Source organism: Paenibacillus endoradicis, from assembly GCF_024721975.1.
In genome coordinates this window covers 749,730-807,400 of sequence record NZ_JANQBB010000002.1, presented here as the reverse complement: position 1 = coordinate 807,400, position 57,671 = coordinate 749,730, and the positions used below count along the sequence as shown (strand labels likewise).

At 38.1% G+C, this 57,671-nt stretch carries 45 protein-coding genes (1 of these 45 only partly in view); 42 read left to right on the top strand and 3 right to left on the bottom strand.

The features are described 5' to 3' along the window. Nucleotides 1-157 precede the first annotated feature (157 nt). The 3 genes from NV377_RS09560 to NV377_RS09550 all read left to right on the top strand — a co-directional run bounded on the left by NV377_RS09560 (nucleotide 158) and on the right by NV377_RS09550 (nucleotide 2,275). Complete coding sequence (locus tag NV377_RS09560) at nucleotides 158-859, top strand: Crp/Fnr family transcriptional regulator (RefSeq protein ID WP_258200969.1); 702 nt, start codon at nucleotides 158-160, stop codon at nucleotides 857-859. A 170-nt stretch (nucleotides 860-1,029) separates the two neighbouring features. Next, nucleotides 1,030-1,437 carry an Rrf2 family transcriptional regulator gene (locus NV377_RS09555; protein ID WP_258200968.1) on the top strand — a complete coding sequence of 136 codons (408 nt, stop codon included), beginning with the start codon at nucleotides 1,030-1,032 and terminating at the stop codon, nucleotides 1,435-1,437. Between the two features lie 205 nt (nucleotides 1,438-1,642). After that, nucleotides 1,643-2,275, top strand: coding sequence for an NAD(P)-dependent oxidoreductase (locus NV377_RS09550; RefSeq protein ID WP_258200967.1), 633 nt, complete (start codon nucleotides 1,643-1,645; stop codon nucleotides 2,273-2,275). A 119-nt stretch (nucleotides 2,276-2,394) separates the two neighbouring features. On the opposite strand, the gene NV377_RS09545 is transcribed toward NV377_RS09550, so the two are convergent. Continuing rightward, a complete protein-coding gene (locus tag NV377_RS09545; protein ID WP_258200966.1) occupies nucleotides 2,395-3,645 on the bottom strand; it encodes an S-layer homology domain-containing protein in 1,251 nt (416 codons plus the stop codon). Between the two features lie 301 nt (nucleotides 3,646-3,946). On the opposite strand from NV377_RS09545, the gene NV377_RS09540 reads away from it, so the two are divergent. From NV377_RS09540 to NV377_RS09525, 4 genes are all read left to right on the top strand, one after another. Continuing rightward, a complete protein-coding gene (locus tag NV377_RS09540) occupies nucleotides 3,947-5,314 on the top strand; it encodes a M14 family zinc carboxypeptidase (protein ID WP_258200965.1) in 1,368 nt (455 codons plus the stop codon). Between the two features lie 188 nt (nucleotides 5,315-5,502). Further along, entirely contained in the window at nucleotides 5,503-5,922 is a 420-nt protein-coding gene (locus tag NV377_RS09535) for a MarR family winged helix-turn-helix transcriptional regulator (RefSeq protein ID WP_258200964.1), read from the top strand. Nucleotides 5,923-5,925: 3 nt separating this feature from the next. After that, nucleotides 5,926-7,113 (top strand): MFS transporter, encoded by a 1,188-nt coding sequence (locus tag NV377_RS09530; protein WP_258200963.1) that lies wholly within the window; start codon nucleotides 5,926-5,928, stop codon nucleotides 7,111-7,113. 308 nt (nucleotides 7,114-7,421) lie between these two features. Then, nucleotides 7,422-8,075, top strand: coding sequence for an SGNH/GDSL hydrolase family protein (locus NV377_RS09525; RefSeq protein WP_258200962.1), 654 nt, complete (start codon nucleotides 7,422-7,424; stop codon nucleotides 8,073-8,075). Nucleotides 8,076-8,465: 390 nt separating this feature from the next. Here the strand turns inward: NV377_RS09525 and NV377_RS09520 are convergent, their stop codons facing one another. Then, nucleotides 8,466-9,218 carry a MerR family transcriptional regulator gene (locus NV377_RS09520; RefSeq protein WP_258200961.1) on the bottom strand — a complete coding sequence of 251 codons (753 nt, stop codon included), beginning with the start codon at nucleotides 9,216-9,218 and terminating at the stop codon, nucleotides 8,466-8,468. A gap of 146 nt (nucleotides 9,219-9,364) precedes the next feature. On the opposite strand from NV377_RS09520, the gene NV377_RS09515 reads away from it, so the two are divergent. From NV377_RS09515 to NV377_RS09480, 8 genes are all read left to right on the top strand, one after another. Beyond that, nucleotides 9,365-10,303 carry an ABC transporter ATP-binding protein gene (locus NV377_RS09515; RefSeq protein WP_258200960.1) on the top strand — a complete coding sequence of 313 codons (939 nt, stop codon included), beginning with the start codon at nucleotides 9,365-9,367 and terminating at the stop codon, nucleotides 10,301-10,303. A gap of 11 nt (nucleotides 10,304-10,314) precedes the next feature. Continuing rightward, nucleotides 10,315-11,526, top strand: coding sequence for an ABC transporter permease (locus NV377_RS09510; protein WP_258200959.1), 1,212 nt, complete (start codon nucleotides 10,315-10,317; stop codon nucleotides 11,524-11,526). A 1-nt stretch (nucleotide 11,527) separates the two neighbouring features. Beyond that, entirely contained in the window at nucleotides 11,528-12,718 is a 1,191-nt protein-coding gene (locus tag NV377_RS09505) for an ABC transporter permease (protein WP_258200958.1), read from the top strand. Further along, on the top strand, nucleotides 12,719-13,405 hold the full coding sequence (locus NV377_RS09500; protein WP_258200957.1) for a response regulator transcription factor: 687 nt from the start codon (nucleotides 12,719-12,721) through the stop codon (nucleotides 13,403-13,405). It abuts the gene before it with no gap. A 76-nt stretch (nucleotides 13,406-13,481) separates the two neighbouring features. Next, nucleotides 13,482-14,483 (top strand): sensor histidine kinase, encoded by a 1,002-nt coding sequence (locus tag NV377_RS09495; RefSeq protein WP_258200956.1) that lies wholly within the window; start codon nucleotides 13,482-13,484, stop codon nucleotides 14,481-14,483. Nucleotides 14,484-14,579: 96 nt separating this feature from the next. Beyond that, the gene (locus NV377_RS09490) at nucleotides 14,580-15,263 is read left to right on the top strand and encodes an ABC transporter ATP-binding protein (protein WP_258200955.1); all 684 of its coding nucleotides are present in this window, start codon (nucleotides 14,580-14,582) and stop codon (nucleotides 15,261-15,263) included. Further along, complete coding sequence (locus NV377_RS09485) at nucleotides 15,260-17,920, top strand: ABC transporter permease (protein ID WP_258200954.1); 2,661 nt, start codon at nucleotides 15,260-15,262, stop codon at nucleotides 17,918-17,920. The genes NV377_RS09490 and NV377_RS09485 overlap by 4 nt, the downstream gene beginning before the upstream one ends. A 37-nt stretch (nucleotides 17,921-17,957) precedes the next feature. Next, nucleotides 17,958-18,179, top strand: a complete 222-nt coding sequence (locus NV377_RS09480) for a hypothetical protein (RefSeq protein ID WP_258200953.1) — start codon at nucleotides 17,958-17,960, stop codon at nucleotides 18,177-18,179. A 129-nt stretch (nucleotides 18,180-18,308) separates the two neighbouring features. On the opposite strand, the gene NV377_RS09475 is transcribed toward NV377_RS09480, so the two are convergent. After that, on the bottom strand, nucleotides 18,309-18,605 hold the full coding sequence (locus NV377_RS09475; protein WP_258200952.1) for a hypothetical protein: 297 nt from the start codon (nucleotides 18,603-18,605) through the stop codon (nucleotides 18,309-18,311). Between the two features lie 129 nt (nucleotides 18,606-18,734). Between NV377_RS09475 and pepV the strand changes: the two genes are divergently transcribed. The 27 genes from pepV to NV377_RS09340 form a co-directional block, all read left to right on the top strand. Beyond that, nucleotides 18,735-20,156, top strand: coding sequence for a dipeptidase PepV (gene pepV, locus NV377_RS09470; RefSeq protein ID WP_258200951.1), 1,422 nt, complete (start codon nucleotides 18,735-18,737; stop codon nucleotides 20,154-20,156). A 515-nt stretch (nucleotides 20,157-20,671) separates the two neighbouring features. After that, on the top strand, nucleotides 20,672-23,152 hold the full coding sequence (locus NV377_RS09465; RefSeq protein WP_258200950.1) for a hypothetical protein: 2,481 nt from the start codon (nucleotides 20,672-20,674) through the stop codon (nucleotides 23,150-23,152). 88 nt (nucleotides 23,153-23,240) lie between these two features. Next, nucleotides 23,241-24,398 carry a glycoside hydrolase family 88 protein gene (locus tag NV377_RS09460; protein WP_258200949.1) on the top strand — a complete coding sequence of 386 codons (1,158 nt, stop codon included), beginning with the start codon at nucleotides 23,241-23,243 and terminating at the stop codon, nucleotides 24,396-24,398. Between the two features lie 135 nt (nucleotides 24,399-24,533). Continuing rightward, nucleotides 24,534-26,126: a response regulator gene (locus tag NV377_RS09455; RefSeq protein ID WP_258200948.1), complete on the top strand. Its 1,593-nt coding sequence runs from the start codon at nucleotides 24,534-24,536 to the stop codon at nucleotides 26,124-26,126. 161 nt (nucleotides 26,127-26,287) lie between these two features. Further along, complete coding sequence (locus NV377_RS09450; protein ID WP_258200947.1) at nucleotides 26,288-27,865, top strand: glycoside hydrolase family 43 protein; 1,578 nt, start codon at nucleotides 26,288-26,290, stop codon at nucleotides 27,863-27,865. 72 nt (nucleotides 27,866-27,937) lie between these two features. After that, on the top strand, nucleotides 27,938-29,719 hold the full coding sequence (locus NV377_RS09445) for a cache domain-containing sensor histidine kinase (RefSeq protein ID WP_258200946.1): 1,782 nt from the start codon (nucleotides 27,938-27,940) through the stop codon (nucleotides 29,717-29,719). Nucleotides 29,720-29,744: 25 nt separating this feature from the next. Further along, nucleotides 29,745-31,847: a type 1 glutamine amidotransferase family protein gene (locus tag NV377_RS09440; RefSeq protein ID WP_258200945.1), complete on the top strand. Its 2,103-nt coding sequence runs from the start codon at nucleotides 29,745-29,747 to the stop codon at nucleotides 31,845-31,847. Between the two features lie 224 nt (nucleotides 31,848-32,071). Next, a complete protein-coding gene (locus NV377_RS09435) occupies nucleotides 32,072-33,421 on the top strand; it encodes an ABC transporter substrate-binding protein (RefSeq protein ID WP_258200944.1) in 1,350 nt (449 codons plus the stop codon). A gap of 86 nt (nucleotides 33,422-33,507) precedes the next feature. Beyond that, nucleotides 33,508-34,413, top strand: a complete 906-nt coding sequence (locus NV377_RS09430) for a carbohydrate ABC transporter permease (RefSeq protein ID WP_258201162.1) — start codon at nucleotides 33,508-33,510, stop codon at nucleotides 34,411-34,413. Nucleotide 34,414: 1 nt separating this feature from the next. After that, nucleotides 34,415-35,257, top strand: a complete 843-nt coding sequence (locus tag NV377_RS09425) for a carbohydrate ABC transporter permease (RefSeq protein ID WP_258200943.1) — start codon at nucleotides 34,415-34,417, stop codon at nucleotides 35,255-35,257. 343 nt (nucleotides 35,258-35,600) lie between these two features. Continuing rightward, on the top strand, nucleotides 35,601-36,089 hold the full coding sequence (locus tag NV377_RS09420) for a MarR family winged helix-turn-helix transcriptional regulator (protein ID WP_258200942.1): 489 nt from the start codon (nucleotides 35,601-35,603) through the stop codon (nucleotides 36,087-36,089). Between the two features lie 44 nt (nucleotides 36,090-36,133). Continuing rightward, a complete protein-coding gene (locus tag NV377_RS09415) occupies nucleotides 36,134-37,444 on the top strand; it encodes an MFS transporter (RefSeq protein ID WP_258200941.1) in 1,311 nt (436 codons plus the stop codon). A gap of 374 nt (nucleotides 37,445-37,818) precedes the next feature. Further along, entirely contained in the window at nucleotides 37,819-38,703 is an 885-nt protein-coding gene (locus tag NV377_RS09410; RefSeq protein ID WP_258200940.1) for a nicotianamine synthase family protein, read from the top strand. Between the two features lie 786 nt (nucleotides 38,704-39,489). Next, nucleotides 39,490-40,248: a C39 family peptidase gene (locus NV377_RS09405; protein ID WP_258200939.1), complete on the top strand. Its 759-nt coding sequence runs from the start codon at nucleotides 39,490-39,492 to the stop codon at nucleotides 40,246-40,248. A gap of 81 nt (nucleotides 40,249-40,329) precedes the next feature. Then, on the top strand, nucleotides 40,330-41,550 hold the full coding sequence (locus tag NV377_RS09400; RefSeq protein WP_258200938.1) for a hypothetical protein: 1,221 nt from the start codon (nucleotides 40,330-40,332) through the stop codon (nucleotides 41,548-41,550). 550 nt (nucleotides 41,551-42,100) lie between these two features. Further along, nucleotides 42,101-42,736 carry a DUF6944 family repetitive protein gene (locus tag NV377_RS09395; RefSeq protein WP_258200937.1) on the top strand — a complete coding sequence of 212 codons (636 nt, stop codon included), beginning with the start codon at nucleotides 42,101-42,103 and terminating at the stop codon, nucleotides 42,734-42,736. 215 nt (nucleotides 42,737-42,951) lie between these two features. Further along, nucleotides 42,952-44,739 carry a type 2 periplasmic-binding domain-containing protein gene (locus NV377_RS09390; protein WP_258200936.1) on the top strand — a complete coding sequence of 596 codons (1,788 nt, stop codon included), beginning with the start codon at nucleotides 42,952-42,954 and terminating at the stop codon, nucleotides 44,737-44,739. Nucleotides 44,740-44,840: 101 nt separating this feature from the next. After that, complete coding sequence (locus NV377_RS09385; protein ID WP_258200935.1) at nucleotides 44,841-45,737, top strand: ABC transporter permease; 897 nt, start codon at nucleotides 44,841-44,843, stop codon at nucleotides 45,735-45,737. A 12-nt stretch (nucleotides 45,738-45,749) separates the two neighbouring features. Beyond that, entirely contained in the window at nucleotides 45,750-46,628 is an 879-nt protein-coding gene (locus tag NV377_RS09380; protein WP_258200934.1) for a carbohydrate ABC transporter permease, read from the top strand. Between the two features lie 46 nt (nucleotides 46,629-46,674). Continuing rightward, a complete protein-coding gene (locus NV377_RS09375; protein ID WP_258200933.1) occupies nucleotides 46,675-48,474 on the top strand; it encodes a sensor histidine kinase in 1,800 nt (599 codons plus the stop codon). Then, nucleotides 48,431-50,053, top strand: coding sequence for a response regulator transcription factor (locus NV377_RS09370; RefSeq protein ID WP_258200932.1), 1,623 nt, complete (start codon nucleotides 48,431-48,433; stop codon nucleotides 50,051-50,053). The genes NV377_RS09375 and NV377_RS09370 overlap by 44 nt, the downstream gene beginning before the upstream one ends. Before the next feature lie 85 nt (nucleotides 50,054-50,138). Next, a complete protein-coding gene (locus NV377_RS09365) occupies nucleotides 50,139-50,732 on the top strand; it encodes a DUF1349 domain-containing protein (protein WP_258200931.1) in 594 nt (197 codons plus the stop codon). Between the two features lie 284 nt (nucleotides 50,733-51,016). Next, entirely contained in the window at nucleotides 51,017-51,982 is a 966-nt protein-coding gene (gene glpX / locus NV377_RS09360) for a class II fructose-bisphosphatase (RefSeq protein WP_258201161.1), read from the top strand. Nucleotides 51,983-52,001: 19 nt separating this feature from the next. Further along, nucleotides 52,002-52,448, top strand: a complete 447-nt coding sequence (gene ndk / locus NV377_RS09355) for a nucleoside-diphosphate kinase (RefSeq protein WP_258200930.1) — start codon at nucleotides 52,002-52,004, stop codon at nucleotides 52,446-52,448. 61 nt (nucleotides 52,449-52,509) lie between these two features. Further along, the gene (locus tag NV377_RS09350; RefSeq protein WP_308860109.1) at nucleotides 52,510-53,148 is read left to right on the top strand and encodes a CBS domain-containing protein; all 639 of its coding nucleotides are present in this window, start codon (nucleotides 52,510-52,512) and stop codon (nucleotides 53,146-53,148) included. Nucleotide 53,149: 1 nt separating this feature from the next. Beyond that, a complete protein-coding gene (locus tag NV377_RS09345; protein WP_258200929.1) occupies nucleotides 53,150-53,956 on the top strand; it encodes a pyruvate, water dikinase regulatory protein in 807 nt (268 codons plus the stop codon). 209 nt (nucleotides 53,957-54,165) lie between these two features. Beyond that, nucleotides 54,166-57,671, top strand: the 5' portion of a protein-coding gene (locus NV377_RS09340) for a beta-N-acetylglucosaminidase domain-containing protein (RefSeq protein WP_258200928.1). It continues 3,100 nt past the right edge of the window; 3,506 of the gene's 6,606 nt are visible here — the first part of the coding sequence; it begins with the start codon at nucleotides 54,166-54,168; the stop codon falls past the right edge of the window.

The window sequence follows — 57,671 nt, the reverse complement described above, 5'->3', positions numbered from 1 at the left end:
AAGGTTCTTCTCATGTTCCTTGTATATTATAGGCAATAACCTCAACTCACAAAAGGACATATGTCCTAATTTGTTAATGGTAATTATATTTTCCTTTTTGAAGTTGAGCAAACTGTATAGATTATAAAGTAATGAAAAGTTTTTGGAGGTAATACGTATGACTCATGATCAAGAACAACTACGGATTAAGGAATGGCTAACCGAATACGATATGGCGCAGCTATTTCATGAAACAACTTTTGCACAGATGAGCTTGAGACAACTTCAGCCTGGCGATTTATTAGTTGAAAATGGAGATCAAATGCAACATTTATATATTCAAGTAGAAGGTAAATTGAAAATATCTACAGCTTTGCCTAATGGACGCACATTGCTCTTGCGCTTTTGCCAACCGATATCATTAATTGGTGATATGGAGCTTGTTAATGGTGAACAAGCAAAAGTGTTTGTAGAGGCAATTAATACGTCGACGGTTATTGCGATTCCTTATCGAGCACTTCAAGAGTATGAATTGAAGCATGCCCAATTTCTAAGATATTTACTAGATCATGTTTCACATAAATTAAATAGTATCTCCTTATCGGCAAGTGTGAACGTCCTTACTTCAGTAGAAAATCGTTTTGCAAGCTATTTGATTTCTATCGCGCAAAATACAGAACATTTGAAATTTAAACGCGGCGAATTAGAAACGACTAAGCTAACTGAAATTGCAGAATTATTGGGAACTAGCTACCGACATTTGAATCGTGTTATCAAAAAGTTCGTTGATCAAAAATTAATTCAGAAGCACTACAATGGAATCGTCATTATAGATATGGAAGGTTTACAGAAGTTAAGTAACGGAAGTCTGTATCAATAGCTATTAAAGCAATAAACTAGCTATTAATATTAGACGTTTTATGTGCTACACTATTTAAAAGTTATAGTAAAAGAGTAACGCTTTAATAATGGCTTCCAAATAATGAGGAAGAAGTAGCTATTGCAATTCCGTTTAAATGTAACTATAATAATTACATTGAGGTGAGACAAATGGTTAACAATCGTATGTCTGTCGCAATCCATGTGATGAGTCTCATTGCTCTTACTGAGCAAAAGGAATTACTGACATCCGAATGGATTGCTGGTAGTGTCAATACGAATCCAGTTGTCATTAGGAGAATTACATCCTCCCTTAAGAAGGCAGGTCTATTGCGTTCCGGTCGAGGAACGAAAGGGATGTCTCTAACGAAAGCTGTAAATGATATTACGCTATACGAAATTTATAATGCGGTAACACCTGATCATGAGCTATTTGCCATTCATAAGGATACCAATATAGATTGTCGTGTTGGACGTAAGATCGAGAGTAGCTTGAGTGAAGTCTATGCAAGTTTGGGAAAAAAGCTTGAGGATGAATTATCGCAAGTGACATTGGGCATGATAACAGATCGAATCTAGTGAAAGCTGGACGATCTTTTTTTCTAACTTTTAATGTAACAATTAAAGTTACTTTTGTTTTTCAATCGGACCATGCTTTCGAAGTATTTTTTATTTGCAAGATGTAACTCAAGTAGTCAATAAAAAAGGTAATGCTTACGAAGCAACTTTTTATGAACAAGAAGTTGCAACAGGAAGAACATAAAAATTCTTAGGAGGAAACAAAATGAAAATTGCAGTTATTGGAGCAAGTGGTAAAGCAGGGTCTAACATCGTGGAGGAAGCATTGAATCGTGGGTTTGAAGTTACTGCGTTCGTGCGTGATGCATCAAAAGTAAGTAATGGTAAAGTTAACGTTATTGAAAAGGATATTCAAGCACTTACGACTGAAGACATTAAAGGGTTTGATGTTGTAGTTAATGCTTTTGGTGCTCCGTTCGGTTCCGAGCAGCTACATGTGGAGCTTGGTCAACATCTTATTGATATATTCCAAGGCGTATCAACTCGTCTAATTGTTGTTGGTGGTGCAGGAAGTTTGTATGTTGATCCTGAATTGACAACAAAAGTAATGGATACAGCTGATTTCCCTGAAATGTTCTATGCAACAGCAAGTAATCAAGGACGCAACTTAGAGGACTTGAAAGCTTCAAGTATTAACTGGACATTCCTAAGTCCTGGTGGCTTCTTCGATCCAGAAGGAAAACGTAGTGGTACTTACAAAGTTGGTGGCGATCAGTTAATTTTGAACGATCAACAAGAAAGCTATATTAGCTACAGTGATTATGCGATTGCAATTGTTGATGAAATCGATAACGCTAACCATGTAAAAGCTCGCTTTAGCGTTGTTGGACCTCATTAATTAATATTCAAAGAAAATAATAGCCCCACTACGAAATGCGCAATGCATAAGTAGTGGGGCTATTGTGCTTATAATTGTAGGGAACTAGCTAATTAACAGAATGCGAATAATTATTAGTTTTACTCTTTTCCTGGAATCGTTAATAGGAAATAAGAAATAACCGTACTCTCTGCATATCCAGCAGAGATGAAGATGATCTGATCTTGAGAAGTTTGGATGATAGGTTCGAATTCAAAGTATACGACTTTCTTATCTTTATCGTAATAACGTTTGGTAACGTCAATATAATAAAGCTCGTCATGATTAAGGAATTCGTAAGAGAATTCAACTTCATCTAAGTTAGTAGCGTATTCATAGATTTTATTCTCCCATTCATAGCTATCAAATTTCAGATTTTCTACTAAATGGAACTCAATAAGACCATTACTGACAACAATCTCATTAATATTGTTATAGCTTATATGAATATCCTTCGTCGCAATGACCTCACCAGTTGATTTTGAAGTAGCTACAACGGTAATATCTCCTATCCATAATGCCCAACTTGTTTTAAGTACGCCAGTTTTTTTATCTATTTGTAAGCTTTGATATACGGTCTCTTTGGTAATGGCATCTTCTTCTGCATAATAAGTTGGAATAGTATTTCCATCAGCTACAATAATACTCCACTCAACATTGGCATGAGACTCTGAAAGTTTATAGTTATGATAGATTTGATCTTCTGCTGGCTCGTAATCTAGTGAAATTTGCTCATCGCCAATAATATAGGTTTTACCTTTATCGATAGCAGGTAATAAACTAATATCAGATAATTCAACTGGACGAGCCTTAAGCTCTTTCATCCCATTATCATGTAGATTTTTAATAAATTGAACGGCTTCTGCACGTGTTAATAAGCCATAACCTTGATATCCATTTACTGTTTTTGAAGATTTACCTTTAGAAAATTCATTAACGAGTAAGTACTGAATAGAATAATCTCCGGTATAGTTAACGCCGTTAGCTCCTGCAATAATATCAGCAACGGTTCCACGTTTAATACTACTATTGCGCTTATCCATATTTTTGCTGCCGTTAACAGGATAATTCAATGTTTTTACTGCTTGATACGAAGCTTCTGACCAATGCTGACTTTTATCCGTTGTTGGCAAAGAATAATTGAAGCTTCTTAGTAACATTGTAACAAATTCTGCCTCAGTTACATTATTATTCGGACGAAATGTATTGTCAGAATATCCAGTAGTAACATTGTTTTCTTGCGCCCATTGGATAGCCTCTTTTGCCCAATGATTGTTAACATCTGTGTAGGATGAACTTGCTGCATGGGTCTTTGGTAGTGAGCATGTTAGCAAAATTAGTACCGATAACATGAGTAGCATAGACCTTGATAGCGTTGTATGAGTAAAATTAATGGGAATTACCTCCTAGACATTTTTCTATAAATTAACATATGATAGTTTAATAGTCAATTTTATTGTCGGATTAATAGGTTTAATGTCGATGGTTATGAAATATAGTATAAAAGTTCTATTAATCTAGTTGATATGAAGGCATTTTTTAGGTAAGTTATATATATTGTTGTAAAAATATCAATATGTTTCCTTTAATCAGGTTTTACTATATTTATAGTCATAATAGATTGCAAATTGTCATCATCTTGGGAGGAACGTAATGAGGATTAAATCAATAGTAGCTGGTCTGATCATCCTAGCTATGCTAATGCCATTTCACCATGCAAATGCTGCGGATGTTGTAAAACAAAAAAAAGAATATACTTATGAGATGGTGAAAAGAGATCTTATTGCACTAGAGAAGAGTTATCCCGATCTTGTTGAATTGAAAACGATAGGAAAGACGGAATATGATCGCGATATCTATGCAATATCAATTGGAAAAGGGACGCCAACAGCATTTATTAATGCATCACATCATGCAAGAGAGTATTTTACAACAGCTATTGTTATGAATCAGATTCAAGACTTGCTTACACGTTCTGAGACAGAAGAGAAAGTAAATACATTACTTGATCACGTCACGCTGTGGTTCGTACCTATGGTAAATGCAGATGGAGTTACACTTGTTCAACAAGGTGTATCCGCATTTCCGCAAGAAGATAGAAACGCAATACTTGCGATGAATGATGGGAAAACGGACTTTTCGAGATGGAAAGCTAACGCTAAAGGCATTGATCTCAATAGACAATACCCGGCAGATTGGGCGAATATCAGATCTAATCCCGGTAAAACGAATTATGCTAATTATAAGGGAAGCGCACCATTACAAACAAAAGAAAATCAAGCTATTATAACTTTTACATACGAGATTGATCCACAAATGACGATGTCATATCATTCTTCCGGACAAGTGATTTACTGGAATTTTCATAATGCTGAGAGCAATATAGCTAGAGATACAAAATTAGCTAGACAATTAGCACAAATGACAGGATATAAATTAATGACGCCGACAGCTAACCCTTCTGGAGGAGGATATTCAGATTGGTTTATTCAAACGTTCAAACGTCCTGCTTATACACCCGAACTAGCAATAAGCAGTGGCGAAAGACCAGTAAAATTGAATCAATTTGCCGAAGAGTGGAAACGTAATAAGGAAGTTCCAATATGGTTGGCAGAAAATGTTTATACATTATGGAGAGATAAAGTTCAAAGCGAATTAGTAGAAGAAGAATTAGAAATTACGTTAACAGAGAAAACAAAAATATATCATTCGATGAGTAAAAGCGATTCTGCTTATGCTTCCATCTCACCATCAACCATTAAATCTTCTGCTCATTGGGATAAATGGTATCGTGTTGATACATGGTTAGGTGAAAAATACATTTATGTAGCGGATGCAGAGATCGAAACTGCTGAAAAGACAGTAAAAATTTCTAAATCTACTACGATGCATGCTATTCCTTATGAAAATTCAAAAGTAAAAGGGTATTTATCTCCACAAGAAATCAAAGTAATTACACAAACAGGGAACTGGTCAAAGGTTAACACATGGTTAGGAGAAGTATGGATACAAGCGAAGTAATGACGGTAGTGATAGTCGAGCAAAGCAATTGGATTTCATCATGAAATCCAATTGCTTTTTTATTAACATTTACAAAAATCCAAAAAAGTATTATAGTTAGTTAGCCTAACTAACTATAATGCAGACAAAGATGATTCGCAACGAAAAGCATAAGTTAGTAATAAGCAATTATAGGGAGGTGTATTCATTTGAAACAAAGTTTAATGTCTAATCTTCGTTTAGTTTCTCGTCTGTACATTAATGGTCTGACCGAATTGTTAATTCCGTATAACTTTACTGCACTTCAATGGGCACTATTACGCTATGTTGTAGAGAATGGGGAGTCCACATATTCTGATGTAGCAACGAAATGGCAAATGGAAAATCCAACGATTACTCCAGTCGCTCACAATCTTGTTAAGCGCCAACTAATTGAAATTAGAACAGGTGTAGATAAGCGTCAAAAAATAATGGTAGTTACTCCGCTTGGGCAAGAGCAATACGATAAAATTCAATATAAAATTCATCCCTATCTTGAAGAAGTATTTGAAGGAATAGATGAACAGCAACAAATTGCTTTACAAGAAGTGCTTGAAAATATGTACAAAAACATGACGAGAAGGGGTTAAGAAGTGGAGAAAGAGAAATTATGGACGAAACAGTTCATGATTGTATCATTAATCAATTTTCTGATTGTATTGATGTTTTATTTATTAATGGTAACAATCGCGTCCTATGCAAAGTCAGAATACAATGCTTCAACAAGTACAGCAGGTTTAGTATCTAGTATTTTTATTATTGGCTCATTGATTGGTCGATTGTTTTCGGGTAGATTAATTAGCTCATTAGGTTCAAAGAAAATATTGTGGATAGGAATTATTACATTTCTTTTTACATCATGTCTGTACTTTATTCACATTGGTATTGGTTTCTTAATGATCACACGATTACTACAAGGTATTGCAGTTGGTATAGTAGGAACAGCATCAGGTACAGTAATTGCTCAAATTGTTCCTCAATCACGTAAAGGTGAAGGGATTGGATATTATAGTTTAAGTGCAATTCTTGCTACCGCTATTGGACCATTGATTGGGATTTGGTTACTGAAGTTAGATAGCGGATTTACTTGGATGTTTGCTCTTAATGTTATCGTTTCAGTTATTTCAATAGTCATTATTATGATCTCTAAACTTGAGGTACCCGTTATTAAATTAACAAAAGGAACAAGTCATGGATCCACATCTTTTGTATCAAAATTTCTTGAGATCCGTGCAGTTCCGATTTCCTTTGTTGCTTTATTAGTTGGTTTCTCTTATTCAGGTGTAATGTCATTTCTTTCATTTTATGCGGAAGATATTAATTTGGTAGAAGCATCGGGTTACTTTTTCTTAGTTTATGCCCTTATCATTATCTTCTCTAGACCGATCACAGGTAAAATATTTGATGCTCGTGGTGCTAATATTATTGTATATCCATGTCTAGTATTATTTGCAATCGGAATGATCTTATTCAGCCAAGCAACAGTAGGGTGGGTACTTCTAGTTTCTGCTGTACTGATTGGAGTTGGATATGGTAATTTTAATTCCGTTGCTCAAGCTGTTGCGGTAAAAGTTACACCTAGTCATCGCGTAGGGTTAGCTACGTCAACTTATTTTATTTTGTATGATCTTGGCCTTGGCTTGGGACCGTACATTTTAGGTTTCATCGTGCCTGCAAGTGGTTATCGTGCAATCTTCTTATCTATGGCCGTACTTATTGTTATTTGTATACCTGTGTATTACATCTTACACGGTCGTAAAGACAAAGTCTTATTACGATAAAAATCATTGGAATTTTAGCTTTAAAGCTGTAAATAATCGTGTTATGATATAAAGCCTGCTGTACATATGTGGATGAATATCACATATGCACAATGCGGGCTTTTGTTATCCCCGTAACCCACAGCTTACTCACATATTCACCTCTTAATAAGCCAAAAAAACATTATCCACATGTGTACAACTGAAAAAAGCAGTTATGTCGCTGTGGATATTGAAAGCGTTTAATTATTTGTGAATAACTCTATAAAATATCACTATTCCATAGTAAGATCATAGATATACCATCATCTATATGGGGGAATTAAACTATGATATTAGAAAAAGGGCAGAAACTATTATTTATTGGTGATTCCATTACAGATTGTGATCGTTCAAAACCCGAAGGTGAAGGGTTATTCGATGCACTAGGTCGAGGATATGTATCACTTGTGAATGGCTTACTTCAGTCAACTTATCCCGAGCTGGGGATAAGAGTTGTGAACAAAGGAACTAGTGGTAATACCGTTAGAGATTTGAAAGCAAGGTGGCAAGAAGATGTTATCCAGCAAAGACCAGACTGGTTAGCTATCATGATCGGTATTAATGATGTATGGAGACAATATGATGCACCATTTATTACAGATTATCATGTCTATATTGATGAATATGAAGCAACATTACACTCTCTCATTACTGAAGCAAAACAATCAGTGCCAAATATCGTTCTTATGACGCCTTTTTATATTGAACCAAATGTGAATGATGCGATGCGTGCAACGATGGATCAATATGGAGCTGTTGTAAAACGATTGGGTGCTGAACTTGAATTACAGGTTATTGATATTCAAGCAGCTTTCGAAGGGGTTCTACAGCATTTGTATCCAGCAACACTCGCATGGGATCGAGTTCATCCAACTCCAGCGGGCCACTTAGTATTAGCGAAGGCTTTCCTTAAAGAAGTAGGGTTTGTCTGGGATCGCTAAAGCGGTAGTTCAAAACGTCCGCCCGTGATCACGATGACTATGCTAACGTATCTTAGTCGGCATCGAATATGCCCCCATCGAAAGCCTGCGTGTGTTCATGTACTAATAGCGTACGCTGCGCTACTCGTTTTCGCTGTGGGTTATCTTCTTGGTGCTGACGTGCGAACGTTTTGAACGTTTATTGGAAGAGGATGTTCAAAATACAGACTTATCCACAGTAGAACAATAATGAAAGAATCAAGTAATAAGCCTTCAGCGTTGTACGTTTGTACAACACTGAAGGCTTATTTGTCGTTCGCTATGTTGTAAAGAATACTCATTCTACAACTAAGCTATACGGAATAACAATTAAAGTGTAAGTTTCATAAAGTCAGCTTTTTGAACTACTACTTATAGTTGCTCTAGTTTCATTTTATTGCCCCAATGCTCCATCGCATCACACATATATTGTGCTAATCCTGTACCATAACGGTCAATGTTGTTAGTGAAACGTTCATCCATTATATACATTTGACCTAAACCGATAAATGCATCGTAAGAATACGTTCCAAAGTTATTGTTAAGCATATGGAACCATTCAGCAGTAAGTTGTTCCGTCTCTGGACTATCAACAGCGGTTCCGATTCTGTTCGCAAACTGTTGATATAGTTGTTCCCATTGCTCGCTAATGTTTCGTTTTTGCTCGGTACTGAATGAATTCATTTTATTTTTACTTTGATCTACAGATTCATTACCCCATTTTTCTCTTGCTTCTTGTTCATAAGGGTTGTGATCCCATTGTAATCCTGCAAATTGTTCTTTCGCTGACATTGTTTTTTCTCCTTTCAAATGTGCAATCGTGTGCTCAATGGTCGCAATCATTTTGTCATATTGACTACGCTTAACGATTAGACTTTTACGTTGCAATTCCAAAGCATCAAAGGTATCGAAGGTAGCGCTTTGAATCATTTCTTTAATATGCTTCAAGCTGAAGCCTAATTCTTTGAAAAACAATATATGCTGTAATGTCTGTAAATTATGAGGTGAGTACTGACGATAACCGGCAGCTGAAAGTTGATCAGGCTTCAACAAGCCGATCTCGTCATAATGATGTAAAGTACGTATGCTAACACCGACTAATTGCGAAACTTCTTTTACGTTCATAATCTTCAGCTCCTTCGATAAGTTCACTATAAAGCATACCGTAACGTGAGGGTCAATCATAATTTAATGAAATAGTCGGATTTTGTACATAGAATATTAACCTAGTTAATGATAAAATTAGGTATTATTTGGAAGAGGTGACTGGAATGCTATATATTGACCAACTCCATAAGAGCTATGGACAACAAGAAGTTGTGAAAGGCTTGTCACTACATATTGAAAAGGGAGAGTCATACGGATTATTAGGACCTAATGGTGCAGGTAAATCTACAACTATTAGTATGATTAGCGGGTTGTTAAAGCCAGTTCAAGGTAGCATAATAGTTGGTGGCATCAGTATGATTGATTCACCAAAAAAAGCGCAACAGCTACTGGGCGTGGTGCCACAAGAAATTGCATTATATATGCCTATGACTGCGAAGGAAAACTTGATGTTTTGGGGTAGAATGTATGGATTGAAGGGCGAGTTTTTGAAACAACGCGTACAAGAAGTGTTAACTATTATTGGGTTAACTGACCGTGCCAATGACAAAGTTGGTACGTTTTCTGGTGGTATGAAACGCAGAGTTAACATTGGTGCAGCAATATTACATAATCCTAAACTTCTTATTATGGATGAACCGACTGTCGGGATAGACCCTCAATCTCGTAATCATATATTGGAAACAGTAAAAGTATTGAATGAGCAAGGTATGACCATTATTTACACTAGTCATTACATGGAAGAAGTAGAGTTTCTATGTCAGCGCATAGGTATTATGGATCAGGGACAATTAATTGCTGAAGGTACGATTGAGCAATTGCAGCAAGTGGTTGGTAACAAAACATCACTTACCATTACGATACAAGAGCCGATTCAACATATGGATAATTTCATTCAATCGTTACAACATATTTGTCCAGAGGAGAACTTCACCGTTCAAGAACATAAGTTAACCGTGATGAGTGCTGATGCACAGCGTATTATCGTTACAGTATTGCCTTTTCTTGCAGAGCAAGGCTTGTCCGTAACAGCTATTGATCTAGTTCAACCTAATTTAGAAAACGTATTTCTACATTTAACGGGGCGCAGTTTGCGCGATTAGGAGGAGTCAATATGCTAAGTATGTGGATTGTGCAGAAAGATTTGCTCCTGCTTATACGCAATAAAAAAGCGCTTCTTACGTTATTACTAATGCCTTTAATATTAATTGCCATATTAGGTTCCGCTTTTAGTAATATGTTTGCAAGTACTGAAGATGAAACGGTAGCGATGTTTCATATCGGAGTAGTGAATGAAGATGGAACTGAACAGAGTGATCGCTTCGTGGAAGATGTATTACAGAATCAGTTGAGTAACTTTATGACGATAGAAGAAATTACACGTTCAGAGATTAACGAAGCGATGGATAGTGAGCGAATTAGCGTTACACTCCTTATTCCGAAGGGATTTGGCGATCAGCTAATAAATAATAATTTACCAGAGGTAGAGTTGATTTCTGCAGGGGAAAGCAGTATTCAAACGTCTATTATAGAGAGTGCATTAATTCAATACCAACAAGTGAACGCTGGAATTACTGCAACAGTAGCTACATTAACGAATCATTACACGGAGTTAGCGCAAAAAGGTGAGCCTATTAGTGGTGAGATGTATGATGCGAACTCAGAGATGATGACATTAGCAGAGCCAATACATGAGGTTACCGTTTCGGGGACGGAGAAGACTGTAGGATCATTCCAATATTACGCAGTAGCGATGGGTGTTATGTTTCTTACCATGACCGTTGTAACGCTGGTAGGTACGATGATAGAGGAGAAAAATGATACCGTATATGCTCGTCAATTGACAACGAGATTAGTAGCCGGGCAGTATGTTGTTGGTAAATTCATAGGTCTATTGATCATTAGCTTAGTCCAGCTTAGTTTAATTGTCGGTGGTACGTCATTGCTCTATGGCGTCGATTGGGGTGACTCTATCTCTGCAATTTTGTTAACGATGTTCAGCTTTACTTTAAGTACGACTGGTCTAGGAGTTCTCGTAGGCTCATTTATGAAAACTGAAGAGTCGTTCGGGTCGATCGGTATGATAGGGACACAGATTATGTCTGCTCTTGGTGGTAGTTTTGTGCCTATCTATATGTTCCCTGATTGGATGGTAGTTATATCTAAAGTGCTTCCCAACGCACTTGCACTCCAAATGTTTATGAACATTATGACCGGTGAGGGAGTTGCAACAATAGCGAATGAAGCTATCATTGCAACTGGAGTAGGATTGCTATTACTTGTGCTAGCATGGATGCGTCTAGCTCGTAAAGGGGGCATCGCATAACATGAGTAAATGGATACATATTGTTATTTTCCGTATACGTTATATGTTAAAGTCTCCAGCGAATATTGTGTTACTATTTGTTATGCCAATTGCATTCAGTCTCATTTATGGAAATTTGAATTTTGGTGAAGGTAGTACAGCCCCGCCGAAAGTAGCTATTGTCGTTGCCCATAATGAATTGGGGCAGGAGACAGCGAAGTTATTGTCTCTAAATCCACAATACGATTGGATAGAAGCTGAATCTGAGGAAGCGAGAGAACTTGTTGCAGACCAAAAAGTAATCGCAGCAGTTATTGTTCCAGACGATTTGACTGAACGATTAAGAATGGGCGATTCCCTATTCGAAATCATTGTTAATAAGAAAGTAGAACAATATATCGCGTTAGCTAATATTGTTATTAGCACATCGAATAATTTGTACAATCTAAGTGGACTACTGGAAGGTGTCGATGGAACAGCTTTAATTGATGCTGTTAAGACCATGAATAGCCAGCACATAGTACAGGTGAATGAAGTTACATATGGACAATATGTTGCAGAGCAGAGCAGTGGTGGAGAAGAGGCAACTAGCCAAGCTTTAACTGAAGAGTCTTTATCAATGAGTGCGACACTTGCGATTGGTTTCTCGATTATGTTCATGATGTTTGCATTATCCGGATCAGCAGCGATTATTCATAATGAACGGAGAGACTATACTTGGCAACGTTTGACGACAACTCCTGCTACTGGGGGAAGCATTGTCGGAGGTTACATTACATCATTCTGGCTTATTGGATGGTTGCAATTCGCAATTATTATGATTTTTATGACGATCGTATTTGGCACAAGTTGGGGTAATCTAATATTATTAATACCTTTCGTATCTATAATGATATTAACTATCGTTGCGTATAGTATGATGATGGCAACAGTGGTAAGTTCCAAGAAACAAGCCGATGCGGTTAATTCAATTATTATCGTTAGCACATGTATGCTCGGTGGAGTGTATTGGCCAGTGGAGATCATGCCTCAATTCATGCAATACATCGCTAACTTCATACCACAATATTGGATGATGCAAGGATTAGAGTATATTATGCTTGATCAAACTAGCGGGTCAACTAGTTGGCAGCCTTGGGCTGTACTATGTGGAATAAGCGGTGTATTTCTTGCTATCGCCATTAGGCAATTAACAAAGGAGCAAAGAGTTTAAATGAAATTAATGATTGTTGAAGATGATCGAACCATTGCAACAGGCTTGCAATATTCGTTGGAACAGGAACAATATGAAGTCGTAATCTGCTACGATGCTACGTCCGCCAAGCAAGTGATTGAGGAGCAGTATCAGCAATTAGAGCTATATATATTCGATCTTAATCTACCAGATGGGTCTGGATATGACCTTTGCAAATTAGTGAAGAGTTTACATGATACTCCTGTTATTTTCCTATCAGCAATAGATGAGGAAGTGAATATTGTGATGGGGTTAGATATGGGGGCAGATGATTATATAACGAAGCCGTTTCGAGTACGCGAGTTAATATCTCGTATGAAATCTGTAATGCGTAGATATCAAGTGCAAGCTCCAGCTCGCAATATGATTACGCTACAATATATTACGATCAATACAGCTGAAGCGAAAGTATATAAGAAAGAGCAAGAGCTTGTACTTACGGCACTTGAATATCGTTTATTGCTTATTTTCGCTAATCATCCGAATCAAATCTTATCACGAACACAGTTGCTTGAGCAGATATGGGATGTAGCGGGAGACTTTGTGAACGATAATACGTTAACCGTATATATTAAGCGTTTGCGAGAGAAATTAGAAGATGATGCAACGGACCCCCAATTAATCGTTACTGTTCGTGGACTTGGATACAAGTGCATCGTAGATTAAATGGTTTAGATCATGCTTACGAAGTAAATAATTATTTATGCAAAGACATCGTAAATAATTATTTTAGGAGAATGCAATGTTAAGAAATAAGGAATTTTCGATATTTATTATGGGTTCTATTGTAGCGACCCTAATTCTGTTAGCTATTGCCTACATCATTTCATGGGAAAGTTTCATTATGGTTACATCAACGGCAATCATTCTTGGCATAATCTTTGTTATCTATACAAGATGGAGATACAGGGAAATTGAGAAGTTATCTTCTTATTTACGTGAAATAAGTAATGGCAATTATGGACTTGATGTTCGAAATAATCGCGAAGGTGAACTAAGTATTTTACGTAATGAAATATTTAAAGTAACGGGGCGACTCTCCCATAATAGTGAATATCTTAAACGAGATAAGATGAGAATGGCTGATGCAATTGCAGATATATCACATCAGTTGAAAACACCACTAACCTCGATGCAAGTGATGCTTGATCTATTAGAACAGCCTACTTTGCCTAGAGAGAAACATGAAGAGTTTCTACGTAGTTTGCAATTACAACTAGAACGAATGGACTGGCTTATTACATCGCTATTGAAGTTATCTAAGCTAGATGCGGGTACGATTGATTTCAGCAGAGAGCAAGTAAAGGTAAGTTCGTTGATCGAGCAGGCAATGGAACCAATTGCGATTCCACTTGAAGTGAAGGAACTTCAAGTAGAGCTACATGGTGATCTCGAGGCAATATTTTATGTAGATCGCAAATGGACAGCCGAAGCACTCATTAATATATTGAAAAATGCTGTGGAGCATACTCCGGTTAATGGCCAAATTGATATATCTATACTAGATACTCACTTGTATACAGAGGTTAGTATAGCGGATAGCGGTGTCGGTGTATCCAAAGAAGATCTTCCGCATCTATTCAAGCGATTCTACAAAGGAAAACATTCAGGAGAATCGAGCATTGGCATTGGATTAGCTCTATCATATAGCATTCTTCAAGCTCAGAATGGGATTATAGAAGTCCAAAATGGATCACAGATAGGTACAATTTTCACTTTGAAATGGTATAAAGTTGATAAGTAACATACTTAAGTGACTATATTGTCACTTAAAAGTCACTATCCCGTCATATGGCTTATCTATACTACAGTTAACAACCATATTACGGAGGTATTATTAATGGAAATATTAAGAGTAGAGCATTTAGCTAAAATATACGGTAAGGGTGAACAAGCAGTACATGCGTTGAATGATGTAAGCTTTTCAGTTAATAAAGGTGAGTTTGTTGCGATTATAGGACCATCAGGTTCGGGAAAATCAACATTATTGCATATGCTTGGTGGGGTAGATAACCCATCTAAAGGTAAAGTATTCGTAGACAATACGGATATGTACACACTTAATGAAACACAACTTGCAGTATTCAGGCGTCGTCAGATCGGCTTAATCTATCAATTCTATAACCTGATCCCCGTGTTAACTGTTGAAGAAAATATAACATTACCGTTATTGCTAGATGGTCACAAAGTGAATCAGAAGGAACTACAGGATATTGTGAAGACATTGAATCTTGAAGAGCGTCTTGATCATTTGCCGAACCAGTTATCTGGTGGTCAGCAACAACGTGTATCGATCGGTAGATCGTTAATTAACCATCCGTCCATCATTCTTGCTGATGAGCCAACGGGCAATTTGGATAGTAAGAACAGTAAAGAAATTATGGATATGCTTATTCTATTCAATAAGCTATATAAGCAAACATTGATTGTTATTACACATGATGAGCGTATTGCATTGCAAGCGGATCGCATCATTACAATTGAAGATGGCTTGCTTGCTAAGGACGAGGTGATTCGTCCGTGAATATCGTCAATAAGCTAACGTTAAGACATATGAAGCAGAACAAACGTCGTACACTCGTTACGATTATTGGCGTCATTATTTCTGTAGCGATGATTACAGCAGTGATGACATTAGGTATTTCCTTTCAAGATTTATTGAAACGCCAAGTGATAGCTGAATCAGGTGAATGGCATACTCTGTATCATAATGCTAATTCCGAACAAATAGATGCTATTGGTAATGATGAAGCAACGAAGACGTTAATGCTTTCGCAAACGAAAGGATTTGTATCGCTTGCGGATATGGGATTAAAGGGAATGTACAATAAGCCGTACATTACAGTAAAAGCTTACGACAGTATTGGATTAAGTAAATTTCCGATATCTGTAGTGGAAGGTAGACTTCCACAAAATGAGAAAGAAATTGTAGTGCCACAGCATTATTTGACAGATGTAACAGGTGCCGAAATAGCTCCTGGTGATGAAATTGAGCTTTCAATCGGTTCGAGATATCTTAAAGAAGGTACCTGGCCTAAAATGGAACAGCGTTCGAACTTTGGGGATGACAGCGCTGCCTATATGACAGACAGTAATACGTTAGATGAATATCTCGAAGTCGATGAGACCAATATGTATACTGTAGTGGGCATCATAGAGAAGCCGGTATGGGAAAGTTCGTGGCAGCCGGGTTATACGTTCATTACTTATGTTGATCAAAGTCTGTTAGCAGCAGATGAGACAGCCAATGTAAGTGTTATTACGAATAAAGTTGAAAATAGTGTATATACAAACACAGAGGCATTGGCAAATGAATTGGGTTTAAAATATAACGTCAATTATGAGCTGTTAAGATATGATTTTGTAAGCTCAAACAATGGATTTGTTGCATCAATGTATTTGTTAACTGTCATCATTATGACGATTGTTATTATCGGGTCAGTATCGCTAATCTATAATGCTTTCGGAATATCGGTTGCGGATCGCTCACGCTATCTTGGAATGTTAGCTAGTGTTGGAGCTACACGTAGACAGAAGCGGAACTCAGTATTTTTCGAAGGATTTGTTATTAGTGTTATAAGCATTCCAATTGGCTTGCTTGGGGGGTTATTAGGTCTTACGATTACATTCTGGTCTATTAATTCAATGGTAAAAGATCTATTCGGAGTCTCTGAAACATTAATAGTAAAGGTCACGCCACTTACGATTGTTGTTTCTGTAGCTATCTCATTGTTAACTATATTTCTATCGACTTGGTGGCCAGCGAAGCGTGCTTCGAAAGTATCCGCTATTGATGCGATTCGTCAGACACAGGATGTTAAGCTTTCGAAGAAAAAAGTTAAGACATCAAAACTTGTTCGTAAAATATTTGGTATTGAAGCGGAAATTGCTCTTAAAAACTTAAAACGTAATAAGCGTAGATACCAGGTTACAGTATTTTCATTAGTCATTAGTATCATCTTATTTCTAACCGTTTCTTTCTTCACGAATACGATGACACGATCAATGGATATTAGTAATGATGGTATTAATTACGATATTAGGGTTGGAAGTTATAATATTGATTCTACTGAAGCATTTGATCCAATTGTACAATTAGAAGATGTGACAGCATATAATTATTTACAATCAACTCATGTTGAAGCAGATATTCCGCAAGATCAGCTTCCACAACTTGTAGTTAAGATGGTCGAGGAAGACCCTACATTGCTAACTAATGGTAAACTCCGTTTTTATATTAATCTATATGCGATGTCAGATGAAGCTTTAATGAAATATGCACAGGACAATAGAATGGATGTCGATGCATTACTCGATGAATTGGAGCGCAATGCGATATTGATGAATGTGAATGACTACTATTCGCAGTTAGAAGAGAAAAAGGTTAGCGATGTGCCGATCTTGAACGGTAAAGGGACTACGCTAGATCTTAAAACTCAAATATCTATTGAAGAGAAGCTTGAGAATGATGAATATGAATATCACTCAGAAGAAGTTGCACTTCCATCTCTTCATATATCAGAAGTCACTACCGAATATCCTATGGGTATTATGAAAAGTAACGGTGGACCGACATCAATGACGTTACTAGTATCACAGAAGGTTATGGAGCAACTAGTTGGGGATCAACCAGGAGTTTATATCGGTAATGAGGTTTACTTATCTAGTACTGATCCTAAGGAAACTGAGAAGCAAATATCTGAACTAGACAATATGGATGGATATTATATTAGCAATGTGTATGAAAGTAGACAGAGAGATCAACAGATGGTCGTATTAATCGGTGTATTCACTTATGGATTCATCGCATTAATAACATTAATCTCGATAGCTAATATATTGAACACAATATCGACGGGTATTCAATTACGTAAGCGTGAATTTGCAATGCTTCGCTCGATGGGGATGACGAAGAAGGGCTTCTACCGAATGATTAATTATGAGAGCATCTTCTATGGATTGAAATCATTGTTATACGGCTTACCGCTAAGTTTACTCGTAATGTATCTAATCTATAGAAGTATGAGCAACGCAATAGACTATAGCTTCCAGCTTCCATGGGTAAGTATTGCTATAGCCATTATCGCAGTATTTATTATCGTTAGCTTATCGATGCTATATTCCGGATCAAAAGTGAAGAAGGGTAGCATCGTCGAAGCGATTAAACAAGAAAATATGTAGAGAAATAAGAATGATGGGTAGTAGTGAGGAGAAAATCATGTCTACGAAGTCTAAGTTCTTAAGAAAATATGAGCATACGGTATATCGCATGGCTATGATTCTACTGCAAGATGACGCAAAAGCTATCGAAGTATGTAAAAGTGTGCTGTGCCAGCTATGGCATGACGAAGGTTTTAGTTGTTTGGACGAACGCAAGCAGCATAATCGGATGATCTGGCTTGTAAGCAATGCGGCTACAATTCAACATCAAATTGCATAATTTAAATCTCAATGCGTCATACTAAAAGTACATGTTATCAAAGTCCACTTTTGTGAACTGAACCCTATTAATGGAACAAATAAGGTGCTATCGTGATCATCAGATCACGATAGCACCTTTACGTTATCATTACATGCAGGCTTTACGCCAATTCGAACGATTGAACATACCCTTTTCAACGGAAATGCTCGTCCAAAATTGACTTTTGAATTCTGGATGTATAAATTCAGGAGTTAAGTATGTCCATGACTGACCTAGAAGTGATAAAGCATCTTTGAAGCTGTATACAATAATATTGTTGGAATTTTGCTCAACATTATCGTTGGATCGACAGTATTGCCAACTACCATTCTCCTCCTTACGTGCGAGAAGATTGATCTTACCAGCGGCTCCTTTAACGATTAGTATCGTTTGCCATTGCTCCATAATAGCTCGTACACTCCCTTCTAGAATTAGAGAACATAGTGTTATTATACATCATTTACCATATGAATTTCATCCGTTTGCTGCAATATGTTACGATAGACAAGAATAAATAGAAGAAGAGGTCGCCTGATGAAAGAAAAACAAATGATTGAGCAGTATTTTCAAGATCACAAAGAAGCGTTTGTAGAACATATACGAAGACTTGTGCAAATTCGTAGTGTAAAGGGTGAAGCAAAGCCTAATATGCCATTTGGTGAGGGTCCTGCAAAAGCTTTAGACGAAACGCTATTAATAGCCCGACAATTAGGATTATTAACGAACAATGTTGATAACTATGCGGGAACGATTAGTATTAATGAAGAGGAAACAAAGCTTGGTATTCTTGGACATGTCGATGTTGTAGGCGAAGGCTCTAATTGGAGTTTTGATCCTTACGAAGGTGTTGTTCAGGATGGTAAAATGTATGGACGCGGTACTTCAGATGATAAAGGTCCTGTCATTGCGGCAATGTATGCTTTAGCAGCCATTAAAGATTTAGACATTCCTTTAGCATATAATACGAAGTTAATCGTGGGTACAGATGAAGAATCGGGCTGTGAAGATATCGAGTATTATTTTACGAAGGAGCAAGCTCCGCCATATGTATTTACGCCAGACGCAGAGTTCCCTGTTATTAATATTGAGAAGGGTGCTATTCGTACTGCATTCCGAGCACAATTCCAACCATCTCTTGATTTACCGAGAGTTTGTTCGGTGAACGGTGGTTACAAAGTTAACGTTGTTCCTCCAGAGGCAGATGCTGTTATTGAAGGATTGTCTGTTGATGAGTTACAACATTTTGCTCAGGAAGTGACTACAGCAACAGGCGTTCAATTTGAATGTACCGAGCAAAGCGAAGGGGTAGTTGCCATTCATGCCGTTGGCGAAGGTGGTCATGCTTCTACACCAGAAAGTGCTAACAATGCGATTACTGCATTACTGACTTTAATTGCTGCATTGCCACTTAGTGAAAGTGAAGGACATCATGTGCTGAAAGGAGTAAATTCTATCTTCCCACATGGTGATCATGGAGCAGAAGCCGCTGGACTTGCTATGAGTGATGTGGAATCTGGTTCACTTACGATGAACTTCTCGATCATTTCATATGATGAAAAATCTTTTGAAGGATATTTCGATAGTCGTGTACCATTGTGCGCAACAGAGGAAAACACATTTGACGTGTTAGAGCAAAAGTTTGTGCCTTATAAGCTTGTGCTAGAACGCGATAATTTTGAACCACCACATCATACACCTGCAGATTCACCATTTGTGAAAACTTTGCTTCATGTTTATGAGCAATATACAGGGCTGCAAGGTGAATGTATTGCCATCGGTGGTGGTACATATGTACATGATATCGAAGGTGGAGTAGCTTTCGGTCCAACAATGCCAGGTATCGATACGCGTATGCACAGTAATGATGAATTTATTATTGTGGATGATTTATTATTGGCGGCACAAATCTATGCACAAGTCATCGTAGAAATCTGTGGAGAGCATAGTAAGTTCTAATGGGTCGTGGCATTCATGCACAATATATATGATATTGCTGTGTATAAATGTTAAGTGATGATTTACTACTTCCAATATTCAAGGATAACTAGAAATGGAATGAAAGTTATGCAGTAGCTATGCACATCATGTGTATAGCTACTGCATTTTTTGTTTCTATTGAAGCATCAACCATCGAGGTTGATCAGATACTTATTAATCTTTGGAGTCGTTCAAAAATTTATATTTATCGAAGGTATCCCCGAAAACATCTGCCTTTGTACAAAGAGGTTAAAAAACCAACATTATTGCTTAAAAAATCGCGTATACGCAAGTACAGTACCCTTGTATGATAGGGGCAACACAATATTTTAATAGCTGAAGCATAGTTAGATTTCACAAGTATATGCTACCAGTCCTTGATCCCAATCTATCTTCAGTAAGATTTGGGATAGGGTTATATTAGTAATCTTATCTTTGGATTTTGTCTATAACACACTACGCTATTACTAAGCTGGAAAGGGGGAAGTTGTTTTATGAGTAAGGCTAATATTCAGTTCCTTTCCTTATGGTCAATTAATGATGAATTGAACTTAGTTAAGCTAAAGAATCAGTTGGATGAGTTGAAAGTATGCGGTTTGGAGGGAGTTGTCTTTCATCCGCGGTTTTATCCTGGAAAACCAGCCTATATGAGCTTGGAGTTTCTGACCATTGTATCAGATTTGATCTTGTATGCTCAAAAAATAGGGATGGCCTTTTGGATATACGATGAAAATGGATGGCCGTCAGGTACTGCAAGCGGTAAAGTGCTATTGGAAAATCCACAATTAGTATGCCAATGGCTAAGCTTTCAGGAAAACGAGGGTGGCGGAAAAGTTATTCAATCAGGATTGCGTGCTGAAAAACCGTACTCAGTGGTTTTGAAAGAAAAGAAGGCTGTATCTTCACTCGATGTGAAGGCAACTCGTATATTCATTACATTGACGTATGAAGCTTACAAACAGCATTTGCATCCCGATGCCTTCGCATACGTGTCCGGTTTTTTCAGTGATGAGGTTGGTTTTCTCGATGGACATAGCATTTCATATCTCGAAGGCGCAGTGCCTTGGCATCCGAGAGTAGGCGAACTGTATACTCAGAAGTATGGTCAAGAACTGTTAGATTGCGTACATTTGCTGTTTGTCGATGAAGAAGCTGCGTCAGAAACACGCATACGTTATTGGGAGACGGTTACTGAGGTACTCAAGGAAGCCTATTATGACGAAATCAATACTTGGTGTGAGCGTCATGATAAGTGGTTCACGGCACATCTGAAAGGGGAAGAAAATCCTTTCTTCCAGTTGACATACAGTGGTTCAATGTTTCAAATTTTGCCAGCGGTAAATGCTCCTGCAATTGATGCGCTGGAGCGCTATCCCGGCAATCACTTTTATCCTCGAGCACTGCATTCCATTGCTGCTCAGCAAGGAAGTCCTATCAGTCTAGTAGAAGCGATGGGCGGGGCAGGTTGGGGGATTACGCCAGAAAGCTTTACTAGATATGTACTTTGGTTGGCGGGACACGGGCTTAATACTTTCGTGCTGCATCTTAATCAGTTGAATCTTAGCATGCATGCTTGTCATGATTGGCCACCTTCCATCCCATCTCACTTGTCATGGAAGTCTGCATTTGCTGATGTACTCAAAGATATTCGTAGTAAAGTAGCAGCGATGCCTGATCTGCGGCAGCAGAGTCCAGAACTTCTTATAGTTACACCGACTCGTGGAATAACGGCACATTTTAATCCAAAGGAAGCTAACTATTTTAATGAACATGACGGATCGGGAATATTATCAACTTCAACTAGTAGTATCATTAACAATCAATTTATGTCACTAGTTGAAATGGTATATAAGCTTGGTATTCATTATGAATTTACAGAGGAGAAACAACTAGAGCAGGCTGTTGTAGAAAATGGAGTAGTACACATTGGACAGCGATGCTATAGTCGTATTTTATTCCCTGAAGGAGTAGAACTAGAAATTGAGAGAAATGGTGATTTCCGACAGACATGCCTGAACGCAGGGATCGAGATTGTTACAGTGGATGATATTGAAGCTAGATATATTGAGAGGTCTGAAGAAATAAGGAATGCAGAGTTCCAGGATAGGTTCAAGTCTGCTAAACACTTAACACCAGAGCAAAGTCAATGGTGGGCAGAGCCAGCGGAAGAAAACAGTTATTTGCTTGAGTTGGAGCTGGATACATACCGGATGGAGCTAACTTCATTTTTCGATGTAGAGGGTACGTTAACTGAAAATCTAAAAGTAAGGCTACTAGATCCTGCGTTAGAAGTGATACTGAATGGACAGAGGTTGAACGTTGCGGAAGACAATGCAATGGAGTACGTTGTTCCCGCTATCGCGCTACTGGGGCACAATGAACTGAAAGTAATTCCTGCTTCTTGGCCATCCGAGCCCCATACGATTGCTTTTATAGAAGGGCAAAGTTTTCTTGTTTGCTCCAAATCTGACTTTGTTCGTTCGGAGCAAGATGAGCGGCAGAGCTTAACTAAAGGACCATTTTACTTGGTAGCTGGAAACATTTTTGCTCCCGAGCAAGTAGTGGAGAGTGGATTTCCGTTCCACTCGGGAAAGGTGACAATCTCGAAAACGTTACATATATCAGAACTCAGGGAGAAGGTTCGCTTCGTCTTTGGACAATTGCAAGCTGATGCTGCTTTGGTTCGATTGGACGGACGGGAGATTGGTTGGATATGGGGGCCGCAATGGGAATTAGAGGTCCATCATCTGGATGAGGGAGAGCATTTACTTCAACTCGATCTTATACCAAGCACATATAATACCTATGGTCCACATCGCCATTATGAGGGAGATAGGCATCTTATATCTCCTGCTCAATATGAAGGTGTCAAAAATTTTGCAGATCATCCAGAGGCTCCGGACAACACTCTTATCGAGCAATGGCATTTTGTGCGTTGCGGGATTATTGAAGTAGTGCAAGTACAAGTTTTATAGATATATATATTGACCTGTTAGATGATATTCAAGCCCGAAGCAAGCATTAGCAAGAAACAAATTTAATAGGAAAGAAGGATGTACATTTATGATACTGAATGAAAGTGACAAACTATGGTTAAGCGAAGTTATTGAGAAAATTAAAGAAAAGATGGATTGGGTCAGTGATAAATCTAAAGATAAAATTCCATATACAACGCTTGATGGTAATTACGACGATCGTTCGATCGATAACCCATCAGGAAACGTAGCGGACGGAATTAATTGGTGGACTAACGGATTTTGGGGTGGCATGATGTGGCTTATGTTTCATGAGACGGGCTACGAGAAGTATAAAGAGATTGCTCAAATTTCCGAAGAAAAGCTTGATCAGTGCTTTTCGGATTACTACGGTTTACATCATGATGTAGGTTTTATGTGGTTGCCGACCAGTGTCACAAATTATAAAGTTACAAAAAATCAAGAATCTCGCAAGCGCGGGATGCACGCAGCGAATTTACTCGCAGGACGCTTTAATCTTGCAGGTGGCTTTATCCGTGCTTGGGATGATCTGGTTGATACAGATACTCGCGGTTGGGCCATTATTGATTGTATGTTCAATATCCCGTTACTATATTGGGCATCTGAAGAATCTGGTGATCCTCGCTTTAAACAAATAGCGATGAGGCATGCGGATACAGCGATATCGGCCTTCGTCAGACTAGACGGATCTGTCAATCACATTGTGGAATTTGATCCCTTTAACGGCGGTGTCGTGAAGACGTATGGCGGGCAAGGCTATGAAGAAGGTTCTTCTTGGACGAGAGGGCAGTCGTGGGGATTGTATGGATTTATGATGAGTTATATTCATACAAAGGAAGAAGCATACTTGAATACTGCTAAGCGTATTGCGCATTACTTTATTGCTAATATAGCTGAAAGTGGCGTCATTCCTGTTGATTTTAGACAACCAAATAAGCCAAAACTTGAGGATGACACAGCGGCAGCCATTGCAGCGTGTGGCTTAATTGAAATTGCTAAAGTTGTTGGTGAGCATGAGAAGGACTTATATCTGAATGCGGCACTCAAGCTACTTCGAACACTGGATGAATCACGCAGCGATTGGTCGCACAAGAGTGATGCGATTTTGCAACATGGCTCTGCAGCTTATCATGCAGACTCTCATCATCATCCGATTATATATGGGGACCATTACTTTATGGAAGCAATATTCAAGTTAAAGGGAAATGATCTATACATTTGGTGATGACTCATGGTTAAGTATATTTTTGGGAATTCATTGCATAAAACTGATCACGCATGATACGGTTGTACTATGAATAAAAAACATTGCGCAGGGATATAGAACAAGGTTGATTCTTTGAGAGAGGAGTGTCGCCGTATGAAAGTTTCGGTTGTACTTGCTGATGATGAGCCGCTTATACTGAAGGGACTTAGTAAGCTAATTCCATGGGAAGAGCATGGCATGCGCATAGTTGGATATGCACATGACGGACAAGAGCTTCTTGATGCGATTGAGAAGCATCAGCCTGATATTATTATTAGTGATATTAGCATGCCGCACTTAAGCGGAATTGACATAATAAGAGATATCAATCAACGCCAACTGCCAATTAAGGTTATATTTATTAGTGCATATCAAGAGTTTTCCTATGCAAGGGATGCAGTTGCTTTCGGAGCTGTTGATTATTTAGTCAAGCCTATCAGAAAAATAGATTTTGAGGCCGTTATTGCAAAGACGCTGTCTCTGATCCATGAAGAGGATGAGCAGGACAAACGCAAAAATAAGCTACATCTATTGGAACGTAAAGATCGTGATAATGAAATGGGTGCGTGGCTGGAGCAATTGGCAGAAGGAACGTTATCTGAATATTCTGAAGGCTATCAATGTTTGACGAATAAGATTTATGGTTCAAACTATACAATTGGTGTCGTTACCATTGATCCGATAGGAAATGACAATGAGCGCTGGCCAGGGCAAACAAGGAAACTAGTTGAATTTTCAATTCATAATATTGTACAGGAAATACTTGAGGAATATGGACGGGGCTATTCATATGTAAAGAATGAAAGACATGCCTTTGTGCTAAGTCATGATTTTACGGAAGAGCCTATTCGGGTAGCAACGGTAATTAAGGACAACATCGCGAATTACTTAAAGTTGAAGGTTTCTGTCGGAGTAGGAAAGCCGGTACAGCAATTAAAACAATTGCAAATATCGCGTGAACAGGCGGAACAAGCGCTTGATATGACTTACTTTTCGGGCTTAAATCGAGTCATACTGTATCACGATCAAGAGCAACGAAAAGATAGTGAAGGAACGTGGTTTACACTTCAATCGAAAATTATCCAATCGCTAACTGGAGGCTCATGGGAGGATTCACTAAGCACAATGGAGTTATTGCTTTCTGTTATTGAATCCGCTACTATAGGGAACCGACAACTTGCTGTTTCCACTTGCTTCTCCTCTCTTCTGTATATTGTACAGGAGGTGAAAAAGGCGGACGTACCAATGTCGGACTTGGGTTTCGACATTCAGCACTTGCAAGGACGACTAGGAACATACGATACCTATGAGGATATGTGCGGTGGTATCTACGACTTGTTGCAGGAACTCTGTAATCGAATTGGCGACAAGCAAGGCAATAAGGAGCAGACACTTATTGCCCGTGTAGTAAACTATATCGAAGATCACTACATGCAGGATATTTCTCTTGAATCAGTTGCTGCGGTCGCATTTATGAATCCATACTATTTCAGTAGCTTTTTCAAGAAACATATGAAGCGAAATTTTAAGCAGTATGTCACCGACTTGCGAATGAAGCAAGCGATTGTTTTCCTTAAGCATACGGACATGATGGTGTATGAAATTGCCGAGAAGGTAGGCTACAACAACGCTCGTCATTTCAGTGACATGTTCAAAAAGCAGATAGGAAAGTTGCCCCAGGAGTTTAAAAACTCACTTAGATCATAAAATTAATATAGTACTTTAAGCCCGCACTAGTCATATTCGACAGTGCGGTTTTTGTATTGGCAACTGGTGTTAAAAAAGCTGATATTTACATAAAGAAACTTCATTTATTGTTTTATGTACGCATGATAGGGTTAAACAAAAGCTAAGAAGGAGAGAGACAAATGACGATTATTAGCAATCCCGTATTGCGAGGTTTTAATCCGGATGCTTCAATGTTGCGTGTCGGTGATGATTACTATATAGCTACGTCTACATTTGAATGGTTTCCGGGCGTACAAATTCATCATTCACGTGATTTGGTTCACTGGCGTATGTTGACGCGACCGCTAAGTGAGGTGTCTCAGCTTGATCTGCGCGGTACACCTAGCTCGGGAGGAATCTGGGCTCCAGCACTAACGTATCATAATGGAACATTTTATTTGATGATTACCGATGTCAAAGCACGCCGAGGTGTATTTAAAGACTTGCACAATTATTTACTAACTTCTAACGATATTATGGGCCCATGGTCCACACCGATTCATTTGAACAGTAGTGGTTTTGACCCGTTTTTGTTTCATGATGATGATGGACGAAAATATTTGCTCAATATGGCTTGGGATTATCGCAAAGGAAAAGATCGATTTAGTGGAATAATGATGCAGCAATATTCCGAGGAGAAGAGGTGCTTAATTGGGCCAGTGACGAAGATTGCAACGGGAACTTCGATAGGTGTCACAGAAGGGCCATTTATGTTCAAGCGCAATGGATGGTATTACTTATTACTTGCTGAAGGGGGCACTGGATGGAACCATGCAGCAACATTGGCTCGCTCACGTCATATTGAAGGGCCATATGAGTATGATCCCGAGTTTCCATTAATAACGACAGTGGATACCCCAGATTATCCTTTGCAGAAAGCAGGACACGGAGCTATAGTGGAAACGCAAAATGGTGAATGGTATATGTCCTATATCTGTGCACGTCCTCTGCCAGAAAGGCGACTATCTCCACTTGGACGTGAGACTGGACTGGCTCGACTTGTATGGACAGAAGATGGCTGGCTTAGACTTACACAAGGTGGAAAGCTACCACCAGTTACCGAGCAAGCGCCAGATTTACCACCGCATACGTTTTTACAGTTACCTAGTACAGATGACTTTGAAGATGAAGAACTTGGAGGCCAATATTTCACACTACGCGTCCCTGCAAGTGGAGATTGGTTGAGCTTGACGGAGCGTCCAGGTTATTTGCGGCTTCGCGGTAGAGAGTCCTTGTACTCCTGGCATAACCAAAGCATGGTAGCTAGAAGGCTTGACCATTTTGAATGTGAAGTAGAAACATGTGTAGAGTTCGAACCAGAGCATTTCAATCAAATGGCAGGTTTAGTACTATACTATGACGAATCTGATCATTTCTATTTGCGGATAAGTCGAGATGAAGATAGAGGAAAGCATATCGCGCTTGTCGTAACAAAACAAGGCCAATATGATGAACCTGATGGGGCAGTGGTGCTGACAGACAACTGGGAACGTTGCTATTTGAAGGTGATCGTTCAATTTCATCGAGTTCAGTTCAGTTGCTCTCCTGATGGTACAACATGGCTAAATATAGGGAATACGCTTGATCTAGGTCAGTTGTCAGATGAATATGAGGGCAAGCTTGGTTTTACTGGGACGATGATCGGACTATGCGCTCAGGATTTGTCTGGAATGATGAAGCAAGCTGATTTTGATTATTTTACAATTATAACAAAATGAGAAATATGTTGCATATCGGAACTGACAAGGTATGATTAACACGATAAGTAGTACCATGTCAGGAGGAGTTCGATGACTTTTATTCGGAAATGGTGGAATAGCGTATTCGTCAAATTTTCAATGGCTTTTTTGTTGGTAGGGTTATTACCGCTTATTGCGCTGAGCATCTTTTCTTTACAAGCATTTACTGGGCATGTTCAGCAATTTACGGTTAACAATTTGAAGCAAATGTCAATGTATATGAGTTATAACATTAACAATGTTTTCTTGGATTATGACGAAATAACTCGATTGATGTATACAGGAAGATATGAAGGATATTCGCATAGTATTTCCGTTAATCAAACTGAAAACGTCAATCATTTTGAGCAGATTAATGATCTTCCAATTGATGCCTTTTTGAAGACGGTATTATACAGTGATAAGCATATAAGAAGTGTCTACTTTGTGCGTTCGTTGGATAACAAAGTGTATTATCAGACGCGGCAGAGCAAGCCTTTTGAGGTAGAGAAGTTACCTCTGGAACTGTGGTCGGAGCCGCTTATAGATCGACCTAATCAATTATCGATCTATCCAACTCACTCAGAAGATTATTACGGAAGTCCGAATAAGAAGGTGATTACGTTCGGTCGTAATCTGATTGATATTAACGGCATCCTGGCAAAGGAACATAAGGTTGTAGGTAGTCTCTTTATTGATGTTGATGCTAGTGTACTTGACGTCTTTCTCCAAGAATTGAACTTGAGTAAAGACGACGAGCTGTATGTGCTAGATGGTGATCAACGCATATATTACAGTAATAGGGAAGATATATTGAAAGCGGATACAGAAAATTTGTATGCTCACGCAGAAGATGAAAATTATTTGATCTTTAGCGGTGAGGTTCCATATTTATCTGGACAGGTGCTTATGCGTGTATCGAGTCAAAATCTGTTCAATCAACTTAAAAATATACAATCTACGATATACGTTGCTATTATCGTATGTTCGATCGTGCTTCTTGCTATGGGGACGCTTTTTTCCAGAAGACTATCTTCTCCGATTCTTAACATACTAAAGCATATGAATAAGGTGGAAATGGGTAATCTGGATATACAAATTACAAAGTACAGCAAGGATGAGATCGGACGGCTTGCTTTCGGCTTCAACAAAATGGTGGAAAGATTAAAACTATTTATTAATGATGCATATATTGCGGAAATAAAACAAAAACAAGCGGAGCTTAATGCGTTGAAAAGTCAAATTAGACCACATTATTTGTACAATACGCTAGAGGTTATACGAATGAATGCTGTTTACAAAGATGATGGCGAGGTAGCCGACATGATTCTTGCTTTATCTAATCAATTGAAATATGTCATTGATTATGGTGAGGATTGGGTATCGATACAGGAGGAACTTGATCATCTGAATGATTATTTTCATATTATTCGGGTTCGTTATGAAAATCGAATCGAGCTTCGTTTGAATATAGCCGAGGATGTACGACTTGATTGGCAAATTCTCAAACTGTCACTACAGCCAATTGTAGAAAATGCTATACAGCATGGAATTCTCTACAAGGGTGGTAAAGGCACTGTACTTGTTACGCTTGAGGTAGTCGAGGACAGGCTATCCGTTACGGTCTACGATGATGGAGCAGGCATAAGTGAAGCTCGATTACATGAACTGATGAAACGGCTATCGGAGCCAAAAGCGCCAAGTAAAAACGTAGGTATTAAAAATGTTCATGACCGTATTAAATCTGTGTGTGGAGATGAATATGGCTTGTCAATTAGTAGCGTGGAGCATATCGGTACTTCAGTTTGCTTATTGCTTCCTATTACTGAGCGCCACAATAAAGCCATCAAATAAAAACAATATAGTAGGAGATGTACATATGATCGATCAAAACAATATGGAACCGTACATTAACGTATGGGCAGGGAACTTTTACAAACCTGCTTTTGATGATGAAAACTTTGTAGAGTATTCAGTAAAACTAGCAAAGGAGCTAGGATTTAATAGTTTTCTTCTTGATGCCAAAGCATGGGAGGATTTCCGAGATAGATACCAAGGACTTGAAGCAAGTCAATATGTGAAAATGATAGAATATACGATTGAGACTCTGAAAGCTAATGGTATGAGTCATGAGTTTTTGGCCTTGTATCTCAACGGTGACAATTTATATCCTAATATTCGCTTTAGCCCTCCGATTTATGGTGATTCGGTGAAAAATATAGATGGATCTGATGGAAGATGGTATCGATATTGGTCTCCTTTGGCTCAAGATTCTATGATGGATCATGTCGCTGGTTTACTCAGTACCTATGGAGATAATGGCACAATGGTTGAGATTAATGGTGAAATAAGAAAACCTATATGCAGCATGTGGGATCCTATAGTCGCTCCTAGCTTTGATGAGGAAGGCATTCAAAGATATTTGAAATGGTTATCAACACAATACAATGATAGTATTCATTTCTTTAATAACAAATATGCGACAGATTTCATTACGTTTTCTGAATTAACACCAAAAGATTATTGGTATGAACTGAAATATAAAAACGAACAGATGTATACAAGTGAAGATGTCGCCCAGTTAACTCCCAAAGTAATCATGTGGGCAGATAATATGAAATGGAGAAAGGAAGAGCTATGTCATTACTTTTCAACGATGAAGAGCCGTTTTAATGAAATGGATGACAGTTTATTTCTATGCCCGAATTTGGCTCAATGGAGCTACTTTTTGAATATCGATGGATCGATGCTCTCAAATGTAGGTTTTAGTGAACTATGGGACACTTCAATGCGAGGTATAGATATTTATGCATTGTCGCCATATGTTGATTCCGCGCATTTTATTACTGTTCCAATAACTCCTTATGGGGATGCAGATCCTTATGTCGTAGCTTGCCAGCACAGTATGATGCGAGCTATGAATGATGGAAGAGATTTTGTAGGAGGGATTTATTGGGGAAGATTCCTGTATCATGATATCTATTCAAGTATTACTCCATGTCAAATGGTCGGAAGCATGGTGGCTAATGGAGCAAAGGGATATACATCTTACGGGATGAGTGGATTAGATGATGGAGGGGTTCTACATCGCATGGAAGAATCTTTCAAGGCTTCGTTAGCAACGGCTAACCAATGGGCAAAAGACGTAATCCCTATGATCAAAGGAAATAGAACAAAGGCTATCGCCATTTTGTTCCCTTCAGCTATGTCTGCTTTTGAACCAATGTCAGTGGATGGTAATAAAGAACGAAGAATAGATATGTTAGGTTGGTACAAATCTTGCTGCGATGCTGGTTACTCGGCAGATATTATAGATTTGAACATGGTAATTCACAATCACCTTTCTAACTATAGCATATTAATTATTAGTGCTAATGACTGTTATCTTCTCGAACAAAATGTTGAAGCTGAACAAAGGATACAACAATGGGTGAAGCAGGGTGGAGTACTTCTTCATGGTCCTAATGATCAACTTGTGGAAGCAGCTTTATCTATTGCGGGAACACCCCATGAGCCGGATTGTATTCAATATGGCGAAGGTGGTTTGCCTCAGGGTGACTGTTTTGAAAGTTTTGAAGGAGATGAGGTTATTGCTACTTATTTGAGTGATAACTTAGGCTGTGTAGTTTCTAATCGTTTTGGCAATGGATATGTTTATTCTTTTGGATTCTATTTTGGTTATTCTTATAGTGCTAAAGTAGCCCCGCATGTACCATTAGAACAGAAAAACAATGAGTTATATCCGATTCCGATGATGAAAGCTAATATTACTCATGATGTAATTAGCAGACATCTTAAGCCTAGCTGTAACTTCTATGGGAAAAACATTGAAACTGCTGTTTTTGAAAATGGATTAGTCGTAGTAAATCATTCCTCATATCCTATTTTACTAAGTAACTTGGAAGGGAAAAGATACTACCAGCAGCATATTAACGAAGATTTGTTATTACCAAGATCAGCAGTATTTATTGAATATGTCTAGGCTAGCCGTTATCTCTATATAGTGAAAACAAGATTCATAATGCTGTGACGTTAAATTTTTTCAGCAATGTTTTATTAATTATTTGAATATTGAAAAACATCATAAAATACCCACATATGCGGCTTAAAAAACTTCATTCCTATTAAATAGAGGCGATGATAATCTTAAAGCAAGGAAATAAATATCCTGTAATCGTTGATCACTAAAGGGAGGTTTATAGAAAGATGACTAAAAAATCGATTCTGCAGTTATGGTCCATTATTATGGTAATTTCATTAGTATTAACGGCATGTGGTGGTACCAGCAACAATTCGGGCAAAGAAAATAACACTCCTGCTAAGGCTCCAACAAATTCAGAGGAAGCGACAGACCAACCTAAGCCAGTAACGATTTCTATAGCATACGCAACGGGCGACCCAGCAACGAAACAAGCGATTGAAACTACGATTGATGCATTTATGAAAGCAAACTCACATATTACGATTAAAAACATCAGTGAAACAACGAGTGATTCTTATCTAGATTGGTTGAAAACTAAAGATGCAGTGGGTGAATTCCCCGATCTTGTAGAAATGCGTGATACTAAAGTGTTTGTGGATGCGGGCAAGCTAGCGGAGCTTCCAGAGGAGCTTCATAGTTTGTTTGAAGTGTTACCAACTTATGAGGGTAAATATTATAATGCTCCAATGACAGGCAACGCACCACAAGGAATTATTTACAGCAAAAAAGCATATACGGATGCAGGAATTACAGAGTTACCAAAAACATACGATGAATTTGTCGGAATTCAAGAAAAACTTCTTGCTAGTGGTATCTCGCCAATCGTTGTTGGCGGTAAGGATTTGTTCCATATGGGCTTCTGGGTTAATTACTTCCTAATCAACAATGTGTTCAAGGATGACCCGGATTGGAACTCCAAACGTACAGCGCAAACGGTAAGCTTTACAGATGCAAATGTTGTTCAGGCAATGACCGATTATAAGGATCTATTCTCCAAGTATGTAGATAAAGGTTGGCTAAGTACAGGAGATAATCAGACGGCCTCAATGCTAGTAACTGGTAAAGCTGCTCAGCTTTATTCCGGTCCTTGGATGCTAGGACAAATCGAAGAAGCAGACCCTGCTTTTGAATTCGGTTTTTACGCTTTGCCTAATCGTGATGGCTCTGTCGTTATCAATGGCTTACCTGCACTTGCAGGGTGGTCATTATCCGCAGAGGCTGCAAAAGATCCAGATAAAGTGGAAGCGATTAAATCGTTTATTAATTTCTTCTTTGATCCAGCGCAATACAGCCCATATCTAGCAACAGTTAACGGTATTCCGACAACTGCCGCTGAAGTATCGTATGATACGAATGAGCAAATGGAAGAAGTATTGAAAATTATGGCCGATCCTTCTATTCAAAAATCCATGATGATTAACAACTGGTACGGTGAAAACGCGATCCCTCCACAATTCCGCAACTGGTTCTATAAGCTATTACAGGAGTTGGTTGTTAATAACGGAGAAGTAGCAAATTATATGAAACAATCCGATACGGAATACGATAGCAATGTCAAAGCTAACAAACAATAACAACAATCGAGTTTAGGCAATCGACAAGCAAGATAACCTCTGCCTATTGGCGGAGGTTAATTTGTTTAAGGGAGGAAGAGTAAGTGATGGAAGCCATTGCAACGGGTAGAAAAAAGAAAAAATGGTGGATGAATTACGCGATATGGTTTATATTGCCTGCATTTGTATTGTATAGCCTGTTTGTTATGGTTCCTACCTTAAGTAGTATATATCTTAGCTTTACTTCATGGGATGGCATTAGCGATAACATCCGGTATATTGGATTTAATAATTTTCAAGAAATTTGGGAAAGTCCAAGGGTTCATAATGCATTGAAAAATACTATTATCGTAGCGATTGCACTTGTCTTGCTTGAAAATGTAGTCGCACTAGCTTTAGCAATTTTAGTAGATCAAGTACGCTGGTTCCGTAACTTATTTCGTAGTATCTTTTATTTTCCAGTTCTGATGAGTGGAATTATTATGGGATTTATTTGGATGATTATTTTGAATTATAATTTCGGGGTTATCAACCAATTACTCGATATGGTGGGCTTAAGTGCGTTAAAAGCAGATTGGCTTGGTAATCCAGACTATGCATTGCTTTCGATTATATTATCAACAGTATGGAAGGCTTCAGGCTACTATATGATCATTTATTTGGCAGGATTACAAGGCATACCGCAGGAGCTTCTTGAGGCGGCTAATATTGATGGGGCTGGAAAGTGGAAGCAATTCCGCCATATTACCTTTCCATTGCTGGCGGGTGCGACGACAGTGTGTGTCATGTTATCAATGATCAACTCATTGAAGCTGTTTGATCAGATTGCAGTAATGACTAATGGTGGCCCAGGCTTTGCAACTGAGACGTTGACTTACATTATATACAAGGTAGCTTTTGGTGAGGGAAGACAAGGTTTTGGTACAGCGCTTGCTATCGTGCTATTTATTATCATTATGATAATCTCACTTATTCAAATTCGTTTGCTTCGTAAAAGGGAGGTGCAGATGTAGCATGGAGAAAAAAGTGAAAAAACCAATTACGAGCAATGAAGTAATTACATTTGTAGTAACTCTGTTGATTGCAATTGTTTTTATTTTCCCAATTCTTTTTAATATTATGTCTGCTTTTAAGACAAACTCAGAGATTTTACGAGATGCAATTGCTTTTCCATCTGAACTTTATACAGAAAGCTTCAAATATTTATTGACTGAAACTGAATTTCCGAAAGCTATGCTAAATAGTGCTATTTTGACGGTAGCTTCGATTGCCGCGATGATTTTCATCATTCCGATGGCAGCCTATGCCATCGAGCGAACGGATACAAAATGGACGAACATTGTCTATGTGTTTTTCTTGTTTGGAATGATGGTTCCATTTCAAGTGTATATGATTCCGTTGTTCAAGCAGCTGAACATGATGGGGTTATTCGGAAATCTAATGGGTCCTATTATGATTTATATTGCTGGATCAGTGGGCTTTGGCGTCTTATTGTTCACGAGTTTTTTGAAAGGAGTACCACGTGAAATAGAGGAATCTGCAGAAATCGATGGATGCTCAAGAATAGGGATTTTTTTTAGAATTGTGTTCCCGTTACTCGGTCCTGTTACAGCAAGTATGGTTGTCCTGCAAGGGCTTGGTATATGGAATGATTTTTTAATGCCGATGCTAGTGCTACCTTCTGGTCAGACCAAAACGATGATCGTAGAGTTGTTCTATTATGTAGGAGAATTTTCATCTCGTTGGGATATGATTTTTGCTGGAACGACTTTATCGCTAGTACCAGTATTAATTGCTTTCCTCTCCCTCCAAAAATATTTTGTTAAAGGTGTTTCATCGGGAGCGATCAAAGGCTAGTATTTAATATTAAGGATGATTTATTATTGGCGGCACAAATCTATGCACAGGTCATCGTAGAAATATGTGGAGAGCATAGTAAGTTCTAGTTCACCCAAATTGTTATACACAATTCCATCAACATGCTGTGTATAAGTGTTAAATAATACTTAGTTTATCTCAATATATAGTAAGGAAAGAGCTATTTAGGAGTACTTATACAGTAGCTATACACATCATGTGTATAGCTACTGTATTTTTTGTATGTCATTATTTTGGAGATAAAAAGTTATCCACGTATAACATTTATATAGTTAATTAACAATAACTAATAGGTTGCAACAATCACTTTAGAGGTATATAATTGTCAAGACAACTAATTAAAGAACGGAGCTTGAAAATGGAAATACAAGGTAAGGAACCGCTAATGTCAGTAGGCTTTTTACTTGGAGCAACGTATCGCAAAGTTACTGCATTGCTAATGCATCGTTTGAAAGATTTTGATATTACGCCTGAGCAATGGTCAGTTCTATACCATGTCGCTGATGATGAAGGAATGATACAGAAGGAAATCGCTGCCCGCACATTTAAGGATAAACCTACAGTGACACGTATTTTACATCAACTTGAGCATAAAGGGTTTATTGTTCGTCAAGAAGATGAAATGGATCGTCGATCCATGCGAATCTATGCCACCGAGCAAGGTAGACAACTAATTGCGGATACCATTTCAATTGAAGAAAGCATTTCTGATGAAGTCAGGGCTTGTATTAGTGTAGAATCTCACGATCAGCTGAAGCAGTATTTAATGGAGTTAAATAGTTATTTCAACAAAGAATTAGGAACAGAATAGTAGACAAAAACTGAGATAGAGACTAAAGATGGAGTTGAGGCAACATGAATGAACAACAGAGAGTAGTGAACAATGGAGCGATTGCGATTGAAAAACCACGCTTATGGACGAAGCAATTTATTACGTTATCGTTAGCATCGTTTCTTCTATTTCTAAATTTGCAGATGTTATTATCATCATTCTCTATGCATATAAAAGGGAATTTGAATGGTGGGGATATGCAGGTTAGTCTTGCGACAAGCGCATTTGCGATTACAGCTATTATTGCGAGGTTATTGACGGGACGTTGGATTAAGCGTTGGTCTAAAGACATTGTACTAACAGCGGGATTAATTATTGCTGCCGTTTCTACAGTGTTATGTGCTTTGCCAGAGTCTGTAGCGCCACTATTAGTAATGCGCGCGGTATATGGATTTGGCTTTGGTGTTGGTAGTACCATTATTCCAACGTTAGTTACGCAAATTATTCCGCCCAAACGAATGGGTGAAGGTATAGGTTATTTTGGACTTTCTACTAGCTTGGCTATGTCGATTGGTCCCGCAACAGGGATGGGTATTATGAAAGCTTCAGGTTTTACAACATTAGCGACGATTGGCGCTGGGGCAGTCGTTTGTATGTTTCCAATGCTATTTATAGCAGGCGTCTATAAGCTCCGATCTAATAAAGTAAATTCATTAACAGAGTTAGCAGAACGTCAGGACAACAAAGGGTTGGAGAAATTCTCAATAGATAAAACTGCTTCACAACAAGTCGTTCATACTCATGCACAGCAGCCAGAAGAGAATAAAAGTAGTATGCGAGACATTATGATCTTCCCAATTTATTTCCCGGCAATACTTAATGTGCTATTATCCGTTACTTACAGTGGGATATTAAGTTTTATTGCAGTTTATGGTGAGCAGTTGAATTTATCTCAAGTTGGACTATTTTTCTTATTCAATGCGTTAACTATACTGATGGTTCGCCCGATTGCGGGTAAAATTTTTGACAGTAAAGGTCCCATTATAGTACTTATTCCTGCAGCGATCTTCGTTATTGTAAGTATGATTGTATTATCTTATACAACATCAATGAGTTTACTTATTGTATCGGCATTATTGTATGGAGTAGGATTCGGCTCTATCCAACCTACTTTACAAGCATGGATGCTTCGTTCCGCTAGCAAAGAGGATTACGGTACAGTGAATGGCTTGTTCTACAACGCTACTGATCTTGGGGTATCACTTGGGGCAATTATTCTAGGTATTATTGTTACGTTTACTTCTTATGAGATGATGTATCGCTTGTCATCTATTTGTATGATTCTTTTTGCAATTGGTGTTATTATCTATGCAATGAAACGTAAGAAAGCATAATATATACCGTGATGATATATCCATAACTAAGATGTAAGTATGCAACAAGAATCAAGCAGTTAGTTATAATTTCGCGAATGTTCAATGTAAGTCTAGATTATTCACCAGAAATAGAGTTGTAAGCAGGTGTTGTTCATACGGTAGGTACTAGAAACAGTACCTACCGTATTTTTGTATTTTACTTGCTTGTATAGAACCATTCGAGCATCTATATCCTAAAGAATTTTTTGAGTTACCTGTTCCATCGCCACTTTACTATCTGTACAGAATAGTTGAGACTGTATATCACGTCTCAACATTCTTCTAAATCTTTGACCATATGAATATAGTTGGTAATAAGAAATAGGAAGTAGAGTGAGGGAGGAATTAGGGAAATGAAGGTTTATCCAACTAGTTCTACTATACATACAGTTAACGCGTCAAGAATACAAATGGTTGATAATCTTATCACTTTTATCCGCGAAGCAAATGAACTTCTTCAGAAGGAATTAGATCTGTCTCCTGCTAATCAATTGGTAACTAGAATCATTAGTCAACTTTCACTTCAATTACGATCCCACTATTCACCAGAGGAGATACAAACCGTTCTAAGCAACGACTATATTAGAATGAACCAACGAAATTTGCAAGATAAGTTGTCAGAAGCTGAATGTCTAGTAGAACTAAGTGATTCTCGTGACATTTGCAAATCTGAGAGTTCAGTCTTGGATATCTTAACAAAATTGCCTTATTGGAATATTTACAAGGCATTAGTTAGTCAGGAGCTGACTAGGCTTCGTCAGTTCATTCGGGAGGATGTTCAGACTGAGAAGTTACCAATTATCTTTGTAGGCAGTGGGCCGATGCCGTTAAGTCCTATTATTTTACACTTACTAGGTGATGTGAAGATTATCTGCCTGGAAATGGATTCTGCGGCCTATGATGCATCATGTATTCTACTCGAGCGCTTGGGCTTAGAGGATAACGTTACTGTAGTAATGGGGAATGGATCAGAATTCGACTATAGCTCTTATAGACAAATCTTTGTGGCAAGTCTCGTTAGAAATAAGAAGGAAGTGCTTGAACAAATTATTCGAACTAATTCAGATCCGTTAGTAGCTGTTCGCACAGCAGAGGGGATGAAGAAAATCATGTACGAATCAATTGATGAATCGCAGTTGAATAAGCAGGGGTGGCGGATTTTAGGTCGAACATGTCCTGAAGAAAATTTGGTCATCAATTCGACGTTGTTTCTTGAACGAGGAACTAATCCAAGGTAATGGAGGATAAGATGAAATAGTGTTTCGTGAGATGCAGGAAGTAGAGATGTTCCCTAACACGGCACATGTGGAGTGTACACAGGTGCATGAAAAAACTAAATACCGTCATTTGGTATCAAAACGCTAATGAAAGTATAAAAGACCTTGCTGAACGAATTGGTGCAACCAAATCTGTTGTTTTTAACAGTACAGTTTAAAATGGACGTAATAAACTATATGATCGAAAATAGCGTTTCCTTTGAAAAAGCAGCTCGCATGTATTCGAGCTGCTTTTTTGTCGTAGTTAATATATTGAATCATTTGCGTTTGCATGAAGGGGTGTAGCATTTAGCACAATCGGGTCCTCGTAATTTGAATAAGCAGATCGATCAAGCTATCAGTTATCTCCATGCTTTGCAGTCAAAAGAAGTTCGGAAGCTCCAATTTTCGAATTCTTCGACACTTTTCAACATAGTTTTGGGTCTAAAAGATCATTCTCTGTTATTTGTATGAATGGTAATATTAAGTAGAAAAATGAATTGGAATTATTTGTATCATTTACCAAAAAAAAGTAGGGTTTAGTGGTGAACAGAGGAAATTGCTCTGTTACGTGTTGTCAAAAACTTAGGCTAGGGATGAAATGCCTAGTGATCGCTGGGTTCGAAACTGATCCTCGGTGTGCTGATGAGAATTCCTTCCACCAGTAGCTTCCGATTTCGGCAAGAACAATCAATCCTCAGAAAGACAGTATACGGGCTTGTCTATAAAATGGCCTGTAAATATTTGAATTATGAAAGGTGGATTACTATGAAAAAGACAAAAAGGTTTTTATGTTTCCTCTTGGCTTTGATTATGCTTTCTTCTTTTGTTACATATGCCAGTGCAGAGGCATTTAATGCTGAAACAAAAGGATCAGCACCCGCTGGAGAGATCGTTTTATCCCCTACCGAAATCGATGACTATTATAGTGGCCTTACCAAAGATGAATGGGCGAACATAAACGAAAAAATTCGGATTGCTGAGGAAGTTGCAGAAGAACTTGCGACCCAAACCTCCATAACAAGAGCAACACCAACTAAGATTTCAATACCGGGTACGTTCAATATGTATCAGCAAACTAAAAGTAATTACTGCCTTCCAGCAACTGCAAAGAGTATGGTGCAATATCTTACTGGGTCATCTGATAGCCAAGCTACGATAGCAAGTGATTTAGGAACCGATGCCAACGGCACAGATCCTACAACGCTTGCGCCTTACTTAAATAGCAAGCAAAGTACAGTTTATTATATTTATTCTGCAAATCCAAGTCAAACAGCTATGGGCAATTATTTATATCACGATATTGTAACTATGCAATCGCCGGGGTCGATGGGGATTGTAAATACGACTGGAGCAAATTGGCATTATGCAACAACTGGTCATAGCTTGGTGGTTAACGCAATATATGACGACAAGTCAAAAATTCAATTCGCTGATCCACTTGGTGGAACACAATCTGGATGGGCATATTATTATGAAAAAACAGCAGCTGTTGCTAATAGTGTTTGTACACGGGTAGTTTGGTAAAATTTATAAATCAAGAGGTGTTTGTTAAGCAAACACCTCTTGATTTAAAGTTGATGGCTTTTGCGAAAAGGAAGGGTTAGTTTGAAAAAAATAATAGGTTTGCTTGCCTTGGCTTTTATAATGATTCTATGTAGCTGTGATGACAATTCAGAAAACGAAGAAATACGCGATATTAAACAAACAATTACCGCAAGCACTTCGATTTCAAATGAAAAAATTTCAATTTATGACATTAACAATGCAAAAATCGGAGATATTGAGCGTTATGGGATCTTAGTGCTAACCGATGACAGCATTATTTACAATAAAATTCCTACTGGGTCTGTTGACTCGATAACCGAAATGGATTACTATCGTTACAATTTTGAAACAAAAGAAAATATAAGATTAGGTACAGTTAAAAATTGGTCATACGAAGCTAAGTATGATACGACAGTCATTGATAACTCTTTATACATGTTTGTCACAACTGGTGAAATATCGGACATTAAAAACAGAACGCTTCATCTTTATAAAGTGGACTTAATCAGTAATACTATGTCAGTTATTTTTTCTGAAGAAGGTGGATTTCCCTACAACACCATGACAGCTGTGGGAAATAAACTGTTAATGGTTAGAGTAATCGCTACCGGCGGTTCTGAGTTAGAAGAATATAACACAGAAACGAACGAGAGAAAGATTCTAAAGAAATTTGATTTTGATGACAAAACAAATATAGGGGAAGCTATCCGACAGATAACATCTGACGAAAATACAATATCATTATTACGGTTGAAAATAGAATACGGTGTGAAAATATGGTTGTACCTAGATGTATATGACCATGATATGAGTTTACTGCGTTCTGTTGATGTGTCAACGATTCCATCTAATTCTACCGACTCGCCCGAGAACGAATTACGTCAAGGGGTATCAAATTTTGTCATTGCAAACGATTATATATACTATTCAAATTTTAGCATTACAAGATTTTTAGGGAAGATTGAAAATGACTCCCTACGCTCTATTATGGATGTTAATCCAGAATTTGAAATGTCTTCAGAATCTGTAAAAAGCAAAATTTCGGGTTTATTTTATCAGTCGTTCGGCAAAGACAATGACTTATATCTACTAAATTACACAGATGGCACACTAAGAAAAGCAACGTTTAATGTCGATGATGAAAGGTATTATATCATCAACATTTCGAGAAATAAAAATGACAAACTACTAATCACAATGAAATATAAAAACCCCAATACAGGAGAGGAACTAGTGCCAAAATTATACTATGTTAATTTGTCAGATTTGGAATTTTCATAGTGTCACTCCATCATAATCATGTTCCCCGTATTACCCTATTACAAATGAAGATGGAGTACGAGATGATAATGTTTTTTTGTTGTAACATGAGAATGAAAGTCGCGTATGGAAAGCCACGGCGATGGACGTCTGTGTTTTTGATTTGGTGCCGAGCAAAATTTACAAATATTGGCTTAAATGACGCGGATTTCGGTGATCAATATTACATATCAAATGAAAGAGGTAAACAGTAACTCATGTATATTACAATCTCGAATGAAATCCCTATTGGCTCCTATCTGTGTCATTGATAAAATCTGCATCAATCATATGCGCTGGCAGCCTGCCGATATGAGCTCACTTACTAGTGACCGAATTTGTTTAACATTTGAAATTTCCCAAAAAGAAGTGAAATAACGAAAAACAAAGATAGGGTGTCACAATCGTGACGACCCTATCTTTGTTTTTCGTTAAAGTTAAAATTGTAATGCAATTACGTTTTTCTAACTCATTTGATTAATTATCATATACTGAAATAATATTCGATTTAATCGTCAGTAGGTGAAAAAGAGTGAGTAGTTATAAAACTAAAAATAAACGATATAGCCGCAAGTTAAAAAAACAGCAAAATAAAGAAAACAGAACTACTCATTTACGCATCTCCGATGACTCAAATAGATCAACAGAATCAAGTAACTCGAACACTATTGCGATTATAGGCGGATGGGTTGAGGCAGTAGGTAATATTGTGGCAGCAATTGGTGATACCCCCTTTAAAAACATGCCCGAAACAATTAAAACAGATTTGCGGCTAGTGGGAAATGTTCTACAAGCTGTAGGGAGTGCCTTATCTGCTGATAATGAGCCGATATTTATGGATATAGTAGGAGATATTTTACAGTCTTTCGGTAATGTAACGGTTGTTCTAGGGATATTGGACGAAAATGAACAATCGTGTCAACGTTTAGAAACAATAGGTAATGAACTCCAATTATTAGGCGCAGGCGTATCTATAAATACACAAGGTAATCTAACCTTTAGTCAATCATTAGATAATGTTGGGAATATGATACAAGTCATTGGAAATACACTTCAAATCTATGCAAATCCAAATACGGAAGAAGGAATACTTGTAAATGCTATTGGTAGTTGGACACAAGCGGTAGGTACGGTTATTTCGGCACTCGCTGCCGATTACAACGATTAAGATACGGATCGCGTTTTAATTATGAATTAAGCCGGGGGCATTCACCCCGGTCTTTTTTTATGTCGTCAGAAGTAGTGCGTAGGCGTCATTTTGCGCCATGAGTACTTTGCTATGTACACTTTTCTATATCAAGTTAAAAATGGTATATATACGCAAGTGTGATGTGTCCATATAATTTGAAATGTACCAGAAATGTTAAAGAAGAGGGGTAAATTATGAGTCGATATGTGAAGGTTGCAAGATTAGTATTTCTTTCTATTGCAATTGGACTGCTACCGACATTAGCCGCTTGCACAAATAATAACAATCAGAATCCAAATTCAGCGGTCACATCTAGTAGTCCATCTCCATCGGAAAGTGGAGAAGCGGGAGAGTCAACGGAACTTTGGAATCAGAAGTTCGATCCTCCAGTTACGATCACGACTGCCATCATTGACGATGGTACATCGAGAGGGAATGCATTCAAAGCAGGAGAGTCAATGGAAGACAACGCAAATCTTCGCTGGATGAAAGAGAATATGGGCATTGATGTGAAATTTGATTTTATTGTAACAAAACCGGAAGATTATGAAACAAAACTGCGCCTACTGCTTTCCGGCGGTACCAAATTACCTGATGCATTTGCAGCGGGTGGTGATCCGCTGCAAAGCTTGCTTGCAGCCAATAAACTGTTGTCTGTGGATGAAGCGATTGAAAAGTATGCGCATCCTGAGTATAAGAAGCTATTGGAGAAATATGATTATGCTCTTGGTGAAGTTAAGAAGGATGGAAAGATATATGGTATACCTGCTTTCTACATGGGTGATGAAGGCACTGTCATGTGGATTCGCAAAGACTGGCTTGATAATCTAAATCTTCAACCTCCTTCAACGCTAGATGAATTTGAAAATGTTCTTAAGCAATTCACGGAAAACGATCCTGACCAGAATGGACAGGATGATACGATTGGCTTGGCTGTACCGCTGAAAGAAGGACCGTGGACTTGGATGGGGCAGACGGATGCGATCGTATCCGCACTTACCGATCAGATGATTAATACTTACGACGTACGCTTATTCTGGAACGAGGGAGACGATGGTAAGCTAAGTTATGGTGCTATTCATCCAGATGCTAAACTGTATTTGCAAAAAATGAGAGACTGGATGAGTAATGGTTACATGGATAAAGAAGCTGGAATCAAGGATCCTGCGAAGGCTGCCGAATTGACAGCGAATGGAAAAGCAGGCATCATGTTTGGACCGTTTTGGATGGGTGATTGGCCGCTAGGAGACGCGACTAATAACAATCCGGAGGCTGATTTCCAACCGTATCCACTTCCGATTGGGGAAAACGGATTGGGCGGGCGTGCAGAGAAGCCAATTATTCAAGGTTTTACGGTATTCAATAAAGACTTCGAAAATATCGAAGCATGGTTTTCTTATTTTAACAAAGTTTTCGCTAAAAAATTGGAAATGGAAGGCGATCCGTACTTCGATCCGCGTTGGAAAGATGGTTACTACGAAGGGTATGATTACGTTAAATTAGACGATAAAATCATTAAAAGCAATTTTGAAGAAGCAGGCGTTCCGGCTGACCGATGGCCGCTTCAAGATGGCGCCACGCTGGATATTAGATTTATGATGACCAATATACTTGGTTACTTTACGAGTATTCCACATTCCAATATTGAAGCGGTTAAAAAGTTCTTGGCTGATCCTAATGCAGAGCCTGTAACTGCAATGGAAATTGACGTTAAACAATATAAGGAAAGACAGCTGAATGCCGCTGGTGTTCGAATTAACCAAACGGTCAACGAAGGTAAAAACTATTATACCGGTCCAATGACGGCTACGATGAAATCTAAAGGTGAGTTGTTGAAGAAGCTTGCTACAGAAAGTTATCTCAAAATTATTTACGGTGAGGAACCGATTGAGTACTTCGACGAATTTGTAAAACAATGGATGGATAACGGCGGTCAGAAGATTACAGAAGAAGTTAATGAGTGGTATGCGAATAACAAATAATAATCATTGATTGCGTGAGTAGAGTAAAGAAGTTGCTAAGGAGGAGAGGGTGGATTTGACTCACTCCTCCTCTATTTTTTTTAGAAAGGAAGATTGTATAAATGGTAGCGTATTGGAGAAAAACATGGCCGTTTCATTTGTTATTGTTACCAGCCTTAATATTGTGTATCGTGTTTCAATATGTTCCATTGTTCGGAGTAGTCATTGCTTTCCAAGATTATGAACCATGGCTTGGGATTAAAGGATCGCCTTGGGTTGGTTTAGATCATTTCCGGTATTTATTTACTTATCCAGATGGCAAGCAGGTAATTTGGAATACGTTGATTATTTCGGGATTTAAATTATTTTTTAATTTAGTAATTCCAATCGTATTCGCTCTATTACTCAATGAAGTTCGTAAAATGTTTTTTAAGAGAGCAGTACAGACACTTGTTTATCTACCACATTTCTTGTCTTGGGTAATTTTAGGTGGAATTATGATGGATATATTGTCGACAGAGGGAGGAATGGTCAATCGTGTTTTGAATTCGGTTGGCATCCCGAGTGTCTTCTTTTTAGGTAACGGTGAATGGTTCCGATTTACGATTGTTTTAAGCGATGTGTGGAAAGAATTTGGGTTTTCAGCAATTATTTTTCTAGCGACGTTGGTAGGAATTAATCCAGCTTTATATGAAGCTGCCGAAATTGACGGGGCTTCTCGTTGGCAGCAAGTCATTTCGATTTCTGTTCCGCTAATGTTGCCAATCGTCATTGTCGTAGCTACGCTTTCACTTGGCCGAATATTGGACGCGGGATTCGATCAAATTCTAAATTTATATAATCCTCTCGTGTATTCTCATGGAGATATTATCGACACGTTCGTCTATCGAGTAGGATTGAATAGCGGTCAATTCAGCTTCGGAACAGCGATTGGGCTCTTTAAGTCGGCGATTGGATTTATTTTAATAGTAATAAGCTACAGAATGGCCTTTAAGCTAGCAAATTATCGGATTTTTTAAGGAGGTACGATTATGCGTTATCGCTCTAGTGGATACACCATATTTACGATTTGGAATACGATTATTCTTAGTTTGCTATCTATTCTTTGCGTTCTACCTCTTATTCACGTCCTTGCTTTGTCTTTCAGTTCACGTGCTGCGGCAACAGCTAATATTGTGAATTTTTGGCCCGTTGGGTTTACTACTGATGCCTATGTGAAGACACTCAGTAATACAGCGTTTCTACAATCGTTGTGGATAGGCGTAGAGCGAACTGTGCTAGGTACGGTGTTATCGATGTTTGTCATTACGATGGCGGCTTACAGTTTATCGAAAACGAGTTACAAATTTCCTGGTCGTCAAATATACATTTGGGTTTTTGTGTTTACGATGTTGTTTTCTGGTGGACTAATTCCATCTTATATATTAATAAGTAAGCTACATTTAATGGATACAATATGGGCATTAATTCTACCTACTGCGGTTAGCGTTTGGAATATGATTTTAATGCTGAATTTCTTCCGAACGATTCCACAGGAGTTGGAGGAGGCTGCTTATATTGATGGCGCAGGACATTTGAGAGTGCTTTGGAGCGTTTATTTACCTGTATCGATGCCATCCATTGCGACGTTATCATTGTTTACGATGGTTTTTCATTGGAATTCATGGTTTGACGGTATGATCTATATGTCTAATCCGAAGGGATACCCACTTGCTACGTATTTGCACTCGATGATTGTTAGTGACAATTTATCAAGAGTTGGTGTAACATTAGCAAGTATAGATAATTTTTCCAATAGAACCATTAAATCTGCACAAATATTTATAGGTGCTTTACCTATATTGATCGTATATCCATTTTTGCAAAAGTATTTCGTTAAAGGGATCGTACTTGGCTCAGTAAAGTCCTAAAAAATTTCCCTAATATTTAAATTAGATCGAATCGGGTGAGTTAGCAATGTTTAAAATCGGACGTGGTACTGCTGGGAAAATGAATGTTTTCACAAAAGTTATGATTGTAATTGTCCTGATGCTTATCCCGATTTTTCTCATGTATAATTATTCCAATAATACGAGTACAGATGTTGTTGAGCAAGAACTACTGCAAATTAATTTGAATCGAGTCAGATTTTTTGTAGAGCAGATGGATGTCGAAGTCGATAGGTTATGGCGTTCTGCCTTTGTCATCGCAACTGACCCTGATGCGTTGCAACTGCAACTTCAGCCTTCCTCCGAACCCGACTATGCCCTGCTTGCTTCCAAGAGACTACTACAACAGAAGCTAGGGATGCAGTCGAATTCCTTTGAATGGGTAAATGATTTTACTGTATATTCTCCTCATTCAGATGTCGCTGTTTCCACCAATTTAACGAAACATTATTTTGAGAGTTATTTCCAAAACGTCAGCCAACAATCTTGGGATTATCGCGTTATAATAACAGATCGAGGCGCAGAAAAATCTTTTGTGCGTGATTTGGTTACACCCTTTGAATTTTATGTGCAACAAACAGATCCTAATATATATGTTGAAGTCTCGTTTTCTTCGGATAATCTAGTGAAAATGCTTGAAAGATTTATGCAAGGTGGTGTAGGGCATACGTTTCTCTATCATCCTGACTATGAGACAATTATGCCTCGTGATCTTAATCCAGAGTTGATCAAACGAATGGTGGAACAATTTGATAACATAAAAGAGGAAAATTTGAATGAAGGAGCTGTTAAAATCTCCTTAGGAAATGAACCTTATCTCGTTAATTATGTTATTTCAAACTCCCTTGGATGGTATTTGGTAGATTATCAGCCGTTGAAACAGGTGCTAATGCCGATTAATCACAGCAAGCAGATGTTTTACGGGGCTGGTCTGCTGCTATTAGTAATGGGGATCGCTTCAGCTGGTTTGTTGTACCGTAATGTGCAAAAACCAATTAACGATTTGATTCGGGCTGTGAGACTACTTCGGAAGGGCGTATACGATCATCGGATCAAGCTTGGACCACATAATGAATTTCATTTTTTGATTGAGCAATTTAACTTGATGTCCGAAGATATCCAGACGCTGATTGATAAAGTATATGTGGAGCAGTTACATGCGAAAGAGTCCTCACTTAAGCATTTACAAGCACAGATCAATCCACATTTTCTGTATAATAATTTTGCTTTTATTCAAAGTATGGCGCAGCTGGATCGAACGAATGTGATTGTCGCATTTACGCAACACCTCAGTAACTACTACCGTTATACGACACGGACTGAACAGCAATTGACTACACTTACCGAAGAAATGGAATTAATTCGTAATTACTTAGAAATCCATCGAATGCAGTCTGAGCGTCTGTATTTTTATGAATATATTGATAAAGAATTAATGTCTATTCTTATGCCACGACTGCTGTTTCAGCCACTTGTTGAGAATGCAATCGTGCATGGTATGGAAAGCAAGGTAGGAAAATTCGAAATCATTGTAACTGGTAAAAGGAATACAGATGGCTGGGAACTCTTTGTTGAAGACAATGGTGTCGGAATGAGTTCGCATGATTTGGAATTATTAAGACATTCCTTACTAATACAAAAGAGCTCTAACCATAGTCTTGGAATATGTAACGTTCACCAACGTATAAAACATTATTATGGGTCATCCTCAGGGGTTATGATTGAGCATTCATCTCTTGGCGGACTTCGTATAGGATTAACGATAAGGACGGAGGCGATTGACGATGTTGGAGGTTCTGATCGTGGACGATATTCCATCTCAGGTTGATAGTTTCGTAGCTACGATTCCGAAGGATGAACTTGGTATTGGTCGTATTCATAAAGCTTATTCTGGAAAAGAAGCATTAAAGCTTTACCAGGAACTAAATATTCATATCGTAATTACAGATATCCGAATGCCAGAGATGAGTGGGATTGATTTAATTAGAGAAATTCGAGAAATGGGACGTAAAGTGAAAATCGTCGTAATTTCGGGTCATGCGGATTTCGAATACGCGAAAAGTGTTGTTCCATTTAATATTTCAGGCTACTTGATGAAACCTGTTAATCCGGCTCAAATGCGAGAGACGCTAGGCAAATTATCGGAGGAAATCGCTTCTGAAAAGAAGCTCCAACAGGAGCAGCATCGTGACGGTTATGCATTTCGAGAAAATTTGCCTTCCTTGCAAGGTGAGATACTGAATAATCTGCTTTATGGTAAAGCAATCCCAGATGCGGAATTGGAACGGAAGCTGTTCTTGTTGAATCTTCCATTCTCCTTACAGCAGAAAGTGGGTTTATTCATTGTACGGCTTGAGGGTAATCTACAAGAATACGAAAGAGTCGATAAGGAACTTATTGAATACGCGGTTACGAATATGGCGGAGGAGCTATTTCGAGATACCTTTCATTTGTGGTTTTGCCGTGATCAAAACGAATATCTTGTCTTTATTGTTTCAGCCAAAGAAAAAAACGATGTGAAGGGGCATTCTCCTCAGAATGCAATGGACGTCCGAGCGGCAGCGCTAAAGAAAAAAGCGGAGCATCTTCTGAATGATCATATTTCCATCGTATTAGCAGAGAATTGGACATACTTTCCAAAAGAGGTTTCAGCACTGTACCGTTCAGTTATTGATGGAATGAGAGGGATGGAAGAGACGCGAAAAGGTGTGTTTTTACGAATATCCGGTAATCTAGATCAGGTTCAGGTCCAAATTGGAACCTTAGCGTCGTTATATCGTCCTCCTCTATTGATTCATTTGCTCGATACGAGTAACTGGATTCAAGCAGAGGAGAAGCTAATCCAAATATTTGCGGAACTGAAGAGCGTGAACTATCCTCCAGAGCATGCCAATGAAGCTTATTTTGCCATTGCCAATGCTTATCAGTATATGGCTCATAAGAAAGGGAAGTTACTTAGTGAGTTTGGTGTATCCTCTTTTGGGCTCATGCCGGCTGCTCCTTGTCTCAAGCAGTTAGAAAAATGGGCATTCTTCATGCTCCGAAGTTTAAGGGAGCAAGCAGAAGATTCATCTGAGAAGCAGACAGATTTAGTAGAGAAGATACATAAATTTATCGAGGAAAACATGAACGACAGGTTATCAATGCAGACAATTGCGGCGCATATTGGTCTTCATCCTGCTTATTTGTCGAGGGTGTATCGGGCAGAAACGGGTAATAATCTGAGTGAATATATATTGCGGTATCGAATGGAATTGGCCTCGCACTTGCTACGTAGTAGTGACAAAAAAATATACGAAATCGCTCAAATTCTTGGTTATCAGGCAGTGCCACATTTTATTAAACGATTTAAGGCTTTTTCAACGATGACCCCGCAAGAATATCGCGGTCGTACGGAGCTCTTTTGACTTACTTAGCCTACATCTAGATATAGAATAGAAATTCTTGAATTCAGCAGGTACTAGATAAATTAGAATTTATGGAGGAATCGATATGGATTTAACATTTCAAAGAGAAAACTTATTTTGGGTACATGAGCCTAATGAATATACTATTACAGATGAAGAAATTGTAATTAAAACAGAAGGTGGAACGGACTTTTGGCAAAGAACATATTATGGCTTTCAAAACGATAATGCTCCTGCTCTGTTAATGAAAACGAATGAGAAATACTTTTCTTTTATAGTGAAAACTGAATTTGACAGTAAACAACGCTTCGATCAGTGCGGCGTAACCATCTATCAAAATAGTGATAACTGGCTGAAGGCTTCTATTGAATATGAAAATGAAGAATTCCAGAGATTGGGTAGTGTTGTAACAAACCTAGGATATTCTGATTGGGCAACTACGGATATTGCTGCAACACAGAAATTTATGTATTACAGATTAAGTCGACGTGGAAGCGATTATTGTATTGAAAATTCTTATGATGGTATTCACTATAAGCAAATGCGTATTGCACACCTTTTTGAAGGAGTGGAAGATATACAAATTGGTATTTATGCTTGCAGCCCAGAAGAATCTTCATTTAAAGCCATTTTCACAGAAATGAAATTTACTGAATGTCAATGGAAAGAACACAAGTAACAAATTTCATTTTAACTAATAGAAAATATATATTACTGAAAAGAAGTGAGCGTTGTTGCTCACTTCTTTTTGTGTTCAATTCACGTATCTCATCATGAAGTTTTATACGATATCGTTCTATCTACTGGACAGCATTCGAAGTACTTCTAGAAATAAAAAACACACAATCAATTTATATAATGTACACTATATAATGTTTTTAGTTTAATAATTTACATATTGCAATATATAGTGTACATTATATTGTAAATAGTGTAACTCATCGAGGGGGATATGATATGAAACTGGAGAGAGAACTTGCCTTAGAGATTGTCAGAGTAACTGAACTTGCCGCACTTGCATCGGCGCCTTGGATGGGTCTAGGTGATAAGAACAGCGCGGATGGGGCAGCTACGGAAGCTATGCGATCTATGTTCGAAACTGTATGTATGCAGGGAACCGTCGTTATCGGCGAGGGTGAAATGGATGAAGCTCCAATGCTCTACATTGGGGAGAGGGTTGGTATGGGTCATGGCCCAGAACTTGATGTGGCAGTTGATCCTCTGGAAGGAACAGAACTAGTTGCTAAGGGATTAAATAATGCGATGTCAGTTGTTGCTATTGCGAATAAAGGTAGTCTCCTAAATGCACCAGATATGTATATGGAGAAACTAGCGGTAGGGGCTTCGCTTGCAGGAAAACTCAGCTTGGATGATCCAATCGAAGTCACTATTCACAAAGCCTCTCAATATTTATCTAAGTCTTATAACGATATGACCGTAATGATTCTCGACCGGGAAAGACATCAGGAAATGATCGATACAGTTAGAGGTTTAGGGGTAAGAATTAAATTTCTTTCAGCAGGCGATGTTGCCGGTGCGATTGCTCCGTCATTTGCTGAGACAGGAATTGATATGTATATCGGATCGGGTGGTGCACCTGAAGGAGTTCTAGCTGCAGCCGCACTTAAATGTCTTGGAGGTGAGATTCAAGGTAGACTCATGCCTGAGTATGAAGAGCAGGAACAGCGCTGCTTGGATATGGGGTTATCAGACCCAAGGAAGTTACTTACTATGGAAGATATGATTGGACAAGGTGATGTTATCTTTGCGGCGACAGGAGTTACTCAAGGAGAATTTCTTGGAGGTGTAAGATATTTGCCTGATCAACGTGCGGAAACTTTTTCTATGGTGATGAGGGCTCAAACAAAAACGATACGATTCATTCATTCCATACATAATCTAACTGGAAAACCGTATTTTCAACAGTAGCAGAAGGGGAGGAATAACAATGGAACAAACATTTGTAATGATCAAGCCGGATGGTGTGAAGTTAGGACTTATAGGTACAATTATTCAGCGTTTTGAAAACAAAAGATTACGTCTAGTCCGCTCTGAATTGCGTAGCCTGACCGCAGAGCAAGCGAAGGAACATTATCGTGATCTGGCGCACAAAGCATTTTTCGAGGAATTGGTTTCATTCATTACTTCAGGAGAAGTGGTTGCTATGGTGTGGGAAGGGCCTGCAGCTGTAAAAGTCGCACGCAATTTAATCGGTGCTACCAATCCAGTAGAATCCCTGCCAGGTACAATTAGGGGAGACTTTGCTCTAGAGCTGGAAAGCAATATTATACATGGGTCAGATAGTGTAGAAAGCGCAACTAGAGAAATAGGGTTGTTTTTTCCACTGTTAAGAGATAAACAAGCAACAGTAAATTCAATCTCAAAAGTGGTATAATAGTAAAAACGACTCCTACAGGGCGAAGGAGGTTATTCTTATCCAGTTAACACAAAGACAGTTGGACATATTTGAATTTGTAAAGAAGCAATCTCCAGTGACAAGCGATCAGATTGCGGATTTTCTTACAGTAAATCGTGCTACCATAAGATCGGACCTTGCCATTCTTGTTATGATAGGATATTTGGACGCTAAGCCCAAAGTAGGCTATTTCCCTGGAACTTCCATAAGAAGTCCGAAAATGGAATTATCTACGTTGGAAAATATGAAAGTAAGAGATGTTCAGGGAGTTCCCATTGTCATTTCGATGAATGCAACTGTTCAAGATGCAGTAATATTATTCTTTTTAGAAAATGTCGAGAGTCTTATTGTAACCGACCAACGGGGGTCACTTGCTGGTATGGTTTCGCGTAAAGATTTACTCAAAGTAACACTTGGTAATCAATCTGCTCCTACTATGCCCGTTAGTTTAGTTATGACAAGGCAACCTAAAATTGTAACCGTCAGTCCTGAAGAATCTGTATTATCTGCTGCAAAGAAGTTAATGCAACACGAAGTAGGCGTTCTACCTGTTGTTCATATCACGACAGGTGCAGATGGCTTGGAAATCATTGAGCCAGTGGGCGGAGTGAGCAAGACCACGATGACACAAGTACTACTTAATTTGGTTACGGAAACTGTTGCAAAGGATGACATGTAAAATGAATAATGAATCCCAGCATTTGATCTATATTTGCTCTGACTCGGTTGGAGAGACTACGGAAGCAGTAGCCAAAGCAACCATCAAACAGTTCCATAGTAATCAAGTCAAGCTGAAACGATACTCTCATCTACAAGACGAAGATGAGATACGTAATGTGGTGAGTGAAGCTGCAGTAAGCAATGCGCTAATTATGTATACACTTGTTCAACCCGAGTTAAGAGAAATGATGCGACAGGAAGCAGTTCGACATAATATTCCCACAGTCGATATTATGGGACCCGCCATGCAAGGCTTCATCGACGCATTTCACGGATCGCCACGCCGGTTACCAGGACTCTTACATACGCTTGATGAAGATTATTACAGCAGAATCGATGCTATAGAATATACTGTGCGAAACGATGACGGGAAGAATTTGAATGAACTTCTTCAAGCGGATATCATACTAATCGGTGTTTCTAGAACCTCGAAAACGCCGCTCAGCATCTATTTATCTCACAAAGGATTTAAAACGGCTAATGTTCCTATCGTCCCAGAAGTGCTACCGCCAGATTTATTGTCTCAAATGGATTCGAAACGTCTATTTGGTCTTACTATGCATCCAGAACAGCTTATACATATTCGCGAGGCAAGATTACAAACGTTGGGACTTCTTTCTGGATCGTTATATACTCAAAGATCAAGAGTCGAACTTGAGTTGAACCATGCCAAGCAATTTATGGACAAAATCGGATGTACTGTCATTGATGTGACGAATCGAGCAATTGAAGAAACAGCAGGAATTATACTTGAATCTATGCAATAGCATTATTTATACAAAACCGAAATTTAGTATTGACAGTTTATAGGCATCCGTGTAGTATATCAGTCAAATCCATACTATCGTAACGTGTTACCGCAAGGGCATTAGTTATGAAGAACTCGTTCTTCTTAACTAATGCCCTTTTTGTGTTTTGCGGACATTATGGTAGATATGCGTTATACATATAGTGTTTATAAATAAGGAGGGTAATAATGAAAAAAGGGATTGTATTAGTGTTAATTTTTACAATGATCATTGGTAGCTTTGCTGGAATAAATGGACCAGTAGCTGCTGCTGCAACTGTGCCGTATACAATTTATCCAAATCCTCATGAAGTTAACTATCATGATAAGCAATTTGAAGTAAGTGAAAAGATAAATATCGTATATGAATCGAAAGTAGATTCTTATACGAAAAAAAGAGTTGAAAAAGTATTAGCGGTCAAAAATATTAAATTCACAGAATCAAGTAGCATTGTTGAAGATAAAACGAATTTTCTAGTTGGTATTTATGAGTCAAATGAATATGTAGATAATTATTTTGAAAGTCAGAAATTAAGAGATTCAACAATATTAGCAAAGCTTGATGCCAATATTATCTCTATCGATGATAATGTTATTGCTGTGCTAGGAAAAGATGTTGATTCTGCGTTTTATGGAGTAACGACTGTAAAACATATTTTTAAACAGATGAATGATCGTACAATTGAAGCATTAACGATTAAAGACTATGCAGATGTAAAAGGAAGAGGTTTCATTGAAGGGTATTATGGGGAGCCTTGGTCCAATGAAGATCGTGCTGAATTGATGACCTTTGGTGGAGAGTTCAAAATGAATTCTTATATCTATGCGCCCAAGGATGATCCTAAACATAATAGTAAATGGAGAGAATCATATACGGAAGAAGAACTTGTGAAAATTAGCAAACTTGCTGAAGCGGGTAATGCTAGTAAAACTAGGTTTGTGTATACTCTTCATCCATTTATGAATAATGCTATTCGTTTTAATACGGAAGAAAATTATCAAGCAGATTTAACTATTATTAAAGCAAAGTTTACCCAATTGTTAAATACGGGTGTTAGAAAGTTTGGTATTCTTGCAGATGATGCAGGGGTTCCGGCACAAGGGGCCCAAACGTATGTGAAGCTGATGATCGATCTATCCAATTGGTTAATTGAGCAACAGTCAACATATGATGGTTTAGTAACGGATATGATTTTCTGTCCCAATGATTACATGGGTTGGGGAGATAGTGCCCAAATCCAAACGTTAAAACAATTGCCGAAGTCTGTTAGTATCGTTCAAACCGGCGGGAGGGTTTGGGGAGAGGTTTCGAATAAATTTACCCAAGATTTCACTAATAATGCTGGAAGAGGACCATACCTTTGGATCAACTGGCCTTGTACGGATAACTCTAAAAAACACTTAATTATGGGCGGCAATGAAACATTTTTACAGCCTAATGTTAACCCAGCTAATATTGAAGGTATTGTATTAAATCCAATGCAACAATCAGAAGCGAGTAAATCAGCTATTTTTGCTAATGCTGATTATGCGTGGAATATTTGGGATAATGTTGATCAGGCAAGACAAAACTGGTCTGACTCATTTGCCTACATGGACCATTTAAACATTAATGAAACTGCTGCTTCGAATGCTCTTAGAGAGTTATCAAAACATATGATTAATCAAAATATGGATAGTCGTGTAGCTGTATTGCAAGAATCAGTTGAATTAGCTCCAAAGTTAAATGAGTTTAAAGCAGCATTAGGTAAAGGTAAAATTACGGATAAAGCTCAAGCTTTAATTGTAGAATTCGAGATTATTCGCGATGCAGCAATAACCTATAAAGATAATCCTGGTAATCCAAGAACTAGAGATCAGATTGTCTATTGGTTAGATAGTGCTATAGATACTGCAACTGCAGCGATCTTTTTATTAAATGCTGAGATTGCTCATGAAAGTGGAAATAGCTCTGCGATATGGGAAAACTATAGTCAAGGTCAAGCAGCTTTCGATGCGTCACTAAAGCATCCGTTCCGCTACATTGATCATTATGAATATGCTGAAGTAGGAGTCCAACATATCGTACCGTTTATCAAAACACTGTTAAATGATGTTTCAATTAAGGTTCAATCTAGTGTAAACCCTGATAGTAATTTTGCTAGAGTTATTACCAATCGGGCAGATACTCCTACTGGTAGCTTAGAAAATCTATTAGATAATAACTTGGGTACTGAAGTAATCTTTAAAAACCCTAATACGATTACGATGGGTACATATATTGGAGTACTATACGAAAAAATTCTTGCATTTAATACGGTACGCTTTGAATTAGGTCAAGGATCCAATAATTCTGATACCTTTGGAGCAAGTAAAGCACAATACACCGTTGATGGAGAAAACTGGATTGATATCGAAGGTACTCAATATGGAAATATCAATAAAATTGTTTTAGAAAATTTAAATCTGAAAGCAAGAGGGATTCGTTTAATCGCAACGAATGATCGTACAAATACTTGGTTTGGTATTAAAGATATTGTGGTTAATGAGGCCAAGGTAGTAACGGATACACTACAATACACGCTAATGGTTCCAAGTCATTTTAAAGTGTATCAAGGAACTCAGGCTAATCTATTCGATAGTAATGACGCTTCTTTTATTTGGTATAACCCTTCAGGAACAATTAAAGATACGTCTGTTGTTGGAGATTATATTGGTGTAGATTTACAAAAGGAAATTGATTTAGGTAGAGTTTACTTTGCTGTAGGTAGAGATAATGGTGACAAGTGGACAGAGTACCAGTTAGAATATTCAACTGATAATGTGAACTACACCTTATATAAGAAATATACAGGAAAGTCTTCAGGCCTAGATAAGGTTGAGGAAGATTTAACAGGTATTAAAGCAAGATATGTCCGTCTGAAAAATCTAAAAAATGTAAACGTATGGATCAAGTTTAGTGAAATTCGTGTGGACGTTGCAAAATTGTCTTCCGAATATACGTATACAAATAACGATAATTATAAAAATATTGCATCCCACCATTCACTAGAAAATACAAGTTTGGCTGAAACGACTAATATTACATTGAAACCGCAACAATATGTAGGTGTGAAATTAGATCGTATCAAAGAACTAGATAGTGTAACAGTAAGTGAAACCAGTGGTAAATTAACGTTACAGGCTTCTGCGAATGAAGTAGAATGGAATACTCCTATTGAGGGAGCCATTGCCAAATACGTAAGATTACTTAACGACACTGATGAAGATATTACATTCGATTTGAATGAATTTAGTGTTTCATCCAAGGAACTCTATGGACCAAGTTTTGTTGAATCGGATATGGGAATCTCTTCTTCGTATGGAGCCAACGATTCAAGAAACGCGGGTACTCTGCTAGCTCCTTTCGATAAAAATTTTGGCACGAAAGCTATCTTTACTGATTATCAGAGAAAGGGACAGTACATCACTTATTCAGTAGGTGAACCGCGAATTTTTAATAGTTTACGTGTTTACAATGAGGAAAATAATGTTGACTATATTCGAGATGCAAAAGTTCAACTGTCGATGGACAACATCAATTGGACAGATGTCATTACTTTAGGTGATGGTATAGATAACCTTGCAGGTGGTAAACCAAATTACGCTGACATGATTGCTGATGGCTACACACATGATTCTGCTAACCCAGGAAATTATTATTATGGTAATGATAA

Excerpts from the sequence above, each read along its gene's own strand:
- NV377_RS09550 (WP_258200967.1), top strand. The coding sequence starts at position 1,643 with ATGAAAATTGCAGTTATTGGAGCAAGTGGTAAAGCAGGGTCTAACATC.
- NV377_RS09450 (WP_258200947.1), top strand. The coding sequence starts at position 26,288 with ATGACGATTATTAGCAATCCCGTATTGCGAGGTTTTAATCCGGATGCT.
- NV377_RS09460 (WP_258200949.1), top strand. The coding sequence starts at position 23,241 with ATGATACTGAATGAAAGTGACAAACTATGGTTAAGCGAAGTTATTGAG.
- NV377_RS09385 (WP_258200935.1), top strand. The coding sequence starts at position 44,841 with ATGGTAGCGTATTGGAGAAAAACATGGCCGTTTCATTTGTTATTGTTA.
- NV377_RS09525 (WP_258200962.1), top strand. The coding sequence starts at position 7,422 with ATGATATTAGAAAAAGGGCAGAAACTATTATTTATTGGTGATTCCATT.
- NV377_RS09545 (WP_258200966.1), bottom strand. The coding sequence starts at position 3,645 with ATGTTATCGGTACTAATTTTGCTAACATGCTCACTACCAAAGACCCAT.
- ndk (WP_258200930.1), top strand. The coding sequence starts at position 52,002 with ATGGAACAAACATTTGTAATGATCAAGCCGGATGGTGTGAAGTTAGGA.
- NV377_RS09405 (WP_258200939.1), top strand. The coding sequence starts at position 39,490 with ATGAAAAAGACAAAAAGGTTTTTATGTTTCCTCTTGGCTTTGATTATG.
- NV377_RS09505 (WP_258200958.1), top strand. The coding sequence starts at position 11,528 with ATGAGTAAATGGATACATATTGTTATTTTCCGTATACGTTATATGTTA.
- NV377_RS09435 (WP_258200944.1), top strand. The coding sequence starts at position 32,072 with ATGACTAAAAAATCGATTCTGCAGTTATGGTCCATTATTATGGTAATT.
- NV377_RS09390 (WP_258200936.1), top strand. The coding sequence starts at position 42,952 with ATGAGTCGATATGTGAAGGTTGCAAGATTAGTATTTCTTTCTATTGCA.
- NV377_RS09500 (WP_258200957.1), top strand. The coding sequence starts at position 12,719 with ATGAAATTAATGATTGTTGAAGATGATCGAACCATTGCAACAGGCTTG.
- NV377_RS09380 (WP_258200934.1), top strand. The coding sequence starts at position 45,750 with ATGCGTTATCGCTCTAGTGGATACACCATATTTACGATTTGGAATACG.
- NV377_RS09495 (WP_258200956.1), top strand. The coding sequence starts at position 13,482 with ATGTTAAGAAATAAGGAATTTTCGATATTTATTATGGGTTCTATTGTA.
- NV377_RS09430 (WP_258201162.1), top strand. The coding sequence starts at position 33,508 with ATGGAAGCCATTGCAACGGGTAGAAAAAAGAAAAAATGGTGGATGAAT.
- NV377_RS09555 (WP_258200968.1), top strand. The coding sequence starts at position 1,030 with ATGGTTAACAATCGTATGTCTGTCGCAATCCATGTGATGAGTCTCATT.
- NV377_RS09480 (WP_258200953.1), top strand. The coding sequence starts at position 17,958 with ATGTCTACGAAGTCTAAGTTCTTAAGAAAATATGAGCATACGGTATAT.
- NV377_RS09375 (WP_258200933.1), top strand. The coding sequence starts at position 46,675 with ATGTTTAAAATCGGACGTGGTACTGCTGGGAAAATGAATGTTTTCACA.
- NV377_RS09415 (WP_258200941.1), top strand. The coding sequence starts at position 36,134 with ATGAATGAACAACAGAGAGTAGTGAACAATGGAGCGATTGCGATTGAA.
- NV377_RS09515 (WP_258200960.1), top strand. The coding sequence starts at position 9,365 with ATGCTATATATTGACCAACTCCATAAGAGCTATGGACAACAAGAAGTT.
- NV377_RS09510 (WP_258200959.1), top strand. The coding sequence starts at position 10,315 with ATGCTAAGTATGTGGATTGTGCAGAAAGATTTGCTCCTGCTTATACGC.
- NV377_RS09520 (WP_258200961.1), bottom strand. The coding sequence starts at position 9,218 with ATGAACGTAAAAGAAGTTTCGCAATTAGTCGGTGTTAGCATACGTACT.
- NV377_RS09425 (WP_258200943.1), top strand. The coding sequence starts at position 34,415 with ATGGAGAAAAAAGTGAAAAAACCAATTACGAGCAATGAAGTAATTACA.
- NV377_RS09345 (WP_258200929.1), top strand. The coding sequence starts at position 53,150 with ATGAATAATGAATCCCAGCATTTGATCTATATTTGCTCTGACTCGGTT.
- NV377_RS09365 (WP_258200931.1), top strand. The coding sequence starts at position 50,139 with ATGGATTTAACATTTCAAAGAGAAAACTTATTTTGGGTACATGAGCCT.
- NV377_RS09410 (WP_258200940.1), top strand. The coding sequence starts at position 37,819 with ATGAAGGTTTATCCAACTAGTTCTACTATACATACAGTTAACGCGTCA.
- NV377_RS09445 (WP_258200946.1), top strand. The coding sequence starts at position 27,938 with ATGACTTTTATTCGGAAATGGTGGAATAGCGTATTCGTCAAATTTTCA.
- NV377_RS09540 (WP_258200965.1), top strand. The coding sequence starts at position 3,947 with ATGAGGATTAAATCAATAGTAGCTGGTCTGATCATCCTAGCTATGCTA.
- NV377_RS09440 (WP_258200945.1), top strand. The coding sequence starts at position 29,745 with ATGATCGATCAAAACAATATGGAACCGTACATTAACGTATGGGCAGGG.
- pepV (WP_258200951.1), top strand. The coding sequence starts at position 18,735 with ATGAAAGAAAAACAAATGATTGAGCAGTATTTTCAAGATCACAAAGAA.
- NV377_RS09370 (WP_258200932.1), top strand. The coding sequence starts at position 48,431 with ATGTTGGAGGTTCTGATCGTGGACGATATTCCATCTCAGGTTGATAGT.
- NV377_RS09455 (WP_258200948.1), top strand. The coding sequence starts at position 24,534 with ATGAAAGTTTCGGTTGTACTTGCTGATGATGAGCCGCTTATACTGAAG.
- NV377_RS09465 (WP_258200950.1), top strand. The coding sequence starts at position 20,672 with ATGAGTAAGGCTAATATTCAGTTCCTTTCCTTATGGTCAATTAATGAT.
- NV377_RS09560 (WP_258200969.1), top strand. The coding sequence starts at position 158 with ATGACTCATGATCAAGAACAACTACGGATTAAGGAATGGCTAACCGAA.
- NV377_RS09475 (WP_258200952.1), bottom strand. The coding sequence starts at position 18,605 with ATGGAGCAATGGCAAACGATACTAATCGTTAAAGGAGCCGCTGGTAAG.
- NV377_RS09490 (WP_258200955.1), top strand. The coding sequence starts at position 14,580 with ATGGAAATATTAAGAGTAGAGCATTTAGCTAAAATATACGGTAAGGGT.